The organism is Centipeda noxia ATCC 43541, from assembly GCF_000160555.1.
Taxonomy (GTDB): Bacteria; Bacillota; Negativicutes; order Selenomonadales; family Selenomonadaceae; genus Centipeda; species Centipeda noxia.
Map to the genome: position 1 here is coordinate 93,668 of NZ_GG749278.1, position 52,292 is coordinate 145,959.

Genomic DNA, 52,292 nt, shown 5'->3' on the forward strand with positions numbered 1-52,292 from the left:
GCGCGGGCGGCATCATTCCCGGCTGACCGTCGCGGTCATGTGCAGGACGTCCGTCGCGCTGCTCCTTACGGTCATGCTTGCGGTCGTGCTTGCCGTCGCGGTGTTTATCGCCGCGCTTTCCGTCTTTGTCATCGTGATCCTTCACCGTCAGGTAAATCGTGCGGAAGTTCAGCTCCGAGACAGACTTTCCGATCGCCTCTGCCGCAATCGTCTGCACATGCTCCTCATCGAGCAGAACCATGCCGCGCTGCGATGCCTGCACCGCAATCATCTCCGACTGCGCCTGTTTCTGAACGAGGGAGCGTGCCTCCGCCTGCCGGTGATGATAGTACGCGCCGCCTGCGCTGACGATACCGACGAGCACGGCGCATGCGACCGCCTTTTTGAGACGCGCGGGGGTGAATACCTTTGCTGCCTGATCTTTTACATTCTGCATTTCCATGATTTTCCTCCTCTGCCTTTCGGCACATCATTTATCATTCCTGATGATGCCATCATACGGGAAAATCTTAAACAAAATGTAAACACAAAAATAACTTTTTTGAAATTCTTCTCGATGCGCAGATTTTTGCGCGTATTTCGGTTATAATGGCAGAAGATTTTCTGCTGCTCAGAGGAAAGCGAGGTTCTGTCATGCGTCTGCGTGATCTGTCTCTAAAGACGAAACTGCTCGCAACAAACGCACTCATGATCGTCATCCCGATCGCAGTGCTCGTCGCCATCGGCGCGGTGCTGCTCGGCGGACTGCGCCATGCAGGCACACTGCAGCAACAGGCGCTCGCTCTCCTCTGGCCGGAGGAGGGCCGGACGCTCTCCGTACAGTTTGCACTGAGCTCGCTGCGCGCGGAAGCAGAGAAAAAGAAGTTCAAGCTGGACAATATTGAACGGGACATCCGCATCCTCGAAGATGCAGGCGTCCGCCTCCTCGCCGCACAGAAGGATGCCGTCTACCTGACGCAGGACAGCGACCCAGACGAGATTCGGCAGATTGTCGCGCACAAATGCGGCATCCGCGGCTCCGCTCTCACGTGGGACGCGGACGGCCTTTTCTTTCGCTATGAGGGCCTGCGCAGCGGCACGGTCATCATGGGTGCCGGCGCCGTTCCCATGATGCGCGGAGACGAGCCGCCGCCGCTTTCACGTGATGCGCGGGACTTCATCCTGAACAGCGCGCTCATCCTCCTCATCCTCATCACCTCGGCCGGCATCCTGCTCCTCGGACGCTATCTCGCCCGCCTCCTCTCCGCGCAGATCCTCACCCCGCTCGCAGAAATGCGCCGCGCAGCCGCAGCCATTCAGCGCGGCGATCTGGAGCATGCACTGCCGCCGATGGGCAATGACGAAGTGGGAGCGACCTGCCGTGCGTTCGATGAGATGCGCAGAGAACTCATGCGCGCACGTGTACGCGAGGAACAGGAAGAAGCGCAGCGCAGAGAGCTCTTCATCGGCATCCTCCACGACATTGCAACCCCGCTGACCGCGATCAAAGGCTATGCGAGCGGCATTCTCGACGGCATTGCGCGCACGCCGGAGAAACAGCGCACCTACGCGGAACGGATCAGCCAGTCTGCCGCAACCATGGAGCGTCTGACCACGCGTCTGCGCGAGTTCCTGCGCCGCGAAACGGGTCAGCTGCCGCTCACGTGGGAGACCGTCAGCGCACGCGCCCTCCTGACGGAGGCCGTTCGTGAACACGCGCCCGCCTTTGCCGAAGAGGGGCTGTACCTCTCCATGGAGGAATCTGGAGAGGATGCACCTATACGAATCGACCGCGGCGAGTTCGCCCGCGTCCTCAGGAATCTGTGGGAAAACAGCAGCAAGTATCGGCGCAGCACAGACGTACACGTGCATATGTCGCTCGCGGCGGAGGGAGAACAGATTGCCGTCCGCTGCGATGACGACGGCACCGGCGTCCGTAGAGAGGATCTGCCGAAGCTCTTTGACAGCTTCTACCGTACGGATGCGGCGCGTACAAACGTCGCAGCCGGCAGCGGTCTCGGGCTTGCCATCGTGCGCCGGATTATGACGGCATTCGGCGGCAGCGTGCGCGCAGAGGAGGCGCCGCAGGGCGGACTGCGCATCGTGCTCCTCCTGCCCATCGCTCAGAAACAGGGAGACATCGCATGAAAAAGATATTACTGGTCGAGGACGACAATGACATCGCACAGCTCGAGCGCGACTATCTCGAGGCAAGCGGCTTTGCCGTGGACATCTCGTCCGACGGGGACGAGGGGCAGCGCCGCGCGCTCACGGGTGAATACAGCCTCATCCTTCTGGATGTCATGCTGCCCGGCGCGGACGGCTTTGCCATCTGCCGCGCGGTGCGCAGGGAACTCGACATCCCCATCCTCATGGTCTCGGCGCGTCTCGAGGACGTGGACAAGATCCGCGCGCTTGGACTCGGTGCGGACGACTACATCGTCAAACCGTTCAGTCCGAGCGAACTCGCCGCGCGCGTCAAGGCGCACATCACACGCTACGAGCGTCTGAAAGGCGGCGAGCAGACAGCGCCCTCCGTTCTGCGCTTCGGCAGTCTCGAAATCCAGCCGCAGACGCACCGCGTCTTCGTTAACGGGCACGAGGTACGCCTCGCCGTGCGGGAGTTCGAGCTCCTACTCTTTCTCGCGGAGCATCCGCAGATCGTATTCAGCAAGGAGACGCTCTACGACCGCGTCTGGGATCTGGACGCCATGGGGAGCGTCTCCACCGTCTCCGTCCACATGAACCGCCTGCGCGAAAAGATCGAACCGGATCCGTCGAATCCTCGCTGGCTGCAGACGGTCTGGGGCGCAGGCTACCGCTTCAACAGCGAGGCATTGGAAGATGCGTGAATTTTTGCTTATGAAAATTTTGCCAAATCCCATTTTTCTGTTATAATAGGGAACGGTTTTCAGCAAATGATAAAGGGAGTGTATCTAACTCATGACAGCAACCGCATGGTCGATTCTGCCGCCGGTCATCACGATCGTTCTCGCGCTCTGGACGAAGGAAGTCTATATGTCGCTCATCATCGGCATCTTCTCGGGTGCGATGCTCTTCGCCGGCGGGAACTTCCTGCAGGCGACTCTGACGATGTTTCAAGTGATGGCGGACAAGGTCGGGAGCAACGTCAACATCCTCGTCTTTCTCGTCATCCTCGGCATTCTCGTTGCGGCGATCACGCGCTCAGGCGCGATGAATGCATACGGCAACTGGGCAACGCGAACGATCAAAGGAAAGCGGAGCGCATCGCTCGTCACCGTGCTCCTCGGCATTGTCATCTTCATCGACGACTACTTCAACTGCCTCACCGTCGGCACGGTCATGCGGCCGGTCACCGATAAATTCCAGATCGCACGGACGAAGCTCGCCTACATCATCGATGCGACGGCAGCGCCGATCTGCATCATTGCGCCGGTCTCCAGCTGGGCGGCGGCCGTCGGCTCATCGCTTCCGGAGGACGCGCCCATCGACGGCTTTATGCTGTTCCTGCAGACCATTCCCTTCAACCTCTACGCATGGCTGACCATTCTCTTCATGCTCTTCGTCATCTGGACCGGCCGCGACTTCGGCGCCATGCGCAGGAGCGTCGAGAAATCCAACGCACATTTTGAAATCCCCAAAGAATATCAGGATACGGCGGAGGCATCGGCGAGTGCGGCGAGCGAGGGACGCGGCAAGATGATCGACCTCGTCCTCCCCCTCCTCGTCCTGATTGCCGCCTGCGTCTACGGGATGCTCTACACCGGCGGGATTCATGAGGGCAGGAGTATTGCGGAGTCGTTTGCAAACTGCGACTCGTCAAAGTCGCTCGTGCTCGGCTCCTTCATCGCCTTCGTCTTTACGGGGCTGCTCTACCTCCCGCGCCGCGTCGTCTCGTTCAACGTCTTCTGCGACAGCTTCGGCTGGGGATTCAAGGCAATGACCCCTGCCATCTTCATTCTCTGCCTCGCGTGGACGCTCTCCGGGATCTGCAGCAAGGAATACCTCGACCTCGGCGGCTTTGTCGGTTCCGTTGTCGCAGCAAATGCGGGCGTCGTCATGTTCCTGCCGCCCCTATTCTTCCTCGTTGCAGCGGGGCTCGCCTTTGCCACCGGCACGAGCTGGGGCACGTTCGGCATTCTCATTCCGATTGCCATTGCCGTGCTCGGACAGACGGCGCCCGACATTCTCGTCGTCTCCGTCGCCGCGATTCTCTCAGGCGCTGTCTGCGGTGACCATGCCTCGCCGATCTCCGACACGACCATCCTCGCCTCGGCGGGCGCACAGTGCCACCATCTCGACCACGTGTCGACACAGCTGCCCTACGTTGCCGTCGTTGCCTCCTGCTCCCTCCTCGGCTACATCGCCGACGGGCTCACGGGCAACGGCTACATCGGCCTCGGCGTCGGCATTGCCGCCCTTGCGCTCTTCATGGCGGTGCTCTCGTCACGGGTAACATCGGCAGAAAAGTAGGCCGCATACAAAAGTTTATTTGCACTTGCATAAAAGCCCATCTCAGAAGCATTCCTGCTCTCATGAGATGGGCTTTATTTGTATTGTTCCGGTTTTATCCGCGCGTCTTGCCGCCCGCGACGTTGTAAGTAACACCGTGGATGTAGGAAGCGCGGTCGGAAGCGAGGTAGACGACGAGATCGGCAACCTCGGTGAGTCTGCCGCTGCGTCCGAGCGGCGTGGTCTTGGTGCTCGCATATCCTTTGCGCAGCTCATCAACGGTGATGCCGCGCGTATAGGCGAGTGCCTCTTCATAGGCAATCGTGCGCAGGCCGGTCGCCTCGAGGATGCCGGGTGCGACGCCGACAACGCGTACGCCGTATTTGCCGAACTCCTTCGCCCACGAACGTGTGAAGGAGTTGACGGCATTCTTGGTCGCTGCATAGATGCTCTGTCCCTCGGAGCCCTCGATGCCGCTCTCGGAACTCATGTTGATGAGCACGCCGTGTCCCTGCGCGACGAGCTCGCGTCCGACCTCCTGCGCGCAGAGATAGACGCCCTTGAGATTGACCGCCGTGACCTTGTCAAAGACGGCCTCATCGAGTTCATACTTCCCATGTGGATCCTTCGGATCGACGAGGAGACGCGGGATGTTGATGCCCGCATTGTTGACGAGGATATCGATCGCGCCGAACCGCTCCTTTGCCGCGGCGACCATCGCTTGGACACTTGCACGCTGCGTGACATCGGTGACAACATAGAGGCCCTCGCCGTTCTTTACCTCGAACGCGGGCGCCTGCGGATTCATATCGCAGACGACGACGTTCGCCCCCTGCTCCAGGAACTCCTCCGCGACGGCCTTTCCGATGCCCGACGCACCGCCCGTGACGATCGCTGTTTTTCCTTCGAGATTCAACCAACTCATATTGGATTCTCCTTTTTGCACTGCTGCATCATCTGCTGAACGAACGCGCTCAGTTCTCATAGAGGCCCGCGCTGGCGATCCATGCGATGATGACGGCAAGCGGGCCTGTCATAAAGCGCGAGTAGAGCACGGCAGGCACGCCGATCTCGACGGTCTTGGCATCTGCCTCGGCAAGTCCGAGCCCGACAGGGATAAAGTCGCAGGCGCACTGGACGTTAATCGCGAAGACGGCCGGAAGCGCGAGGTTCGGCGGGATGTGTCCGAGGCCGATCTCGACGCCGATGAGCACGCCAACCACCTGCGCGATGACCGCCCCGGGCCCAAGGAAGGGGGAAAGGAGCGGGAAGGAGCAGATGAGTGCGAGGATGATGAGCCCGATCGGGGATGAGGCAAGCGGCGAGACGAAATGCGCAACGAAATCGCCGAAACCGGAGCCGAGGATAACGCCGATGAGCATGGAGACGAACGCCATGAACGGCAGGATCGTCGTAATCAATGTATTGATGGACTCGCGCCCCGCCTGATAGAAGGTGGCGACGATGCCGCCCATCATCTGTCCGACCTTCGCCATGAGACTGCCGGACTGCTCCGTAATTTTCTTTGAGGTATCGTATTTCGGCTGTTCCTCTTCTGCGGAAGCTGTCGCAGGCCCAATGGCAGGAGCCTCTGTGCCGTCGCTGAATGCAATATTGTTTGCCTTGACTGCCGAGACATATATGTCCGGCTTGATATACTGCGCGAGCGGGCCGGAGGGACCCGTCGGTTTGATGTTCACAGTAAAAATCCGTTTCTGCGGGTAGATGCCGCAGCGCAGCGTGCCGCCGCAGTCGATGACCGCCGCGAGAATCTCATCCTCGGGAACGCTAGTCTTGAAGCCGTCCACGACTTCCGCACCGGTCATTTCGCCGAGACGCAGAGCGACCTCCGAGATCACGCCGCCCGTGATGTTGACGATCTTATTCCGCTTCTCATCCGGCGTGAGTGTGAGGGGGCCGCCGAATCCGCCTGAGCCTGCCGATACGACAACACTTTTATATTTACGCATCATCATTTCTCCTTTCCTCGTCTCTCAGTTTTTGAGCACAGCAGGCTCTTTGCTGAGCTTCACGCCTTGCTGGCGCTGAACGTACGCCGTCGTAAAATCGGTCAGCCAGCCGCGCAGGAAGTTGACGATGAGTCCGACGAGCAAGTAGCGCAGTGCGAGATCGGTATACGGCAGTCCGAGCGTCGTAATGCCGTTCGCAACACCGAGGAATACGAACATCTCGCCGGGGTTGACATGCGGGAACATGCCGTTCATCGTGTGGCATGCAGACGAGGCCGCCGCGTAGTAGGACGGCTTGTAGAACTCAGGCATAAATTTGCCGAGTGAGAGTGCCATCGGATTGCAGAGAAAAAACACGCCGATGAACGGCAGAATGACATAGCGGGAGAAGGGATTGCCCGCACATAGATGCGCGAACCTCTCCACGCGCTCGTTGCCGACGAAGAGCACAATTGCGTTCATCGCAACGAGCAGGCAGACAAGCGTCGGAATGATGCCCGTAACCCAGCCGACGAGCGTCTCGCCGCCCTTGTTGAACATGCCGATGAACCCCTCGGCAAAGAGAATAAGAGTGTCCATAGATGTGTCTCCTTTCCTGGTTATGCATGACTGGCAAGGGTCTCCCCCTGCTCTTGGTAGATGATATATTCCTCGCGCGCGCCAAGGATGGCGCGGCGTGTTTGACGGTCGTAGCCGGCAGTACTCTCCTCATCAAGATCGAGGAGATTGCTGCCGTTGAAATCATTGAAGGGACGAAATCCGGCAAATACGGTGACGCCCTTCATGATCTCCCCGCGCAGAATCCTGCACTCGCCGTCAATCACAAAGAGAACAATCGCCCCGGCGACAAAGCGCCCTTTCGCCTTTCCGATGGCGACACGTCCTTCCCGGCGCATGCCCTTTACATGCGCGGCGAAGCGATGGAACTGGAGGATGCTCAGCACGAGCTGCAGCACCCACATGAACACGGCAATGACAATCAGCCACAGCATGGTATCGCCCCTTTCGATCAGATCATTCATTCAACAGAATTTTTGCGGTCTCCTCATCCGTGATGAGGACATTGATATAGCAGCTGCGCAGCGCCCCGAGAATCGCGGGCATCTTCTCGCGGGATGCCGCCATGCCGATGCTGCAGCGGAGGCTGCGGAGGCGTTCAAGATCGACGGCAATTTTTGTTTCCCGGATAAATTGACTATAACGCGTACCGCAGTCGATTGCAAGAAAAAAAGCCGTGCGCTCAAAGAATCACAGCTTTTTTCTAAATCTCTTCTGCAGATCGTCACTTATGTGAAGCATTTATCTCATAGGTGACAATTATATTTATTTGTCCATCCTATGGAGCATCCAATCACGCAGCACAACTGCCTGATTGATCTTAGGATCCTTTGCCCCATAGAGCAGGGTGACATTCTCCCCTGCCGCAAGACGCGCGGCAACCGTCTTCATATGCGCGGGCGCGGCCGTTCCCGTCGAAAGCTCTGCGCGATATTTTTCGGCGAACTCCGCAAATTTCTCTGCCTTGTGTCCGAACCATGTGCGCAGCTCCGGCGACGGAGCGATATCTTTCCACCAATCTGCAAGCGCTGCACGCTCCTTCGAGATGCCGCGCGGCCAGAGCCGGTCGATAAGCACGCGGAAGCTGTCTTCTGCCTCCGGCGCCTCATAGATGCGCTTGATGCGAATCTCTGCCATTTTACATCGCCTCCTGTACCATATACTCCCGTACGGATCCGATCTCCCCGGACTGAAGCGCCGCGATCATCCGATTGATGAGCGGCGGCGGTGTCCAATCGAGCGGCAGAAAGCAATCGCTGCAGCGGTTGTACATCTCGTGCAGATCATTCTCCGCATGGCGCCGGAGAAGAGCATACTCCGCCTTGCGGTGCTCATACCGCCGCCCGGAGCGCAGATATCCAACCGCCGTAACCGTACCCCAGAGTACAAAGTAATACGTCCAAACAAAATGCGGCAAAAAAGGAGAAAGCGGGAGATAGACGAGCGCCGCGATGAGCCCGCCGCTGAGCAGCCAAAGTACAAAAGACGGGCGCTGCAGCCCGCGCTCCATATAGTCCAAATCCTGCACAACTTGATAGAGATTGCTGTGCTCGGTAAAATATTCCTTCATCCGATGCAGTCCATCCATTTGCGCCGCAAGGTCCTCCGGCACGTCCGCCGGCTCATTCAGCGCAACCTCTGCCGGCATTTCGCGCCTGCGCTGTGCCGCCGTATCCGCAATAAAGCTCCATGTATCAAGCTCGTCATCGATGAGTGCGCGCTCGCCGCAGTGCGGACAGATGCGCGTGAGCCCCTCGATCTTTGCTCCGCAATCCTTGCAAATCATCTTACTCCTCCTTACTGCCGAAATTTTATTGCATATCTTACCATAAATGATTCTTCTTGTCTAATGAAGCCGCCGGTATACATGCAAAAGGGACACGCGTATACGTTTGCATGTCCCTTGTTTCATCATTTTTATGCTCTGTTTCCATGATTTTGCTGCGGACGGATCGCCTCGTACTTCTTCACGAGTTCAGCAAATGAATCCGCATGCGCGGTCTGCCATGTTCTAAAATCCGCGGCCTCGTCTCTCGTCAAAAGTTCTGCAAGTTCGACAAAAAAATCGGGAATTGCCGCGGCGATGATATTGCCCATCGGCATGCCAAACCTCTCCGTGCCGAAATTCTCCGAACCGCCAAAGACGAGGATGAAGGACGGGGTCGGTACCTTGTCGATCAGCTTCGTTGCGCCGTGAAATCCGATCTCTCCGATCTGATGTGTACCGCACGACGAGAGGCATCCTGATATGTGAATCCGCGGAAGAAGCGCGGACGATACGCCGGCCTTGCGGGTACGCGCAACGATTTCATGAAGCAGTCCGTTGGAGTCCTGACTTCCGACCTGGCAGAGACTCGCTCCGACACAGGAAACCGATTCCTCAAAACTGTTCTTCGCGCTGTCCTCCGTCAAGTCTAAGACTGCGCGCGCTTCCTCCGCCGTCAGATTGATGAAGTAGATTCCTTCATCAGAGGTAAGCCGTCCCTCCGCCTCTTCCGCCCCGCCGAGATAGTCGAGTATGCGAAGCAGCACCTCGCGCTCCGGGTTCCCGCCGATCGGATGATATTTTACATAGTACAAACCGCGCTGCTTCTGCGCGCCGACACGGGGATGACGGAGCGTATCATCGGGTATGCCCTCCTTCGTACAGGCAGTGGTATAGGAAGCTGGATCAATATCGAGACCTCCCTCGCTCAGCACATCGCGGAGATATTCCGCAAACTTCTCCCGCAGTCCATCGGGGCTGCCGAACGCCGTCTGCAGATAGCGCGTACGCGCCTTCGCACGGTTGGTATAATTGCCGTGCTCCGCAAAAAGGCGTGCCATCGCCGTGATGTAGTACAGAATCTTCTCAGGCGCAACACCTTCAGCCACCTTGACGCCGAGTTTCGGATTCGGCCCGAGCCCTCCGGCTGCATAGACCTCAAACGTCCGATCCGGCATTGCCTTAAATCCAAGATCCTTAAAGGTAACATGCGACTCATTATGCGCATCGCTTGAAAATGCGACCTTGTATTTGCGCGGCAGTTTGATCCCCTTGATGAGCGATAAAATATATGCGGCCGCGGCCTCAATGTACGGTGTCGTATCCCATGTCTCGCCCGGATCGATCCCACGCAGCGGGTATCCCGCAATATTGCGCGGATGATCCCCTCCGGCGCCGCGATTATAGATGCTGTGCGCATGGCACGCAGCAAAAATATCTGCGATTGTCTCGCCTTGGAGGCGATGAAATTGTATCGCCTGCCCGGTCGTAAAGTGAATATGCCGGAGATCATAGCGCCGAATTGTCTCCGCCATAAAGATCAGCTGCGGATGCGTGATGCGGCCGGCAGGGAAGCGCCAGCGTGACATCCCGGTCTCCGCACCCTTCTCCGCGTAGCTTCCGAAAGGCCCCGACAGGCCTTTATAATCCTTTACCGAGATTTCCCCATCGAAAAACTTTCGCGCATTCTCCCGAAATACGGGCAAATCGCAAATCAGTTCCTCCTTTAAGGCCTCCGAAATGCCAACCATACTCAACTCTCCTTTTTCACAGACACCCTTATAAAAAGCCCCATTTTCGCTGATATTCCACAGAAATCTTAAAATCTTGATCAGCGAATCCCTTTTGCCGGAGTGCGCGTTTCACATCCTCCCCCTCTCCGTCATAGCGCAGTGCTGCCCATTCGTCTCCGGACTCTTGTATCTCATAGTCCGAATGCGCGAGAAACCCGCGCAGCGCTTCCTCCTTTGCCGTCCCGGCAGGATGCGCGCTCCGGACTTTGATGCGGATCAAAACCAACGACTTTCCCATTTCCTGCCCCTAGAGATCCAGCCAGAAATCGGCAAAGACATGATTCGACAGATAGTAGCCGATCGGCACATTGATCGCGACGCCGATCGCAAATGCGAGAAATGGCTTCCACCCGACTAACGCGAGCTCGCGGAACCGCGTCGTCAGCCCGATACTCAGAAAGGTCAGCACAAAGAACCATCCGCGGAACGATTTAAAAAGCACCAGGGCCTCTTTATTATACGCCCCTGCCACGGCGGGGTCCATACTCGTAATCGCAAAGGTTGTCAGAAGAGATGCGGCAAAGAATCCAATGATGAATTTTGGGAAACGATTCCATATCTCGCGCTTGTCCACGCGTTCACTCGAGTTCAGCGATGTTCTTTCCCACAGCGTAACGGACAGCACGGCGACAATAAATGCCCATATTCCGACGAACATATCGCGGCCGACTACCTTCATCAGCGTAAAGGAACGTACCGCTGCCTCGTCGCCGATCGCCTCTGCCGCCGCAAATCCTGCCGCATCGGCAAACTCCGACGTTCCGATCCACGCGCCCGCGATGCCGGCGGGCAGCTCCAATGCCTTTGCGGCAAACGGCAGGAAAAAGATCATGGCAACTGCCCAAACCACAACCAATGAGATCGCTATTGATACATGCTCCTGACGCGCGCGGCACGCGCCGCCGATCGCAATAGAACCGGATACGCCGCAGATGGAGCCGCCCGCTCCGAGGCATGCCGCAAAACGGCGATCCAGATGAAAGAGCCGTGTTGCCGCCAGATAAATCGAAACGAACGTAACAATCGAGACGATCAGCGCCTGCATGATCGCAGCCGGGCCTGCCTGCAGAATAATCGTAAACGGCAGGGTCGCGCCCATCAGCACAATCCCGGTTTTCACATAGTACTCCGTACGGACCGCCTCACCAAACCACGCCGGCACGCCGATAAAGTTCCCGATTGCAAGGCCGACGATCAGCGCCAAGAGCGGACTCTCCAGCTGCATAGCTTTCACGTAGGTATTCGCTCCGAGTACGGTGACCAAGAGCGCCAGTATATATAGGAAAATAAACCCTTTCAGAAATTTTTGCAGCAAAAAGCCGAGCGTTGCCGCTCCTATGGTCAGAATGACCGCTAGAAATGTAAAAATGCTCAATGCGGGCAGTGCGATTTTCGTGAGCACAGGTCCGAGGTCAGCCGCACTCGACCAGCCGGAAACCTTCATGTTGAAAAGGTGAAGCACGTTTGCTGCGTCCGCCAAAAATAATATTGTCGCGGCAGCAACGATCCCCAATCCGATCAGGATCGCCCAACTGTCTTCTTTCTTATGCCAAAAATATGTTTTTTGCATACAAATTCTTCCTTCCGTTTGTCATGCTTTATATCTTGAGCCTTGCCTGTTTCAGCGTATCTCACACTGCACGAGGCCGCGCCGCAAGGACGCTCCATACAGTAACGCATGACCAACGAAGACATATATCTCCTCTCCTTTCTCTGTTCCTAAAACACACTTAACATATAAAACATATTTTACATATTTGTTAGCAAAGATACTACTTGTTATTTTATTTCTTGTCAAGTATGCATCCGATAATTTTATTCTTCACGGCATCAAAAAACGCAGCAGGATATGCTGCTGCGTTTTTGAATTGAATAGGGATATATGATTTTCTGCAAGTCTTTAGGGAATCTGTTTTCTCCGCTTCGAACGATATCCCAGCCAGAGTACGAGCAGCCACGCCGGCAGGATCGGTACAGCGAGCTGCATTCCCGGGATCTGCGCCATCATGACGACGACGCCGACGAGGAAGACGAGGCAGAGATAGTTGATCCACGGGTAGAAGGGGGCACGGAATTTGATCGTTTTCCCCTCGCGCTCCATTTTTTTACGGAACTTCAGGTGCGTCACGACGATGGTCGTCCAGCTGATAACGGCCGCACAGGTCGCAATCGAGATCAGATAGAGGAAGGCATCGCCGGGGAAGAAGTAGTTCAGGAAGACGACGATCAGCGTAATGCCCGAGGAGATCAGAATCCCGAGCACAGGCACGCCGCGCCGCGAGAGACTTTTGAGCACCGGCGGCGCATCGCCGCGCTGCGAAAGTCCGTAGAGCATGCGGCTGTTGCTGTAAATCGCAGAGTTGTAGACCGAAATCGCAGCCGTGAGCACGACGAAGTTCAGAATATGTGCAGCGGCGGGGATACCGACGTTGCGGAAGATCTGGACGAAGGGACTCGCCTCCATGCCGACCTCATTCCACGGCCAGAGCGCCATCAGCACAGCCATTGTGCCGACGTAGAAAATAAGAATACGCCAAATGACCTGATTGATTGCTTTGGGAATTGTACGATCCGGATCCTCCGCCTCGCCTGCTGTGATGCCGATGAGTTCGATGCCGCCGAAGGAGAACATGACGACGGCGGTCCCGAGGAAGAATCCCCACCATCCGTTCGGCAGGAATCCTCCGTGTTCCCAGAGATTGCTGACATTCTCGGGGAACGGGGCACCTGTAACGAGCAGCCAGCCGCCGAGGCCGATCATGAGCACGATTGCTGTGATCTTGACGAGAGCCATCCAAAACTCCATCTCACCGTACGCACGCACATTCGTGAGGTTGAGCGCCGTGATGATGGCAAGGCAGATGAGCGCAGAGATCCACTGCGGGAGATCGGGCAGCCAGAAGTTCATATAGATGCCGACCGCCGCAAGCTCTGCCATGGAGACGATGATGTAGTTGAACCAGTAGTTCCAGCCGGATAAAAAGCCTGGAAAATCGCCCCAGTATTTGCCCGCATAGTGGCTGAACGAGCCGGAGACCGGCTCATCGACGGCCATCTCGCCGAGCATGCGCATGATAAAGAAGATCATAACGCCGCCGAGGAGATAGGCGAGCATGACCGCGGGACCTGCGAGCGCAATGGTGGATGCGGAACCGTAAAAGAGCCCGGTCCCGATCGCTCCGCCGAGCGCGATCATCTGGAGATGTCTGTTCTTGAGCCCGCGCCGAAGCGCGAGCGATGGTTCCTTTTCCTGCATAAAAACTCCTGTCCTCTATCCACGCTGACGCGCCTTAAGCGCCTGCTCCACCTCACGCTTTGCATCCTTTGCACGAAGTGTCTGCCGCTTGTCATAGTTGTGCTTTCCGCTCGCAAGCGCAAGCTCGATCTTCGCCCTGCCGCGCTTGAAGTAGACCTTCAGCGGGACGAGTGTCATGCCCTTCTCGCGCGTCTTGCCGAACAGCTTCAGAATCTCCGCCTTGTGCATGAGGAGACGGCGCACGCGGAGCGGATCGTGGTTGAACTGATTCCCCTGCTCATAGGGGCTGACGTGCATATGATCGAGGAAGAGCTCTCCGTTCTTGATATAGGCGTAGCTGTCGCGCAGATTCGCGCGTCCGGCGCGCAGGGATTTGACCTCTGTCCCGACGAGTTCCAGCCCGGCCTCATAGGTCTCATGGATGAAGTAATCGTGCCGCGCCTTGCGATTCTCGCAGGCAATCTTAACGCTCTCGTTTCTCTTTCCCATAGCGATTCCTCAGTCTGCGCGTCCCGTGCCGCCCTCCGTCTTTCGGTTCATGCGGCGTGCAGGACGCGGTGCGCGGTGCGGCTTTTCCGCGACCTCCGCCCCCGTCTTCTGCTCGTGATACCCCGGCGGATCGGGCCAGACGGCGCTGTTGAGTCCGGTCACTTTGACGCGATGATAGTCGCGCATGCCGCGCTCATCGGCAAAGCGTTCCGAGCCCTTTTTCCCGCGCGCACGCTCATGCGCGGACTGCGGTGTCCGCTCCGGACGAGTACCGCGCTGGACTGCATCTGCCTTCGGCACTGCCGCACGCGGCTTTGCCGGTACACTCGCTGCTGCCGTACGTGCCGCACGTTCTTCTCGCTGCACATGTTTGCCGCCCGTTCCGTGAGCGCCGCGCGTTTTTTTGCGGCGCTCTGCACGGCTTGCCTGCGTGTCAGCAATGATGGGCTCGTGCTTTCGGTCCCCTTTCTTTTTGCGCGGGCGGCGCTTTTCAGAAGATGCGTCAGGTTTTTCCTGCGGCGCTTTGGGCTTTGCCGAAGCTTTCACCGTATCCGGATCATAGACGCCGTTGTCTTTCAGAACAAAGTCCAGCGTACGCGCCTGCACATCAGCGCGCGTGATAATGATGGTCACCGCATCACCGAGGCGGTAACGCGCGCCCGTACGCTCACCGACCATCGCGTACTGCTCTTCGACATAGCTGTAATAGTCGTTCACCATCGTCGAGACATGGACGAGCCCCTCGACGCCGTTCTCCAGCTCAACGAAGATGCCGAACGCGGTCACGCCGCTGATGACGCCCTCAAAGGTCTCCCCGACAAACTGCGCCATGTACTCAATCTTCTTCATATCCGTCGTCTCGCGCTCCGCCTCGACGGCAATGCGCTCGCGTGCGGAGGAGTGCTCCGCTGCCTCGCTGAGGACGGTACGCAGACGCTCACGCTTCTCCGCCGGGATATGTCCTGTAGCAAAGGTCTCGCGCAGGAGGCGGTGCACGAGGAGGTCGGGATAGCGCCGAATCGGCGAGGTAAAATGCGTATAGTAGCGCGCGGCGAGGCCGAAATGCCCGAGACTCGCCGTCGCGTAGCGTGCCTGCTGCATGGAACGCAGTGCCACTGCGCCGATGATGCGCTCCTCAGGCGCTCCTTTTACACGATCAAGCACCTGCTGGATATCACGCGAGCGCACTTTGCCGTCCTCATCGACGTTCAGACGCAGCCCAAGTGCCGCGAGCAGGCTCTGAAACCGCTCAATCTTCTCGGAAACGGGCGCCTCATGCACGCGGTAGACGAACGGTTCCTCCTTCAGCTCCATATGGCGCGCAACTGTCTCATTCGCAGCGAGCATGCACTCCTCGATGATTGACTCGCCGATCGAACCCGTGCGCCGCTCAAGCGCAATGGGATGCCCCGCGGCGTCGAGCTTCACCTTGATCTCAGGCAGCTCAAAGTCAATGGAACCGCGGCGATGGCGCTTCCCGCGCAGGACCTCACGCAAACGGCGCAGCGTCTCAAGCATAGGGCGGATATCCTCATTGTCCGAGACAAACGGCTCCTCCCCCGCAAGCACCTTGTTCACGAGCGTATAGGTGAGGCGGCGCGCGACGTGAATCACGCACGGCACGATCTCATAGCTCTTTACCTCACCGTCTGCGCCGATCTGCATCTCGCACGCCATCGAGAGACGGTCCACGCCCTCGTTCAGGCTGCAGATTCCGTTCGACAGTTCCTTCGGCAGCATCGGGATCACCCGATCGACGAGATAGACACTCGTCCCGCGGCGCGCTGCCTCCACGTCAAGAGGCTCGCCCGCACGGACATAGTGGCTGACATCCGCAATGTAAACGCCGAGGAAGAATTCGCCGTCTCTCTCATATGCATAGATGCCGTCATCGATATCCTTCGTGTCCTCTCCGTCGATCGTAACGATCGGAAAGTCGCGTCGATCACGCCGTCCTGCGTACTCCTCCGGCAGGGGATTCTCCGGGCACTGTGCCGCCGCCGCTGCTACATCGGGCGGAAAGTTCTCATCGAGATCGTAAGCGCGCATGACGGCAAGCACATCAACTCCGGGGTCACCCGTCTTGCCGAGCACCTCAATGACACGCCCCTCCGCGCTCCGGCGCGCCTCCGGCCACTTTGTAATCTCGACGACCACCTTGCTGCCCGTCTTGGCTCCGCCAAAATCCTTTTTCAGCACGAAAATATCACGCCCGATCTTCGTGCTGTCAGGAGTCACGAAGCCGAACGCCTTGCTGCGCTCAAATGTCCCGACGATATGCGTATTCGCACGCACGAGAATACGGATGATCTCGCCCTCACGGGCGCGCCCCGGTGACTCCGAGGGTGTGACGCGCGCTACGACGCGGTCTCCGTGCATCGCGGTCGCGAGCGCTGCGCCTGGAACGAATACATCCGTCTCCTCCTCGTTCTCACGCGCGTCCGGGATGATGAAGCCGAACCCCTTCGGCGACATAGAGAGCCGCCCCACAACGAGATTCATGCGGCTCGGCAAGCCGTAGAGTCCGCTGCGGTTCCGAATGATGACGCCCTCTTCCTCCAGCGCATCGAGCGCAGACGAAAGAAGCGGCTCCTCCTCGTCGGAGAGCCCGAGCCCCTTGAGCACTTCTGCCGCCGGCAGCGGGCGATAGGCGTCCTCCCGCATAAAGGCGTGAATTCTCTCTTTCACGATATCCAATTGTTCCTGTTCCATAATTTCCTCTTTTTCCCGTTCCTATTGACTTTTTATCGCGCCGCATCCTCTGAAAGAAACGCCGCCGTACGTTCAAATACGCGCTCCCGGATCCCTGTGTCGAGCGGCAGCAAATGCCCCGCATCCGGGAGAATGATCTTCTCGCGCCTGGAGCTTGCGACATTCTCATAGAGATAGGCTGCGCTCTTCGGATCCGCCGTATGATCGCGCGCCCCGTGCATGATCAGAATGGGCGCGTCCACCCGTGCGATCTCCCTGCACAGGACCTCAATGACATCCATTACCTCGTGGATGGAGACAAGCGGCATGCGCCGGTAGGTATTGTTCGCGCCATTCGGCACATCAGACAGCTTGCGGCGCGCCTTCGGCACGTAGCGATCAACGCACGCCTCACGCGTCGGCAAATGCTCGAGCCCCTGCTCCGGCGCGATCATGATGGGAGCGCAGAGGCTAACGACATGAGCAACTTCCATCTCAACTGAGAGCAGCATCGCAAAAACGGCCCCCATCGAATGGCCGACGACAGAGATGCGGTCGCATGCGCCGCTGAGAATCGCATAGCCGTCGCGCACGGAGTCCATCCAGTCCTCATGCTCCATGCGGCTCAGGTCCTCAACCGTGGTCCCGTGCCCCGCGAGACGTATTGCAAGTACGGTAAAGCCGCGCGCATTCAGATACTCGCCGAGCAGGCGCAGCTCTGCCGGGAGGCCTGTAAATCCATGAATGAGAAGTACGCCGTGCCTCCCTCCCGGAAGCAAAAACGGCTCTGCCCCCTGCAAGTACACAGCATCCCCCCCTTTCCGAGGGGAAACTCAGACGAATCCCCTACCCTAAAAAATCCCTGCCCCGCACAGGCGGCAACAGGGATCGTCCCTATTTTGATCAGCTCGACATCCGCGCAATCACAATCGTAATCACGCCGAACAGAATCGCAAACACAACAGTGACGCGCGCGAGCAGCGCATCCATCCCGCGTGCCTTTCCCGAGAACACCGTATCTCCGCCGCCGTCAAGACCTCCCATGCCGGCAGACTTCGCCTCCTGCCCGAGCACGGACGCGATTAGAATGATTGCAACGACTGCATCAAGTACCATTAAGAGCGTGAGCAAGAAAACGTCCCTTCCTTCACTAATATTTGTATTTTGTTATCATAGCACAGACGACGCCGCAGTGGCAAGCGAAATGTATCAAGCGCAGGCGTTTTCCGGAAAGGTTCCGCCGTATCAATGCGGTCAGCAATACATCGACCCATGAAAAATGCTGCCGATAAGCATACGTTTATCGACAGCATTCACAGGGCGTATTAATTGCGGATATTGACCATCTCTTTCCCAGTCAGATATCGCTTCAAATCTTCCAGCCCGATCTCCACAGAGGTCATCATCGTGTCGCAGGAGGTTCCTGCAAGATGGCTCGTCAGCGTAATATTGGAGAGCTTCAAGTACGGATGGTCGGCAGCCAACGGTTCTTCGTCATACACATCGACAGCTGCGCCGCCGATTGCATGATCCTGCAGCGCTTCCGTCAGAGCGTGCGTGTCGACCAATCCGGCGCGCGCCGTGTTGATGAGATATGCCGTCGGCTTCATCTTGGACAGTTCTTCCCTGCCGATGAAATGCTCCGTTTTTTCCGAGAGGCGCAGATGAAGCGTCACAATATCCGACTGATGCAGCAGTTCATCCAACGACACAAACGCGACATTGTGATCGTCGAACTGCGTCGGATCAGCATACGGGTCATAGACCAGCACCCTGCACTCAAATCCCTGCAGACGCATCCGCACACGCTGTCCGATATATCCGAATCCGATGATCCCAACCGTCATTTTGCGCATATCGTGAATATAGCTCTGGTTATCGTATTTCTTGCACCATTTTCCTTCCATGAGCAGATGATGACTGCGTGCAATATTTTTGTTTTCCGCGATCATCATGCCGACGGTAAAATCGGCGACCGCATTTGCACTCCGCCACGGCGCGTTGATGAGCTTTACCCCTCTCTCCGTTAAGAGAGGCACATCGGCATTCTCATATCCGCCGCGCAGAACGGCAGCCACCTTGAGATTCTTTGCCTTTTCGATAATCTCCTTATTGATGGATGCGACATGTACGACGAGAATATCCTTATCCGCACAGTTTTCCAACAGTGCCTTGCATGTGGGAGCGGCATCAATCCCCTGATGCTCGATCAGCGTCATGCGGTCGGTAATTGGCCCCATCGCGTACATATCCTTATCTTCGACAATTGTGATCTCCGCGCCGAGCGGCTCCAACACGCGCAGTTCTTCCATCATCTCCACTGTAATTCCGCCGTCTGCAACGCAAAGAATTTTTGTTTTATCCATAATCAGCACCCTCAATTTCCGTCAGGTTTCCTGCCTGCATTACAACAGGGCTCCCCCGCCAACAGTGCTCAAGCCTTTCCTGCCGAACCGACCAGGTCAATCTTTTGACGCACGACCTCCTGCAGTGCAGCAAGCGGCTTTTGATAGAGCTGATGTGGCCAAATCGCCAAATGCTCGGCAGTCTGCAGTTCTTCCTTGAGCGTGCCGTTGAATGCGGTCAGCATCTCGGAAAAAATATTCAGCTTGCATATGCCGTTTGCGACAGACTTCCTGATCAGCTCATCCGGCGTACCCGATCCTCCGTGCATCACCATCGGCACGGTCGATATCGCGTTTAGTTCCTGCAGCCGTTCAAAATGAATCTTCGGCTTATGCACGTAGAGCCCGTGTGCCGTTCCCACAGCGACGGCGATGCAGTCCACCTGCGTGCGCTCGATGAAATCCGCCAGCTCGCTCGGCTGCGTCAGATAATCGTCGGGATTGTCGAACGTATCCTTTTTTTCAGCGCCGATCTCGCTGCTCCCGACAATACCATCTCCCACGTGCCCGAGTTCGGCCTCCACAGTCACGTCAAAGCGATGCGCATATGCAACCACTTCGCTCGTCTTGCGGATATTTTCCTCCAGAGGGAGCACAGAACCGTCAAACATCACCGAAGAAAAGCCTCCGTCAATACACTGTCGAATGAACGGAATATCCACTGCATGATCGAGATGGACCGCAACGGGCACGGATGCATTTTCTGCAATTTTCCGCAGATAGCCGAGCCAGTGGGAAAGTCGATCGCCCGCGAGATCGACGGTCAGGCCCATCAAAATGACCGGCGACTTCTTTTCTTCGGCCGCCTCGGTAACAGCCATTGCCATATCGAGGTTGCTCACATCAAACGCACCGACAGCATATTTTCCCGTTCGCGCGTCGGTCAGCATTTTCTTCATGTTTACCAAAGGCATATATATCCCTCCTCCTGCAGCGCTTCAGTCGGCCGCTTTCCAGTCCCACATTGTCTGCGTGCTCGTCATAATGCCATCAAATCCGCGCTGATAAAGCCTCTGCGCAAATTCGATCCGATTGATGAATCCGCTCGCAAAAATTTTGCCGGGGAATCCCCTTCGAAACTCGTCAATGAAATCATATGCACAAATTGCCGGTCTGAGCTCTATGGCGTCCGGCTTCGTCACTTCGATAGAGCGGAAAGCCATTTCCAAAGAAAGAGAATCCAGAAGCGCAATCTTCCAAATGGTCTTCAACCCGACCGCTTTTGCTCTGCTGATCTGATACGCATTTGCGCCGATGACAGCATCCACCTTGTAGGCTTTCTTCAGCATCTCAAAGGCGATCGTATCCGTTCCGAGACCGCCAATGAGCTCATGATTGACAAAGACTTCTTTGCGGTGTTTATGACAAAGCGTTGTCAGTTCCGCGAGATTCCCTATATGAGATACCGTACTCAGCAGGATCTCCCTTCGCTCCGACTTCAGTGCCTTGTCCAAATTTCGTATATCCCGTACGGAGGGGATCAGCATGAACTCCCTAGCCATCCTGATTCCCGCTCCAATACTGCAGCAAATGTCGGTTCAGCCGATGCCATTCGGCATATCTCTTTTGAAAGAATGCAGCCTTTTCCGGATTCGGAACAACCGGAGGCTTCAGCTTGACCGAACGTACGAATGCCTCTTCATAACTCTTGTATACACCCGCGCCGATGCCGGCAACAATAGCGACGCCATGCGCGCCTGTTTCATCACACTCGACAATTTCCACAGGAAGACGCATCGTATCGGCAAAGATCTGTGTCCACACAGGGCTCTTTGCCATTCCTCCTGTCAAACGGATAAGGGAGGCAGGCAGTCCGGCATTGATGAGGAAATCAATGTGAAATTTGTGAATGAAGGCGATCCCTTCGACGACCGCATAGCACAGTTCACCATATGACGTATGCATATTGATATTGCTGAATCCCGCACGCGCATTTACATGGATACTGGGCGATGCTACAAACGGCTGAAAATACGGCGTATCCATATCGGGCTCCGCCTGTCGTATCCATTCGTTCAACACATCGTAATAGTCACGCTGCTCATAGACGGCAGTCAGCCGAGCCTTATCCCCAAGTACGTGATGAAACCATTCGTAGTTCGTCGCAGATGCCCCCGTATACGAACAGTTGAGGTATTCATTCTTGTGAATATAGGGCATATTGCTCGATGCATTCGGTATGACGCGGTCCGAATGCGTTTCGTTGATGCACCACGAACCGGCAATGGATGTAATCACCCCGTCTCCCGTCGCTCCTGCCCCGACAAGGCTCGCCAGAATATCCATCATGCCTGCGGCGATCGGGGTCCCCTCGCAGAGACCGGTCAGCTCCGCCGCCTCCTTCGTCACAGTGCCGACAATCTGCTCTGGACTTGAATACAGCGTCGGCAGCTTGTCGAACATCTCCGGAATACCGTAGAGATTCATGAGCTCTTCCGAATACTCCATCGTGTCCATATCGACCATGAATGAGCCGCCGATGATGTTGAGATCTGTGGCAAACTTGCCGGATAAACGATACATCAGATAATCCTTGAACATCAATACGCTGCCGATCCGGTCATAAACAGCGCGCTCATGCTCTTTGTACCAGCGCAGAATCGGTCCTGGCTCCCCTGCAAACAGAGTCCCATGGACCATGCGGTTAATCTTCTCATAGGTTCCCTCTTGCTGGTACAACGCGATGATATCGTTGGCGCGGTAATCCTGCGAGAAACACCCGGGCGCGATCGACCAGCCATTCTCATCGAGAAATACAATGCCGTTGCCAAAAGAAGTAATTCCTATGCCGGCGATATCCTCTGCCGCGACACCGGCCTTCTCAATCGCCTGCTTAATGCATTGCGATACGATGCGCCAGAGCTCGTCGACGTCGAATTCCTCAAATCCTCTGCCGCGCGGCGCAAGATGCATGCGCTCAGAGCTTTTCGTCGACGCCGAGGCGACGACCTTTCCCGTCTCATCAAAAATGACCACCTTGCTGGATGTGCTTCCCGCATCGATTCCGATCAAATATTTTGCCATAACAATCCCTCCTTTCGGTTCTTTAACGCATCAGCATGCCGCCCGTAGCGTCCAGCGTGATCCCCGTCAGATAGTCCGCCTTATTCGAACACAGGAACAGAATGCTGTACGCGACTTCCTCCGGCTCTGCGACTCTGCCGAGCGGGATTCGCTTGCAATAATATTCTCTGCGCGTTTTCAGCACCTCGTGAATCATGGGGGTATCCATAATTCCGGGCGCGACCGCGTTGACATTGATGCCATGGGGCGCAAGCTCGCGCGCAAGCGACACTGTAAAGGACACCAATCCGCCCTTGGAAGCCGCATAGTGCGCATGTCCCGTGGTCGAGCCGGCAAACGCCGCCTGCGACACAACGTTCACGATCTTCCCCGGTTTCTTCTGATCCACCAAATACCGGGCAAAATCACGACACAACACAAACGGGCTGACCAGATTGACCTCTATGGTATGCCGGAAGGCCTCCTCCTCCATATCGAGGACATAGGCCTGCGGCCAGATGCCTGCCGCGTTGACAAGCATATCAAGCCTACCGAAGGCTGCGAGCGCTTCACGCACAACATTACTGCGTCCGCTGCCGCTCAAATCGCATGCGATTCCTGCTGCTTGTACTCCATATCTTTCCCGGAGCTGCGCCGCAAGTGCGGCACAGTCATCCTCATGCCGGCTGACGGCAATGACATTCGTGCCCTCCTGTGCAAAGAGCTCACATGTCGCCCTCCCGAGCCCTTTCGTGCCTCCAATAACGAGCGCATTTTTCCCTTGTAATCCGAACTCCATCACCCACCTCACTTCTGCCGCACGATGCAAGGCGACGTCAGGTCTCCGGAGAGCGCGCCCTCCATCTCCCGCGCGAGCAATACGGGCGAATGCAGGAAAGCATCTACGGTGCCTCCTGCCAAATGCGGCGTAATGGTGACGTTGTCAAGACCGACCAGGGGATCGTCCCCTTTGAGCGGCTCATGTTCAAAGACATCCAGTGCCGCTCCCTGAATCCGCTTTTCCTTCAGCGCCGCATAGAGCGCCGTTTCGTCGACGAGTCCGGCGCGCGCGGTATTGATGAAATACGCCGTCGGCTTCATCAAAGAGAACGCGCGCGCGTTCATCATCCCCTTCGTTTCGTCGGTAAGCCGTCCATGTATCGTCACAAAATCCGCGTGCACAAGCAATTCATCCAGAGAAACGCGCGCAACATAATCCGGCAATGCATCCGCATAGGGGTCGTAGCCGAGCAGCTGCACATCGAAGCCATGCAGTCTCTTTGCAACCTTTCGGCCGATCTGCCCCATGCCGATGATGCCGACCGTCTTATCCTCCAGATCGGGTACCGTCGCAGCATTCGCATAGTCGCGGACCCAGCGACCCTCCTTCAGGTTCGCATGTGCACGCGCGATGTTGCGGCACTCGCTCAGGATCATTCCGACGGTGAAGTCGGCGACGGCGGTCGCATTGCGTCCAGGGGTATGGTAAACAGTGATGCCTTTCTGCGCCGCATATGGCACATTCACATTTTCGTACCCGCCGCGCAGTACGCCGATGAAGCGGAGCTTCGTGCAGGCATCAAGAACTTTTTTCGTGATCGGGCAGAACTGCGTAATGAGAATCTCCGCATCGCGCAGCTTGTCAATGAGGGCATCCGGCACGTCATAGACCTCGCTGCCCTGTGTCTCCACCTGCAGATTGATCCCCTGCAGTTCCTCATAGTCCCTCAGCGGCCAGTCAACCACCTCGATCTGCACGCCCTTTTCCCGATAGCCGGAAAACCCGGCCTCAATGTACGGCGCCGGTATCAAGAGGTCGCCGATTCCAACGAGCTTCATAGACGCAGCATCTCCTTTATTTTCCGATCAACTCGCCCAGCTTGACGAGTGCCCATCCTACGGGCGTATTGTAAGACGATACCAGATTGCCCAGCTCCGTCGAAGTCACGTTGCTCGGCAGCCTCACATTCGCCCGATCTGCCGCTGTTCCGTAAATACCCGAGAGACTGCTGCCCGCATAGAGCGCAATCGTCACGATAAAGAGCCCTGTGATAAAGATGCGGAACATGTTGCGCTTGCAGAACGGTGCCACCATGGAGATAACGAACACGATCGATGCAAGATCAACAAACGGCAGCATGCGGTTCCCCGGCAGAATGATCGAGATGAAAAGCGCAGCGGGAATGAGCAGCAGCCCCGTTGCGATAATGCACGGCTCACCGATCAAAAGCGCTGTATCCATTCCGATGTTGAATTCCCGCCCCGGGAAAATTTTCTTCAGCACCGTCTCTGCCTGATCGCGGACAATCATAACACCCTCGACGGTAATCTCTACCATTTTCGGCAGGAGAATCATAACGGCGGCCACTTGAACTGCGAGGAAAGCGCATTGTCCGACGCCCCAGCCCGCAAGGACACCCATACCTGCCCCGAGAACCGTAGCGAGTGTGATCGGTTTTCCAAGGACGCCAAGCTTTTGAATGACGCCCTCCGGACTCAGATTAATCTTGTTGAGTCCCGGTATCCGTTCAATGACGGCATTGACCAAAATACCGATGGGAACGTAGACGCCGCATGTAGCATGAACAAAGGCTACTCCTTTGATATTGTACATTTTTTGAATCGCCGGAGCAGTTTTATCCGCAATGATAAAGGCGATCAGATAGAGCGTAAGCGATGCTGCCGTCCCGAGAGCCAGGCTGTCTGTCTCATAGTAGACCATGGAGCCCGGCAGGAGAATCAGCCAATAATTGAAAATATCAATGTTTAATATCTGGGTTTTCTTGAGTGCCAGGAGCACCATGTTTAAAATGATGGCTCCCGGCACGACCATCGGGATCAAGGGCGAAGACCATCCGATCGCAGCACTCGTCGCCCACCCCGCATCAATGACGGTCAGGCTCGCACCGAACCGTTCGACCATATCCTCTGAGGCAGGTCCAAGACTGTTCAAAAGCATGGATACGATCAGGTTAATACCGGTAAAGCCAACGCCGACCAACATTCCCGCTTCGAAGGCTCTGCCGACAGACAGTCGGAAACAGATCCCCAAGATAAAGAAGATCACAGGCATCATGACAGTCGGCCCCAACGCCAAAATTTCATTCAAAAAGTCCATGATTCTCACCTCGCTGTCAGAATTTCTTACCCGATTTTCCAGGTCCTACTGGTAAATCTCCTTCGCAGCCATCATTCCGGCCAAGGTGTACACCGCCGCCGTTTCTTCTTCACCGGAGGCTTCAACTGTGACCTCAGTACCGCATGTGATGCCGAGCCCCATGATTTGCAATACATCCGTCGCCTTTGCCGTCTTGCCGTTCGCATGAAGCCGGACATCTGCCTGAAACTTCGACGCTCTCTCGGCAATCAATACAGCGGGGCGGGCATGGAGGCCGGAGGTATTTGCCATGGTGATGGTCACTTTCATCTTTTTCACTCCTTTCGTATCGGAGTCCGCAGCCCTACGGTCTTCCGACAAATAAAAAACGGTATTAAGAGATAGGCGGCGTACACCTCTTCCCATAATACCGAATTCATCTACATACTTCAGCAGTCAAACTATTTTGTTGTCAAAAAACACTCCTTTTCCCTAATTGCTGTAATTTTATCACATCTCGAAAGAGTGCGCAAGAAGAATTTTTAACATATGATATAAAAGAAACATATCATGATAAACATTTCTTTCATCTCTGTTCTGCACGCTCCGTCATCGCCGCTGCGAGCGCGGCCCCGAGTCCGGAGCCGCCGACGGCGAGGATGGTGTCGACCTTCGGCGCATCAGCGCCGAGGAGTTCAAAGAAGGCCCGTGTCAGATTCTCTTTGACAAGCGGCATCTTCTCATACACGGCTCCGTCAACGGCGATATGCTGACGGCGGATCTCGCCGCTGCCGGCGATTTGCCACAGGGTACCGACAAAGGTTGCTGCGATGAGCCGCACAGACCGTGCGACAATAGAGCGCGCAAGACCGCGCACGCGCACGGCATCCTCCGCGGAGAGCATCTCGCCCGTCACGGTCTCGACGATCGTCGCTGCTGCCTGCGCTTTTTCTCCCGTATCCTCAAGCATGCGGCTCAGATCAATACTTGTAAAGTCATATGCTCTGCCCGCTTTGCCCATGAGCTCCGCAAGCGCCATGCCGAAGAGTGCCCCCATATAGCGTCCGGCAACCATCTTCTCAAGCCGCTGCTCTCCTTTTTTCTCGGACACTTCATCGAGCGCGGCATCAAAACGGTTCGGGAGGAGTTTTCGAAAGCCGCCCGACTCCATATTGATGATCATCGGCGGCTGCGCCATGCCGACATACGGCTCGAGATAACAGGTATTGTGCCCCGTCGCGTAGATAGCGCCGATCTTCGTATCCCCGTGAACGTAGGCAGCAGAGAGGAGAACGGCAACTGTGTCATTGATGACGGCGTTCGGCGTGACATTCGTCAGCCCCTGCCGCACGAGCGCTGCGCGCAGCAGCTCGTTTACAATCTCCCCCTCGACGCCGCGCGCCGCAAACTCCTTCGTCCATATGATGAGCCGCGCGTCGTTGATATTCGTCTGACTGGAGGGGAAGGAAAATGTATGCCCGAGGAGATATGGGGTCACATGATCGGCAGAAACGGCCTCATTGACGAGACCGGCAAGGAAGTCAAACATCTCCTCGCCCGTCGCCTGAGCGCCGATGAAATCATAGACACCGTCGACCTTCAGCGGCTTTGCCACGTGGGAAAGGACTTCATATCTGCCGTTTCCCTCGAGGCGGTAGAGGAGGACGCGCACGTTTGTCCCGCCGAAGTCGAGCGCGAGGTAGTCGCCGCGCTCCTCGCCTGTCGGCAGGCCGAGATAGGACGGGAGCATGCGCAGAGAGGAGTCGGGCGAGCCCGCGAGCCCGAGCCGCATATCCTGGCGAAAATCTGCCGCAGCCTCGCGCAGATGCTCCGTATCCACCGCAAAGGCGGCAAGTATCTCATCGTAGAGCGCCTGGTCGAATGCCATATCTACTCCTCCTCGGTTGCCTCCGTCTGTTCCTCTTCCTCCGACACCGTATGCGGCAAATGTACGAGTACGCGCGTAATGCGTATGCCGTCGACTTCCTCAACGTAGAACAGTGTCCCTGCATGCGCCGTCATATGTCCCACGCGCGGTGCCTCGCCGAGCTGATCGTACAGCCAGCCGCCGATGCTGTCCACATCCTCGTCCTCAATGCGCACGCCGATCAGGTCATCGACCTCCTCGAGCAGGAGCTTCGCATCGATGGAGCAGATATCGCCTGCGCGCCACTCCACGCTCTCGCGTTCCTCATCGAACTCATCGCGAATATCGCCGACAATCTGCTCGATGATGTCCTCGATCGTCACCATCCCCGCCGTGCCGCCGTACTCATCGACAACAATCGCGAGCTGTGACCCCTGCTCCTGCATCGTGCGCAGAAGCACGCTCCCGTCCATGCTCTCGGGCACGACGAGCGCTTTGCGGATATAGCGGCGCAGGTTCAGGTGCTCCCCGCGCACCAGAGGCGACAGCAGGTCCTTTACATGGATAAATCCGATGATGTGGTCCTTGTCCTGATAGCAGACGGGATAGCGCGTCTGCTGCTCCTCGAGAATCGTCTTGATGCGCTCCGCCGGCGTATCGTCGAGGTAGAGGCAGATCATATCCGTACGCGGCACCATGATCTCACGTGCATTGAGTTCCGTGAAGGAAAATACGTTGTCGACGAAATCTGCTTCCGTACTGTTGATGAGTCCCTGGCGATAGCTCTCCTTCATCAGGAGGCGGATCTCCTCCTCCGTATGCGCATCCTCGTTCTCGCCCGTCACCCCATAGCCGAGACTGCGGCTGATGCGGTTCGCCACCGTGTTCAAGATCCAGACAAAGGGCCGCATAACACGGCTGAAAAGCACCATGGGAAACGCGATCGCGAGCATGATACGCTCCACGTTCGCAATTGCCATGGATTTCGGTGTGAGCTCGCCGAGCACAATGTGAAGCGAGGTGATGATCGTAAAGGCAATCGCAAGCGCAGCGGTATGACCAACTTCATCGGGCAGCCCCACGCTCTGGGTAACCGGCAGAATGAGCACAGCGATCGCCGGTTCGCCCACCCAGCCGAGCCCGAGAGAGGCGAGTGTAATGCCGAGCTGCGTCACCGAGAGCGACGAATCAAGATGCTCTGTGAGCTGCTTGGCGTATTTCGCGCGGCTGCTCCCCTCCGCGATGAGCGTCTCCAGGCGCGAGGTGCGCATCTTCACGCAGCAGAACTCGGCCGCGACGAAGAATCCGTTCATAAAGATCAGAAAAATGACGAGCAATAAGTCCAGCAATGTGGGCAATATGTCCACGAGGTATGTCCTCCTTCGAGAAACGAAAGGAGCTGCAGCACTGCTGCGTCACAGCTCTCTGTGTATGGGTTCTGCCGCCGCGCTCAGCCGCGCGGCAGACGGTGCAGATCCATCTCCATGCGTACGGCAAGCGCCTTGAGCTTGTCGATTTCCTTTTCATCCGTGAGTGAGATGACTGCTCCCGCCTTTCCCGCGCGCGCCGTTCTGCCCGCGCGGTGACGATAGGTGCGCACGTCCTCGGGCAGATCGAGCTGAACAACGTAGTCCACATCCTCGATGTCGAGTCCGCGCGCCGCAAGATCGGTTGCGATGAGGAGTTCGGCGCGGCCCGCACGGATGGCATCAAGAGCCGCGCGCCGCTGATCGCGCCGCTCCTGCCCGAGCAAGGCGACTGCTTTGATCCCCTCATAGCGCAGTTTATCAACGGCATGCGCCGCATCGAAGCCGCGCCCGACAAAGACAAGTCCCCGCCGGATCGGCAGACGGCGTGTCAATTTTTGCACTGCTCTTATTTTATCACGAAACGATACAATATGATAGTAGTTTTCATACGTGTTCTGCTGCGCTTCCGCACGGATATGGCGCGGCGCAAAGAGCCCCTGCGCCGCACGTACCGCCGCCGCTCCCGCTGTCGCAGAGAGAAGGAGCGCCTGGCGCTCCGGCGGCAGAAGGCGAATCACGCCGCGCACATCGTCAGCATGCTGTTTGGAAAGCAAGCGATCAAACTCATCGAGGACAAGCAGCTTCACACTCATGAGCTTCAGTTTGTCGAGCCGATGAAGCTCCAACATACGCGCAGCTGAGCCGACGATAACCGCGGGTTTCTTTTTGAGCGCCTCGATCTGCCGTTTGATATTGGCTCCGCCGATGAGCGCCTGCACGCGGATGGGGAGCTCAGCCGCCTGTGCTGTCTCGCGTGCGACATCCGCAATCTGCATGGCGAGCTCATGCGTCGGTACGAGGATCAGCGCCTGTATCGAGCGCAGTGAGGGATCAATGCGCGTGAGAAGCGGCAGAAGGTAGGCGAGCGTCTTGCCCGTCCCCGTCGGCGCCTCGCCGATCAGATTCTCTCCCGCATACGCAGCGGGAATCAGAGCCGTCTGTATCTCCGTCGGCACAGTGATGCCGCGTTTTGCGAGAGCCACCGCAAGAACCTCCGGAACACCGAGCGATGCAAATGTCGTCATATCATTCTCCTGCGCAATCATTTGAAAAAGAGCGCATCCATCTCCGCCTGTTCATCCGCGGTCGGCGTATAGCTGCGCCCCGCAGACATGACGCCTGCGGAGGAGGAACCGTGCACTCCCGATCCTGCACGCGGGATGTTCCGTCCTGCAAAGTCCGGCTTGCCGTTTGCATCGTTCGCCGTCATGCGGCACTGGGGGAACGCGGAGCATCCCCAGAAATCACCGTGTTTTCCCTTTCGTTTCAGCATGACACCGCGTCCGCAGGCGGGGCAGGGAATGCCTGCGCCGCCGCCAATCTTTGCTGTACGCGCAGCATTGCAGAGATCGCGCGCAAAGGCCTCCTGCCCCGCAAGGAATTCTTCGGGCGTCCCCACGCCCTCCGCCATGGCATGCAGACGATCTTCCCAGATCGCCGTGGCATCGGGGTATGTCATCGTATCAGGGAGAGCGTCAATGAGGAGGTATGCCTCCGCCGTCGGCGTCAGGATCTTCTTCTTGCCTGCGGCGCGGAGAAATTTCCGACGGATCAGATCCTCGATGATGCTCGCGCGCGTCGCCTCCGTACCGATGCCGGAGACATCGCGCAGCATCTTTTTCGCTGCCTCATCCTTCACGTATTTGTGGATCTCCTTCATCCCCTGCAGGAGGGTGGCGGGGGTAAAGCGCGCAGGCGGCTTCGTCTGCCTCGTGCCCATCTCCGCAGATATATAGTCCGTATGGTCGCCCTTCTTCATCGGCGGCAGGACAGCGCTCTCCTCGTCCTCCTTCTCCGCATCTTCCGATTCCGATTTCCCCGTGCGGTACATCGCGCGCCAGCCCGCCGCGCGCTCTGTACGGCCGCTCGCGCTGAATGTTTCGCCGTGATAGGTGAGCTCGACCTTCGTCTGATCATAGACATAGTTCGGACGGAACTGCGCGATGTAGGCGCGCGCAATCAACCCGTAGATATTCCGCTCCGTCTTGTTGAGCCGCATGGGGTTTACGGGCACGGTCGTCGGGATGATCGCATGGTGCGCCGAGATCTTCTCGTCGTTCCACGCACGCGATTTCTGCGCCGCATCCGCTTCCTGCGCCCATACCGCAAGTTCCGAACCTTCGAGCGCGGCGAGATTGCCAAGGATTTTTGCCGCATCCTTATGCTGGCTCACGGGCAGATACTCCGCATCGGAGCGCGGATAGGTCGTCAGCTTCTCCTCATACAGCTTCTGCGCCGTATCGAGAACCTGCTGCGGCTCATAGCCGTACCGCTTGCCCGCAAGCACCTGCAGCGCCGACAGAGAAAACGGGAGCGGAGGCGGCTCCTCCTTTTTCTTGCGTTCATAGCGTGTGATCTTCCCGTCTTGGGGGTCATGTCCAAAGGCGTCCATTGCAGCACGCGCTGCCGCCTCGTCCGTTAAACGCCCCTCCGGATCGAGCGGCGTGCGCTCCTCCGACGGCTTCCACCGCGCGCGGAACGATTCGCCGCTCCCCTCATGCCGAAACACCGCATCGACGAGATAGTAGGTCGCGGGTTTGAAATTCTCGATCTCGCGCTCGCGGCGCACGACAAGCGCAAGCGTCGGCGTTTTGACCCGCCCAATCGGCAGCACCAGCCGCGCATGACCTGCCCGGCGCGCAGCGAGCGTGTAGGCACGCGAGAGGTTCATCCCGATCAGCCAGTCCGCGCGTGCCCGCGCGAGCGCTGAGAGCTTCAGCGGGAGGAAGTCACGGTTGTCCCGCAGGTCACTGAGCGCATCGTGAATGCTCTTATCGTCGAGCGCGTTGATGAGGATGCGGCGCACGGGCTTCTCATTGCCGAGATAGTCGAGCACCTCATCCACAAGCAGCTGCCCCTCACGGTCCGGGTCTCCGCCGTGTACAATCTCATCCGCACGCGCAATCAGTGCCTTCACCACGCCGAACTGCTGGGCAGCACTCTCATTGACAACGAGACGCCACTCGCCGGGCAGGATCGGCAGATCCTCCGCACGCCAGCGCTTTAGGTTCGGATCATATTCCTCGGGCTCCGCCTGGCGCAGGACATGACCGAACAGCCACGTTACCACGCCGCCGCCCGTCTCAATCCACCCCGTGCCCTTTCGATGCGGTGCAGGCAGGCACCCGGCGAGCGCGCGTCCGACGCTCGGCTTCTCCGCAATGTAGAGCCTCATGCAAACACCTTGCACAGTGCCCAAACGAGCAGGATCAGCCACAGGATCATCACAACGGATGCTGCCGCGAGCAGCCGCGTTCCGTATCGCGCAACGCGCCGCTCCCCCTCTGCGCGGGCCTGCGCAGGCAGCATGCGCACGAGCAGTGATGTCGCTGCCGGCAGAATGACCATATCATCCACTGCACCAAGTATGGGAATCGTATCGGGCACAATATCGATGGGACTCACGAGATAGAGCAGCGTCAGCGGGAATAAAATCTTCACCGCGCGCGGCGTATCCCGCCGCAGCATCGCAAACAGGAGCAGCGCAATATCGTGCCGCAGCGCACGCAGGAGCACCAAAAATCGCAGCATAACACCCTCCGATCATTTCACATAATTACTCTCAGTATATCATTCTGCCCGCACTCTTTCAAATGCAAATGAAAAAGGACAGATGCACAGCGGCGTCTGTCCTTGGCTTAGCTGTCAGCAAATTCTATTTGAGCGTGACGAGCGGCTTGCCCGTCATCTCCTTCGGGATGGGGAGTCCGGCGAGCGTAAGAAGCGTCGGTGCGATATCGCAGAGCGCGCCGGTGTGCACCTCCTTCACGCGGTCGGAGACCACGATGAACGGCACAGGGTTCGTCGTGTGCTTCGTGAACGGCTGGTTCGTCTCGTAGTCCCACATCTTGTCCGCGTTGCCGTGATCCGCCGTGATGCAGACCTCGCCGCCGACCGCACGGACGGCGGCGACAAAGCGGCCGACGCAGGCATCAACCGTCTCAACAGCCTTTACGACGGCAGGTACAACCCCCGTATGTCCGACCATGTCGCAGTTCGCATAGTTGAGGATGATAAAGTCATACTTGCGTGATTTGATCGCCTCGACCACTTTATCCGTGACCTCGATCGCGCTCATCTCGGGCTGGAGATCGTAGGTCGCGACCTTCGGGGAGTGGACGAGGATGCGGTCCTCGCCCTTGTACGGTTCCTCAACACCGCCGTTGAAGAAGAAGGTAACGTGTGCATATTTCTCCGTCTCGGCAATGCGCAGCTGCGTGTACCCGAGATCCTGTACATACTGACCAAAGGTATTGTCGATCTCCTCGGGCGGGAATGCCACGAGCGCGTTCATCCCCGCCTCGTACTGCGAGAATGTGGCAAACGGGATCTTCAGTGACTCATCGCGCGGGAATCCGTCGAATTTTTCATCGACAAATGCGTGCGTGAGCTGACGCGCACGGTCGGGGCGGAAATTGTAGAAGATCGCGCCGTCGCCGTTCTTCATGCCGGGATATCCCGCGACAACAAACGGCACGACGAACTCGTCCGTCACACCCTCGGGCTTCTCGCTCGTATCGGCATAGGAGGCGAGCAGACCGGCCACCGCCGTCTTTGCCGTGGTCTTTGCCTTCGCGTGTGCAATCGCCTCATAGGCGAGCTGTTCACGTTCCCAGCGATGATCGCGGTCCATCGCGTAGTAGCGTCCGCTGACCGTTGCAATCCGTCCGACGCCGATCTCGGCCGCCTTCCTCTCAACTGTCTCGAGATACTCCTGCGCGCTCTTGGGCGGCACATCGCGGCCGTCGAGGAACGCATGGATCCAAACCTCGGTCAGCCCCTCGCGCTTTGCGAGTTCGAGCACGCCGAAGAGATGATCGTCGTGGCTGTGGACGCCGCCCGGAGAGACGAGCCCCATGACGTGCAGCGCTCCGCCGCGCGCCTTCACCCCGCGCACAATCGTAAGCAGTGCCTCGTTCTTGAAAAAGTCGCCGTTCCTGATATCGCGTGTGATGCGTGTCAGCTGCTGGTAGACGACGCGGCCCGCACCGATATTGGTGTGTCCGACCTCGGAGTTTCCCATCTGCCCGTCCGGCAGGCCGACATACTCGCCGGATGCATTGATCTCATTGTGCTTGTATTTTTTCAGCAGGCCGTCGATCACCGGCGTCTTTGCCATTGCGATCGCGTTGTACTTGAGATCGTTCGGGTCGCCGTCGCCGAAGCCGTCCATGATGATGAGCGCCACAGGGGCGTTTTTAAGTTTTGCCATAATATTTAATTCCTTCCAAGAGTTTTCCCCTCATACCCAGATGGCGCTTCATTTCCGCCAAGCGAAAAATCTGCGCCACCGAAAGTGTCTCTATGGATCTGTAACGAAAATCAGAAGTTGACGATCGCCGCGAAATCCTTCGCCTTGAGTGCTGCACCGCCGACAAGCGCGCCGTCAACATTCGGCTTCTCCATAAGCCCCGCAATCGTCTCCGGCTTTACACTGCCGCCGTACTGGATGCGGATGCCCTCGGCGGCTGCTGTGCCGTACTTCGCCGCGATGGTCCCGCGGATCTGGGCGCAGACCTCCTCGGCCTGTTCGAACGTCGCCGTCTTGCCCGTGCCGATCGCCCAGATCGGCTCATAGGCAATGACGAGCTTCGCCACGTCCGCTGCCGCAAAGCCCGCGAGTGCCGCCTCGATCTGATACGCAACGTATGCAAGGTACGTGTCTGCCTCACGGATCTCCAGCGACTCGCCGCAGCAGATGATCGGCGTGATGCCTGCCGTATATGCCGCATGGGCGCGCCTGTTCACGCCCTCATTCGTCTCGCCGAAGTAGTCGCGGCGTTCACTGTGGCCGAGCACACAGTAGGAGACGCCGAGTTCGGTCAGCATCTCCGTCGAGATCTCACCCGTGTAGGCGCCGCTCTTCTCCCAGTGAACGTTCTGTGCACCGACCGCAATATTCGTTCCGCGAACCGCCTCGGTGACTCCCGCAAGCGCTGTCGCCGTCGGACAGACCACAACGGTCGCCTTTGCGTTTTGAACAAGCGGAGCGAGTTCCTTCACGAGAGCGACCCCCGCTGCGATCGTATTGTTCATTTTCCAGTTGCCTGCGATAATCGGTGTTCTTGCCATATGCTGTTCTCCTCTATGATCGTTCGTTTTACGCGTCCGCCAATGCCGCGATGCCCGGCAGTACTTTGCCCTCGAGGAGTTCCAACGTCGCGCCGCCGCCCGTTGAGATGTGCGAGATCCGGTCAGAGAGCCCTGTCTTCTTGAGTGCTGCGATGGAGTCGCCGCCGCCGACAATGGAGACTGCGCCGCGCTTCGTTGCCTCTGCAACGGCATGTGCCACAGCCTCCGTGCCCTTGGCAAAGGCATCGAACTCGAACACACCCATGGGGCCGTTCCAGATGACGGTCTTTGCGCCCTGCAGCGCCTTAACATACTCCTCCGATGTCTTTGCGCCGCTGTCGAGTGCCTGCCAGCCGTCGGGGATCTTATCCACGTCGACCGTCTTCGTGTTGGCATCCGCCGCAAACTTATCCGCAATGACGACATCGACAGGCAGGACAACCTTCACGCCCTTCTTCTCCGCCTTCTCAAGCAGTTCCTTTGCGAGGCCGATCTTGTCGCGCTCGCAGAGAGAATCGCCGATCGGATATCCCTTTGATGCGTCAAAGGTATGCGCCATGCCGCCGCCGATGATGATCGTATTCACCTTGTCGATCATGTTCTCGATGACGCCGATCTTGTCCGAGACCTTTGCGCCGCCGATGATGGCGACGAAGGGGCGCTGCGGTGCCTCGAGGGTCTTGCCGATGTAGTTGATCTCCTTCTCCATGAGGAAGCCGGCCACCGTCTCGAGATATGAGGTGATGCCAACGTTCGACGCATGTGCGCGGTGCGCCACGCCGAAAGCATCATCGACGGCAATATCTGCGAGCGCAGCCAGCTGCTTTGCAAATACCGGATCGTTCTTCTTTTCTTCCTTGTGATAGCGCAGATTCTCAAGGAGCAGAACCTCGCCCGGCTTCAGCGCCGCAGCGGCCTTCTCCGCCTCCGGTCCAACGCAGTCCGGAGCCCACTTGACCTCGTGTCCGAGGAGTTCCGAGAGACGAGCCATAATTGGCTTCGTCGAGAACTTTGGCTCGCGCGCCTCCGTCGGACGGCCGACATGACAGGCGAGAATGACCGCTGCGCCGCCGTCCAGCAGGTGGCAAATCGTCGGGATAGTCGCGCGGATACGCGTGTCGTTTATGATGTTCTGATGCTCATCCATCGGCACGTTGAAATCTGCGCGGACGAATACCTTTTTCCCCTTGACGTCAATATCACGAATTGTCTTTTTGTGCATATGTGCCCCTCCATAGAAGAAGTGCTGATAAAATGAAATGCGTCAAGATGACGGCGCTGCATCTACCAGTGCTTCCTAAAAAACGAGGTCCGGCCCAAACATCGGCCGGACCTCGAAAGATCGTATGCTGAGGAAATGCGGAGACCATCCGAATTTCCCTATATAACATTTTTACTTGTCAGCCGAGCTCCGCAAAGTACTTGATCGTGCGAACCATCTGGCTCGTGTAGCTGTTCTCGTTGTCGTACCAGGAGACAACCTGAACGAGCGTGTTGCCGTCGCCCGTGTCGCTGACCATCGTCTGCGTCGCATCGAAAACCGAACCGTAGGTCGTGCCGATGATGTCGCTGGAGACGATCTCGTCCGTGTTGTACGCAAACGACTCCGTTGCTTCCTTCTTCATCTGTGCATTGACCTGGTCAACCGTCACCTTGCCTGCAACCACTGCATAGAGGAGCGTCGTGGAGCCCGTCGGGGTCGGCACGCGCTGCGCCGAGCCGATCAGCTTGCCGTTGAGCTCGGGAATAACGAGGCCGATCGCCTTTGCTGCGCCCGTCGAGTTCGGGACGATGTTGACCGCTGCGGCACGGCTGCGGCGGAGATCGCCCTTGCGCTGCGGACCGTCGAGGACCATCTGATCACCCGTGTAGGCGTGGATCGTCGACATGATGCCGCTCTTGATCGGAGCGAGATCATTGAGCGCCTTCGCCATCGGTGCAAGGCAGTTCGTCGTGCAGGAAGCCGCCGAAATAACCTTGTCATCCTTCGTCAGACTCTTGTGGTTGACATTAAAGACGATCGTCGGGAGATCATTGCCCGCGGGAGCGGAGATAACAACCTTCTTCGCGCCGGCCTTGAGGTGTGCAGAAGCCTTGTCCTTTGCCGTGTAGAACCCCGTGCACTCGAGCACGACATCAACATCGTGCTTGCCCCAGGGAATCTGTGCGGCATCCGCCTGTGCATAGATATTGATCTTCTTGCCGTTGACTGTGATGGAGTCGTCACCTGCCGTGACCGAATCCGCATACTTATAACGCCCCTGCGTGGAGTCATACTTCAGGAGATGAGCGAGCATCTTCGGGCTCGTCAGATCATTGATCGCGACGACTTCATAGCCGGGAGCATCAAACATCTGACGGAACGCGAGACGACCGATACGGCCAAAACCATTGATAGCAACTTTTACTGCCATTGAAATACCTCCTGTTGAGTACTTAATGTACGCGCTGCGCGTCTTCCCGCTGCGCCCTTTATAACAATTTATATTATAAACCATTCCCAATAAAAGTCAAACTTTTTATCTCGCATGTGCCCCCAATTCGGTCGGTTTTATACATATGGAAAAGTACTTGCCAAATCCTGTGAACGTTCGCTAAAATAAGACATACAAACACGAGGAGGATCATTATGCTCGAGCAGATCAAAGAAGACGTGCGACGCTATGCTCTGCAGGCAGACCGCGAGGGTCTGTGCCGGCATCGCTCCGGGAATTTCAGCATCCGCGACGCCGAGAGCGGGCTCATCTGCATCACGCCGACAGGCATGGACCGCACGGAGATGACCGCCGACGACATTGTCGTCATTGATATGGACGGACACACCATCGAATCGCTGAACGAGCGGAAACCGACCAGCGAGCTGATGATGCACACCGCGATCTATCGAAGCCGCAGCGATGTCCGCGCCGTCGCGCACACGCACTCGCGTGCGGCGACCGCATTCGCCGTCATGAACAAGCCGATCCCTGCCATCGTCTACGAACTCTCCATCCTCGGCTGCAGAGAGGGCTATGTCCCCGTCGCACCCTACGGCCGCCCCGGAACAAAGGCAGCAGCCGAGAACGTCCTCGCTCCGCTCGCCATCGCCGATGTCGCCCTCATGCAGGCGCACGGCGTCGTTGCCGTCGCGGAGAACCTCAAAGAGGCGCTGCTCAAGGCAAGCTACCTCGAGGAACTCGCCGACATCTACTGCCGCTGTCTCACCGTCCTCGGGCGTGAGCCGGATACCATTCCGGCGGATGAACTCGCGAAATGGAAGTATCCGACGGTATAGCCCTTTAGCCTCCCCCGTCAAGACGGGGGAGCGGTCAACGACAACCAATCGCACTTCGCTGTCGCTCGTCTTCTTGGGTCGTTTTCGCATACGACCTGTTTCCCAATCAGCTGCGCCCTTCGAGCTTGCTTCTTGGACAGGTCAGCAGGGCGACCGCTTGCGGTGGTGGGAGCACATCTATTATACGAAAAGAGGACTTTTATGACTACCAACATCCTCGATATGGAAACCCTCGCCCTCGATGAAGAAGAGCACGCCCTCGTCATCATCGACCAGACGAAGCTGCCGAACAAAGCCGAATACCTCCGCCTCAAAACACAGGGCGAGATCTGGACGGCAATCCGCGAGCTCCAGGTGCGCGGTGCGCCTGCCATCGGTGACGCTGCCGCCATCGGTATTTACCTCGCCGCGCTCGAAATCGACACCGACGACTACGGCGAATTCGCGCGCCAGTTTCACAAAGCCGCCGACTACCTCAACTCCTCCCGCCCCACCGCCGTCAACCTCTCATGGGCACTGAACCGCATGGAAAAAATCGTTCAGGAAGCAAAGGGCAAGTCCGTCCCCGAAATCCGCACTCTCCTGCGTGATGAAGCCCTGCGCATCAAACAGGAAGACATCGACATCTGCAAAAAAATAGGCGAGCATGCGCTCACCCTCGTAAAGCCCGGCATGGGACTCCTCACCCACTGCAACGCCGGCCAGCTTGCCACCGCCAAATACGGCACTGCAACCGCCGTCATGTACCTCGGCCACCAAAAAGGCTACAACTTCAAAATCTTCGCCGATGAAACGCGCCCTCTCCTGCAGGGCGCACGCCTCACCGCATACGAACTCAGTGCTGCCGGCATGGACGTTACACTCATCTGCGACAACATGGCAGCCACCGTCATGAAGAACGGCTGGATCAACGCCGTCTTCGTCGGCTGTGACCGCGTTGCCGCAAGCGGCGACGTCGCGAATAAAATCGGCACCTCCGGCGTCGCCATCCTCGCCAAACACTACGGCATCCCCTTCTACGTCTGCGCTCCCACCTCCACCATCGACATGAACACCCCCACCGGTGCGGATATCCGCATCGAACAGCGCCCGCCCGAGGAAGTCACCGACATGTGGTACAAGGAACGCATGGCTCCACGAGGCATAAAAGTCTATAATCCCGCATTCGATGTCACGGATCATGAGCTGATCACGGCGATTATTACGGAGAACGGGATATGGCAGGTCGCAAAAAAGCTGAAATAGTTTTACTTCTTATTGGCACAACTCTCTTATCATAGACCAGGCTTTCTCCTCTTTTCTTTTTCTTTGCCATTCCCAACGATAATAGATAATAATATTCGACAGTAAGTTTCCAGCAGCAGAAAAGGCACCTGCCAAACAAGCCAGTAGAACTATATCCAATGCACTAAGATCTACGTGCAGGAAGAAGAAGTTATCCAGCATCCAAACAGAAAAGATGAAGACACTTGTCACCCCCCATTCTCTTAGGGGGCCTCTCTTCTTAATGGACGTAGGAATCATACGATCTCTGTATTTTTGTCCATATACCTTAAAATTATATCGAAACTGATCTCTTTGACTCCGTGTCAGCATCGGATTGGCCATATAGGTGCAAAATACTCTCACCAACGCTTCCCCAATACTCTCTATTCTAGAAGAATGAATTTTCCATTTCAGCGCAAGCATCTCTTTGAACCGACTCAACTCCGATACCGTTGGATTTTGTCCGCATACAATATAGTTCGTAAGAATATCCGCATACTCGCTGTTTGCTTGATCTATATGGGACGCTCGGTCTTTCATCCAAACAAAGAATCTCGTGAGGACAACTGTGGCCGCAGCACCACCATAAACAGAATTGCTCTGCATTACCTGTGAGATACTTTCACCTACATCTGAAATATTCATCTCTCCCGCCTTTTTTACACGTTATACCACTGAATCGCTTCCTTGATCCCCTTTCGAAATCATACTCCGGCGCATAGCCAAGATTCTTGGAGATCTTCGAGATGTCCGCCCCGCTGTGGCGAATATCGCCCTTACGCTCTGGACCAAACACGGGCTTCAGATCTTTTCCGAGCAGATCACTGATCACTGCATACATCTCATTGAGACTAGAGCTCTTTCCAGAGGCGACATTATACGCCTCTCCCGCAACCTCATGCGGAGCAGCGCATGCGAGGAGGTTCGCCTGTACAACATCCTCCACATAGACGAAGTCACGCGACTGCTCCCCATCCCCATTGATCGTTGGCGGTTCGTCACGGAGTAGGCATTCGATGAACTTCGGAATTACTGCTGCATAAGCACCGTTCGGGTCTTGACGCCGGCCGTACACATTGAAATAGCGCATCCCATAACAGTCGAGGCCATAGTACATCGTATATTGATGCGCATACTCCTCTGCAGCAAACTTTGTCACCGCATAGGTCGAGAGACGCTTCCCGATGATCTCCTCACGCTTCAGCATTGTCTCATCGTCACCATAAACCGCAGCACTCGACGCATAGGTAAATTTCTTCACGCCGTTTTTCGCGGCCGCCTCCATCATGTTCACCGTCCCCATGATGTTGGTTATCGTATACTCGAGCGGTTTTTCGATACTCTCCGGTACACTCACGTCTGCGGCGTGATGCAGGACATAGTCAACGTCCCTGCATACCCGATCACAAGTCCTAAAATCTCTGATATCGCCCTCAACAAACTCAAACTTCGGGTTGTCCCGAAATCCCTCGATATTCTTCACATACCCCGAGGACAGATTATCCAACACGCGAACGCGATGTCCCATAGACAAAATCGCCTCGCACAGATTCGAGCCTATAAATCCTGCACCGCCTGTGACAAGGAACAAACTGTTCTCCGGAAATACAAGCGTACGATAGTTCATCGCAGCCTCCTATAATCAACGATAAAAACAAGGCTTATAATACATTCACTTCTTACCATAGTATAGTTAATAAGAGTATTTGTTTTTCTACATCGGATTTGCATTATGTTTACCTTTTGCTAAACATTTAAGCTCCCATGTAAATATCATAGGACTAGGTCGATGATATGCACTTCCTGTTACCTTATTCCAAAACAGTTTATTTCCGACATATGCCTTCAGTAATAAATATTTGATCCACTTCTTCCATCCAGCTGACGGGCTTAACCCATCGGGATCAAGGAACTCAATATCTGTAAAACCGGCCTCACGGAGTACATAAAGCAAACTTCCTGCTGTAAAAAGCGTATAATGTGTGAAATCCTCATATGCCCAATAACAATCTGTATTGGACTGCGCATTTGGTACCATGATGCACAAAGCACCATCTGTGGCAAGAATCTCCTCACGAATCTTTCGTAATATCGGAACAACACACTCTTTAGGTAAATGTTCGAGAACATGACTCATAAGCACATAATCATAGCGGTCTCCGCTATAATTCATAATATCACAATGTTCAACAGACAGCCCCTGTGTTAAGCAATATTCTACTGCTGTTTGCGATACATCAATACCATGGATATCCGTATACCCCTCATTCAATAAAGCATACATATTTTGACCAAAGCCGCAACCAATATCAAGAATCGACTTTCCTTTTTGAAACACAGTTCTAAGGTAACATGGAAGCTTGGCATCTATATATAGAGAGGGGTCCACTCCTCTACTCGAAAAATACGACTTATATTTATCCTCTATATTCATCTCGTCACCTCTTTTTTTATATTAACGCAATCTCACAAAAGTAGTAATACCTGTCTTTTCACATCCTCAACACTGATTTCCCGAATACAGTGAGCATCCTCCCTGTTACATCCGTGCTCACACCCTGGCAAGGCTTTGGGGCGGACAATCTGCATAGGACTTTTCCATGGTCCAAATCTTTTAGGAGAATTTGCATGATCTTCATCCGCGCCAATTGGATGGCAAGAAATCACTACGCCCGTTTTTTTCAATGCCGCAGCAATATGCATGAGTCCCGTATCCCCGCCTAAATATATATCACAAGCATCTATAATGGCAGCCGTTTCCCGTAACGTGGTCTGGTTGACCAGATTGGCAACAAAAGGGCATACTTCTTCTATTTTACGAGCGTTAGTAACAGCTCGTTCTCCAGCACCAACAATGACCCAAGCTATATTGAAGGGGGTTAATTCTTTTACCAGTTCTATAAATTTTTCAGCAGGCCACTCACGTTTTGGGCTACCCGATGATATTGAAAGGACAATTTTAACTTCTACATCTCCTAAAGAGGATAACATGCCACGGCATTTATTCCGATCTGCATCATCAAACCATACTTCAAGAGAATCATCTGCAATATACCCATCTATATATCGCAATACATTCAAGTTGCGTTCCACTTCATGGAAAACAGCAGCCGTTTTAGAAAATAAAAGTCTCGTGTAAAATCCATCATAGCCCTTGTCAGAGATCATTTTATGGGGTAATACACATTCACTGTAACCAACACGCTTCTTAGCTCCAGAAAGGAACGCCAACATACCTGCTCCATATCCTGCATCAGCATCAAATCGTGGAACAAGCGCCAACTCATAGTCTTCTTTTTTTAAATAACGATACGAAAATACCCCCCCTCTCCATAAGTTGACATAAAAAGAGAAACGACCTCCTATGCGTGAAAAACACAGTACTTTATTCACGTACGGACATAGCTCTACCAGATTATATACGATTGGATTTACAACAAGTGTAATATGTGCTGATGGATAATTCTGTCGCAGCTCACGCAGAAAAGGAGACATCATAACCATATCCCCAATCTCATCCAAACGGATAACGAGAATAGATGAGAAGCAACCTTGTGGCCATTTCAAATCTTGCTCACACCAAATATTCTTTCTAGTTCTTACTTGCAGTGCCTTGACAATACAATATTGGCAGAAGTAATTCACCTGACGTAAAACTTGTTTGAGCCAACGCACGCTAATAACCTCTTTGAAAATATAAGATAAACACTCTTATTTCTGTCAAAAATCAATTGAAACATCCACTAGGGACAATCCTTCCAAGAGCTTTTCTTCATCTTCGATACTAAGAAGCATTAATTTCCCTTGCGGATCTCTTGCTTGACGATATTTTGCGCGTACATAACACTCCTCGACGGTTTTCTCATACACAACGTCATTTAACAACTCTCTCCGAATGAAAAAAAGATTGCTTCCTATCTCATTTCCGTATACAAGCGCATAGCCCTTTTGCTGTCCCAACAATGTTAATGCACGGATGCTTGCGCCAAAGTATAGGTTTGAACTATGCGCCTCCGTACGATAAAAGTTAGGATCATATGGAATGGTTACTGCACGCTCAGAGCCAAAACGACTATTATACCCACAAATCACAATATCAGCCTGTACGCAGCTTATTGCTTTCCACACCCAATAGTCATTTCCATCAATGTCAATCGATAGAATCCCTACTTCGCCGTCAAAACCATTATCCCGAATGAGTGTATTGATATTTTCTGCAGTAATGAAGGCAGGAACAGGCTTTAGATCATGCATCCAGCAAATATTATCTTGCTTGACATAATCCATGTTCTCTTGACTTCCGTCCATGATAAGGCCGGACCAATTATCATGCATAAGCAAAAATCTCGTCTTCAACTCAGTATAGTTTTGTACACCAAATTCAATAAATCGTTTGCTTTGTATGGGAATATTATGAATCAGCCATTGAATGACGCCATCTTCCCCACTCTGAGAAAACACCTTGAACTCTCGCACAGAAGCGCCTGGGCCGACCTTTAAGGTTTCCATTTCACCGATGGAGTACCGCAGTTGTTCAACATCTTGAGACATTTGATGAATTTGATTTAGTTTTTGTTTTATTTTCCAAAACATAATATCCTCTCTATGTTATAGCTTTCTCACAATACTTGCAAACGCAAGTTTAATATTCCTAACAATTGATCTTGGATTTTCCACCACAATATTTTGTCTGCGCATCAGATATTTGTCAACGACTACATCTTCCACTTCTGGAAGTTGTAGTCGTTTGGTCAGGTCAGTAATTGATGTTACAAATTGACGTGAGGGGGCTGTCGAGTTCGTTCCCGACCCATCTCTTCCTATATCAGAAGAAAGCGACCTGATTGGCGTAACCGTTACTCCTCTGGATATTACTTGAAGAATAGTCCAGTATAATGCCCATGTATTTATCTTCTCTGGATGATTAATAACGGCATTCAGATATTCTAAATTGTCTTTGCCGGCCAATTCACCTAACTGATATTTTTTTTCTTCATCATTCCAAAAAGCCTCAGCAAATTCACGATCTCGGCGATATAGTTTCCACCGATCACGCCACGTTCCAAAAGCTTGGCTTGACAACCGATATGTAAAATAAACATCATATTTATAATTCTGCATGTATGATTTATCAGCTACGACAGCGTCACTAGCGCCGGCAGCACAAAGCGACATAACATGTGGGGTATTCTCATATTTTTCAAAGCAAGCAGAAGCATATTTATGATAATCTTTCCCCAATAAAATATCATCTTCTAATGCGATAACAGCTTTATGTCTTCCTAAAACATACGTAATCCCCTGTGTAATAGAGGTTGCCAAGCCCTTATTTGTCTCAGATATATGCAGTTCAACGTGCGCTTCATCCAGATTCTGTAACGGACGGACGACTTCTTGTACTTTCTTCCAATTTTCTTCATCCTTCCGGTCACGCAAACCATCTTGAAAAATGTATATATTACAAAATTGATTCTCAATGATGCTTTGAACCACTTGTTGAGTGTGTTCCGGTCTTTTATACACAAAAAAAGCCAAGCCTATATCATACATTGCCAGCACCTCACAGAGTTTTTATACGTTCATTGCCGAGCATCAAGAAAAAATATTTTATTTCGTATCTTAGCCACAATGTTGTAGTCTTGTTCCAACAGGAATCTTACGGCAGGGTCCTTATCCAGGGCCTTTATATTATATCCATTTTCCTTGGACATAAGCGATTCTATCGTAATGAAATAGGGACGGTATTTTTCCCAGTCATTAGACTGTAAAACTTCTAGCTCATATGTCTCAACGTCAATCGCAAGAAAGTCTATTCCGCCAACAGGAACCCCATAACGCTGGAAAATCTCCCTCAAAGGCATTGTCTTAATCATATAATGATCGAGAAGTTTTGAATACTTTTGTTCCACTACATAATCTGCACGCTGTTTATTCGTTGTATTAAAGGCCGGTTCAGCAAAATGAAAATACTCCAACTCGCCAATGTCAGATGATACCCCTATATTTAAGTTGATATCCCCTTTACGATAAAGATTAAACCTAGCTATACTGTCCTTACGTGGCTCAATATTGATTCCACGCCATCCCGCCAAATATAATGCATATGTATTCGAAAATCTAAACGGATCCAGTGCGCCAACATCTACATAAAAGCCCCCCTCTTGTGCGCGATGTTGATTGCAGTAAAACTTCGCCATAAGATCCTCAAGGTTTGTAGCATATGATTGCTCAGAAATATATAGCGCACCTCCTATTTTAGGAAATATCCGTTGCACATGATCATATAATTTTGGGCTTCTGGATATAAGACTCAAAATGAAACGGATACATTTTCCTGCTATCTTTTTCATATCGTACACCCCGTAATGATAGAATACCTAAATTTCAACAAGCAAGCGTGCTGCTCAAAGATGATATACCTTTTCGGAATGAAGTACATTCCTGCAATCTAAAATAATTTTATCTCCAAGGTTCCCCTCTGCCATTTTTATTTCTTCATGAGCAACCATAACCACAATAAAATCTACATCCGAAATAAATTGTTTAAAATCATGATATTGGTTATCCGTGATGTCGTCTAAAACATAAGGATCATATACCTTGACACCAAACGCCATATGTTTTTGCATCTTGTCTAAAAGCTGAAGTGATGGACTTTCTCTGGTATCTGCAATATTTTCCTTGTAGGTAAGACCATATATACCGACACGCTCTAGATTATGTATATGGTTCTCCCGCATTACAAAAGCCATCCGTTCCATAACAAAATCAGGCATAGACTCATTGACGGTTCTGGCTGCAAGAATCAACTTTGCCAACTGAGGATAATCCCCAACCAAGAACCACGGATCGACGGCAATACAATGTCCTCCTACTCCCGGTCCGGGGGATAGGATAGATACACGCGGATGCATATTAGCGATTCGAATCACTTCATGAACATCAATACCGGCAACATGGCAAATTTTGCTAAGTTCATTTGCAAAAGCTATATTCACATCACGGTATGTGTTCTCAACAACTTTTGTCATCTCGGCAGTTTTAATATCTGTAAGGATAATTTCCCCCTCACAAAAGAGATTATATTTACTTTTTATCAACTCACCAATACGGGGATCATCTGCACCAATAGTCCTTGCATTATTTCGAAGTTCGCAAATCATACTCCCTGGAATAATTCGCTCTGGGGCATGGACAAGATGAACTTTCTTTCCTTTTTCGATTCTATTTACAATAGGGCGAATATAAACCTCTATGGTTCCTGGAGAGATCGTTGATTCTATAACAATGATCGCATCATCGGGACAAATCTGTACAATCTCTTCAACAGCAGTAATTACGAAATTAGGATTGATTTTTTTCGAATTTTTATTGTATGGCGTGGGTACGGCAATAATATAAATATCTGACTCTACCAGTATTGACGAAAACTTAATATTTGAAAGCGCTTTTTTATACAGTTCCTTCATTCCTTGTTCGTCTATATTTAAATTTCCCTGCTGCAACTCATAAATGACCTGTTCATTTTTATCAAAGCCAACTACATTCTCTCCACTTGCAGCAAACATCAAAGCTGTAGGCAAGCCAATATATCCCAATCCAACCACGCTAATCATACGTTCAATCAACCCCTTGCTATATGATACAAGTCTGCAAGTGAGTATACTTGCACATCTTTTTGAATAACGAAATCCATTAATTCGGTTAAAAAATCTGTAATGCCACGCATCGTTTTATTACAAACACGGTCTACTGTCTCCGCAGAGAAGGAGTTCCATGCATCTCTGCTCACAGTATCCTTTATATCACGCATGTACTGAAAGTAAGGCGTATTGACAATCAAATGCATCGGGTGAACATTAATCACCTTGATTCCCGGCTGCTCAAAAAAAGATTTTGCCTGCGAAAATTTAAGGTCAAGTTTATGATATAAATAGGCACCATCTTCAAAAAAAACGGGAAAGGATATCATTCCGGATCGATGAACGAAAGGCGACACTACATCAAGCAGTGTACATAAATTGGATTCATAGCGAATCCCTCTTTGATAGAGTTCTGTGTATATATCATTATCGGCATACCAGCGATGTGCACGAAACACCTCAGCCTGTGGAAAGCATTCCATGCAGTAGTCAATGATTTCACTTTTATCTCCACCCTGGCTGCTCGGTTGAATGAAGTTTGGATGTATTCCATATGTTATCTGTTCTTCTTGTATAAGTTTTCTAATATAAGGGCTCATATGGGTAAAGAAAAGTGTAAGAGGTATATTCCGCTCTTGGAAAAACTTTACTGCAGTCTCAATCACAAAATCTGAAGCCCAATCAACATCCATAGTAATTGAAAAAGCATCCAAATCCTTGAACTCCATCTTAAGTCTTTGAATTTCATGCACTTCCATCAAATAATCATCCTCTCTCCCGCATTTTCACATCACACTGCATGTGCATCCGCCACAATCTTATCCACAGCAGCAGCTGTTCCTTCTGGAGTTAATGGATAGCCGTATCGATTAATTACCTCATCTAAATCATCATATTCCGGCATCCAACCTTTGTCAATTTTATCAAGAGCTGTTTGACAATCTACAAACGATCGTATCGATATAACATCTCTGCAATACCGCATCCATGTATTGTCAGCCCCAAACAGCAAGATTGGTTTCCCCGTTTCTGTTGCCTCTATTGCAACAGTTCCATTAAAAGTAGCTATCGCCATAGCCTCTTTGTTAATCTCACTTGATGATACCATCGGATCAACTAAAACTGTGCCTCTCATGGAGGCTATTTTATCATAATAACTCTTGTTTTTATATTTATTAGCAGTAATCATACAATAGTCCATCGATAAATCTATTGTATTTAGCTGAAATTGATGCGGGTGTTCTTTAACATAAAGCGTCCATCCATAAGGAAGAGCTTCTGACAGCATTTTTATTGCTATCAGTTGACTTTTTAACGTACACCTTACTTGAGTTGTTGCTTCTGGTTCAAACTGTAAATAGTAGATCACATATTTCTTTTGAGGATCAAACGGCTTAGCAATATTCTTCAGATATGCTTCTGTTCTCTTATACTTTATATACGAAAATATCTTCCCAAAAGTTGTATGCTCAGATCCGTCTATACCAAATAGTTTATGAGTCATCCTCCTGTTAAAAATATCCATAACAAGCTGCAGAAGAAGAAGCCCGCCAATCTTATATAACGCCTTATTGGCCAAATTCTTGAGAGGATTCCTATTTGCTAAAAGAGCACCAAATTCGAGCGGATAAAACATACTCCTGCGCGCTTGAAGATGCATTCCAAGCTCCAGCTTCATATACTCCCGTTGACTAGGAAGAAAGACACATCCTGTAGAAAAATAATTATTTTCCATTTGATAGCAGGGAATATTATTTTTTTTTGCAAAAAAAATAGGTATGCTGTCATGTACCGTTCCATGTGTCAACCCACGTATAATCATATAGTCAATTTTATTGTGGCTAAAAAAATCATTCCAAAAAGCAATGGATGTGTAGTATTTGTATTTTATCAGTGCATAATCGTCTACAAAGCGCCCCGTACCATCTTCAAAGTCGGTTTCAATTTCTTTGCATATATCTATAAGTTCATGATCTAATCCATGAACCGTCTCTAAATTGAATAAATCCCCTTCACAATACACATAAATCTTATCTATGCGGTTTGCATATCTTTCAGCAATTTCTTTTTCTTCAATTGTCCCAGCAACTTCTAATACCACATGGACATCATCATGTTCCATAAGAGCCTCGATAATATGATCAGACCCTTCATTCCTAGTCATAAGCAGTACATGTTTCATGGTATCCCCCCATAAGAGTTTTGTTAAGGCCAGTATACCACAGCCTTATAAAACATTCGAGCACGATATCCCATAAGAAAAAGGTTTCCGTCATTTTATCGAAAGTCAAAAAAAGACGTATGCGATTCCCAATCAATTGGCCGTGCATAGCTGCTTGGATTTGCAATAATCAGCACTATATCTGGTCGGTATTCATCAGCAAATCTCAATAAACTCCCGGTAAACATTCTCGTGTCAATAACACATAGATTTTCAACCCCCAAAGAAAGAAACGGTACAATAACATTAGCAAATGAATCTTTGATGATCAGAATACGTTTCCCATCAATAACTTGATTATTATGAAACCTGATCACCGGATTATCTGAGTAGTTGTACCCTTCATACAATGTCTTTTCATAATAGTCAATAGAGGAAAACTGATAAGGATCATAGGTGATCTCAAATGTACCCGTATCATTAATACCTAGTGAAGGGATTTCATAATGTATCTCATGAGGGAACCTGGGCAACATATAAGAGCAATCTTCCGGCTCAACTCTGGAAAGAGTCAGCTTTTTCCCTAGGGAGCCAAGAAACCATCGTTGAAAAACTTTAATTTCATACTGCTCCTCATGAAACAAATTCAAGTCGATATGAAATCCGTATTTAGAATTCAGTGTGTGTGCTATAACAGAAGCGGCCCATAGCCCAGTCTCCGGTTTCCAATGATGATCTGTACGAAAAAAAAGTTCATGATATTGATGGACACCAAAATCCGATCTTGCTTCGTCTCGTAAATCTATATATCGAATGCCATTCTTACTTAGTCCGGCGATTAAATCATCTGCGTTTGCATTGCTGAAATCAAATTTATTGTTTATATCAGAATCACCATATTTACATACTTTAAAAGGAGCCTGCACGAACAAAAGCTCGCCCCCCATTTCCTTAGTATGTTTATCTAAAAAAGACACCGAATCAATATATTCTTTCATGTTGTTATTCCGCTTCAAAGCAGACGTCAGGTATCCGTCCGGCAAAAATGCGATCTCCCACTCCGGGTTTATAATATTCCATCCGATTAATTCCTCATAACGTCGTCCTTGTTCCACTGCAGCAACATAAAGAGGTAACCGCTCATTTATCTGCTTAATCAACTTATTTTCTTTTTCATAAACCTTTGTCTTTACTTTATTGATAGTCGTCAATAAGGTTCTCACCAATACATAATCGTCATCTTTCTCCATGTTAGAAAAGGGATAACGGTCTTTCCAATCAATTCCAAGATTATTCTCACGTCTTGATGTTTCTCGCTCCGAAGAGCGCAATCCTTTATTATCAAAAAAAATAACATGAAGGATCGGGTGATCTATATGGAACTTTTTGACCAGTACATCATAAGAAAGCGTGCGTACAAATATCATTATCATAACAAAAACAAGCACGCCAAGGCAAAAGATCATGGTATAGATCTTTGGAGTCTTATGCACTCTCTATACTCCCTTAAAAATTAAAATAAATAAACGGATTATACGATGAACTCACTACAATAAGTAATGATAAGAGAAAAAGGCCTAATGCAAAAAGAGACTCAAAAACACTCCATCCTCTACTCTCAAATCGCTTTCCAAGCCAAGGAAAGACCGGCATGGACAACAAAACACCTAAAAGGAGAATACTTCTCCCCGCATAAACCATTTCAAGAAAGACATCGTCAATGATAGAATTACAACCAAAGCCGAACATCATACCAACAAAAGATATCCCATCTGCAATACTGTCAGATCGAAATATCACCCAACCGATAACAACTATAAAAAGGGTATAAATGTGTGAGAATCCCCCTAGGAAGTTTTGGGGGTTCAGCTTTTTTTCTAAAAGCAGAATAATAAAATAATAGAGTCCCCAGCAAAGGAATGTCCAATTTGCACCATGCCAGAGTCCCGTCAATGCCCATACAATAAACAAATTAAAAACCCAACGTCTGACAGGAACACGATTCCCACCTAAAGGAATATAAACATAATCTCTAAACCAAGAGCTAAGAGACATATGCCAACGCCGCCAAAATTCGGTTACACTATTGGAGATATACGGATAATTAAAATTCTCTGGAAAACAAAAACCAAACATTCTTCCAAGGCCAATCGCCATATCCGAATACCCGGAAAAATCAAAATATATTTGAAGCGTATAGGCTATCGCTCCCAGCCATGCAGTCCCCACAGACAGAGGCACTCCTGCATCAAAGATATTATCGGCAATTTGCGCAATATAATTCGCGATCAAAACTTTCTTTGCAAGCCCGTATATAAATCGAATCATTCCTTCAGAAAAACCATATAGATGTTCTTTCCGGTGCTGGATTTGATTTTCTATGACATCATATCGTACGATAGGGCCAGCAATTAACTGGGGAAAAAACGAAATATATAATCCGAGATTTAAAACGTTCCTCTGTGCGTGAGATTTTCTATAGTAAACATCAAATAGATACGACAGTAATTGAAATGTGAAAAAAGAAATACCTATCGGTAACGGAATTTGAAACCATGAAAGATCTTGGTACAGAAATATCCCGGCTTCGCATACTATGAATCCTAGGTATTTAAAGATGAATAGGAGCCCGACATGAAATACCACACCATAAGTCAAATACTTTTTTCGTGACGCAGCTTCAAAGGAATTTTCTATTTTTATTCCAATAAACCAACCAACGCATATTTCTACTAACATCAAGAGAACAAAGAAAGGTTCTCCCCATGCATAAAAAAAGATGCTCGCAAGTAAAAGAAATATATTGCGAAATCTACGTCCTTGTATAAAAGGATTATAATATATTATTACCGTTAACGGCAGAAATAAAAAGAGAAATATCGTTGATGAGAAAACCAAATATAAACACCGCAGCTTTCTTAGTTATCATCAAGTTATATTGAATACATCAATGTCATCATATTTCCCCAATAGGAAGGGGCCTTAAAATCTATCCCCCCATCTCATCCCCCCATATCAAAGGCTGTTTCAGGGACTTCTG

Annotated in this window: 48 protein-coding genes and 2 pseudogenes; 5 read left to right on the plus strand and 45 right to left on the minus strand. The window is 53.0% G+C overall.

What is annotated here, in order from left to right; translation table 11 throughout:
• A pseudogene (locus HMPREF7545_RS10205) lies at nucleotides 1-442 on the minus strand (PepSY domain-containing protein); the annotation flags it as partial.
• Between the two features lie 191 nt (nucleotides 443-633).
• Here HMPREF7545_RS10205 and HMPREF7545_RS00505 point away from each other — a divergent pair.
• From HMPREF7545_RS00505 to HMPREF7545_RS00515, 3 genes are all read left to right on the plus strand, one after another.
• On the plus strand, nucleotides 634-2,127 hold the full coding sequence (locus HMPREF7545_RS00505) for a sensor histidine kinase (protein WP_155812193.1): 1,494 nt from the start codon (nucleotides 634-636) through the stop codon (nucleotides 2,125-2,127).
• Nucleotides 2,124-2,831 carry a response regulator transcription factor gene (locus HMPREF7545_RS00510; RefSeq protein ID WP_006693697.1) on the plus strand — a complete coding sequence of 236 codons (708 nt, stop codon included), beginning with the start codon at nucleotides 2,124-2,126 and terminating at the stop codon, nucleotides 2,829-2,831. The genes HMPREF7545_RS00505 and HMPREF7545_RS00510 overlap by 4 nt, the downstream gene beginning before the upstream one ends.
• A 91-nt stretch (nucleotides 2,832-2,922) precedes the next feature.
• Entirely contained in the window at nucleotides 2,923-4,434 is a 1,512-nt protein-coding gene (locus tag HMPREF7545_RS00515) for a Na+/H+ antiporter NhaC family protein (protein ID WP_006693698.1), read from the plus strand.
• A 94-nt stretch (nucleotides 4,435-4,528) separates the two neighbouring features.
• Here the strand turns inward: HMPREF7545_RS00515 and HMPREF7545_RS00520 are convergent, their stop codons facing one another.
• The 32 genes from HMPREF7545_RS00520 to gap all read right to left on the minus strand — a co-directional run bounded on the left by HMPREF7545_RS00520 (nucleotide 4,529) and on the right by gap (nucleotide 37,322).
• Entirely contained in the window at nucleotides 4,529-5,338 is an 810-nt protein-coding gene (locus HMPREF7545_RS00520; protein ID WP_006693699.1) for an SDR family oxidoreductase, read from the minus strand.
• Nucleotides 5,339-5,387: 49 nt separating this feature from the next.
• Nucleotides 5,388-6,383: a PTS glucitol/sorbitol transporter subunit IIB gene (gene srlE, locus HMPREF7545_RS00525; RefSeq protein ID WP_040571102.1), complete on the minus strand. Its 996-nt coding sequence runs from the start codon at nucleotides 6,381-6,383 to the stop codon at nucleotides 5,388-5,390.
• Between the two features lie 24 nt (nucleotides 6,384-6,407).
• Nucleotides 6,408-6,962 carry a PTS glucitol/sorbitol transporter subunit IIC gene (srlA, locus tag HMPREF7545_RS00530; RefSeq protein ID WP_006693701.1) on the minus strand — a complete coding sequence of 185 codons (555 nt, stop codon included), beginning with the start codon at nucleotides 6,960-6,962 and terminating at the stop codon, nucleotides 6,408-6,410.
• Nucleotides 6,963-6,982: 20 nt separating this feature from the next.
• Nucleotides 6,983-7,375 carry a transcriptional regulator GutM gene (locus HMPREF7545_RS00535; RefSeq protein WP_006693702.1) on the minus strand — a complete coding sequence of 131 codons (393 nt, stop codon included), beginning with the start codon at nucleotides 7,373-7,375 and terminating at the stop codon, nucleotides 6,983-6,985.
• 22 nt (nucleotides 7,376-7,397) lie between these two features.
• Complete coding sequence (locus HMPREF7545_RS09990) at nucleotides 7,398-7,601, minus strand: sugar-binding domain-containing protein (protein WP_345908457.1); 204 nt, start codon at nucleotides 7,599-7,601, stop codon at nucleotides 7,398-7,400.
• A gap of 105 nt (nucleotides 7,602-7,706) precedes the next feature.
• On the minus strand, nucleotides 7,707-8,078 hold the full coding sequence (locus HMPREF7545_RS00540; RefSeq protein WP_006693704.1) for a DUF488 domain-containing protein: 372 nt from the start codon (nucleotides 8,076-8,078) through the stop codon (nucleotides 7,707-7,709).
• A 1-nt stretch (nucleotide 8,079) separates the two neighbouring features.
• A complete protein-coding gene (locus HMPREF7545_RS00545) occupies nucleotides 8,080-8,727 on the minus strand; it encodes a hypothetical protein (protein ID WP_006693705.1) in 648 nt (215 codons plus the stop codon).
• Between the two features lie 131 nt (nucleotides 8,728-8,858).
• Nucleotides 8,859-10,457 carry a nitrite/sulfite reductase gene (locus HMPREF7545_RS00550; RefSeq protein ID WP_006693706.1) on the minus strand — a complete coding sequence of 533 codons (1,599 nt, stop codon included), beginning with the start codon at nucleotides 10,455-10,457 and terminating at the stop codon, nucleotides 8,859-8,861.
• Between the two features lie 28 nt (nucleotides 10,458-10,485).
• Entirely contained in the window at nucleotides 10,486-10,737 is a 252-nt protein-coding gene (locus HMPREF7545_RS00555; RefSeq protein WP_006693707.1) for a hypothetical protein, read from the minus strand.
• 9 nt (nucleotides 10,738-10,746) lie between these two features.
• The gene (locus HMPREF7545_RS00560; protein WP_006693708.1) at nucleotides 10,747-12,069 is read right to left on the minus strand and encodes a YeiH family protein; all 1,323 of its coding nucleotides are present in this window, start codon (nucleotides 12,067-12,069) and stop codon (nucleotides 10,747-10,749) included.
• A 330-nt stretch (nucleotides 12,070-12,399) separates the two neighbouring features.
• Nucleotides 12,400-13,755 (minus strand): amino acid permease, encoded by a 1,356-nt coding sequence (locus tag HMPREF7545_RS00565; protein ID WP_006693709.1) that lies wholly within the window; start codon nucleotides 13,753-13,755, stop codon nucleotides 12,400-12,402.
• Nucleotides 13,756-13,770: 15 nt separating this feature from the next.
• Nucleotides 13,771-14,244, minus strand: a complete 474-nt coding sequence (gene smpB / locus HMPREF7545_RS00570; RefSeq protein WP_006693710.1) for an SsrA-binding protein SmpB — start codon at nucleotides 14,242-14,244, stop codon at nucleotides 13,771-13,773.
• Between the two features lie 9 nt (nucleotides 14,245-14,253).
• Nucleotides 14,254-16,956 carry a ribonuclease R gene (gene rnr / locus HMPREF7545_RS00575; RefSeq protein ID WP_006693711.1) on the minus strand — a complete coding sequence of 901 codons (2,703 nt, stop codon included), beginning with the start codon at nucleotides 16,954-16,956 and terminating at the stop codon, nucleotides 14,254-14,256.
• 32 nt (nucleotides 16,957-16,988) lie between these two features.
• Nucleotides 16,989-17,741: an alpha/beta hydrolase gene (locus HMPREF7545_RS00580; protein ID WP_006693712.1), complete on the minus strand. Its 753-nt coding sequence runs from the start codon at nucleotides 17,739-17,741 to the stop codon at nucleotides 16,989-16,991.
• A gap of 97 nt (nucleotides 17,742-17,838) precedes the next feature.
• Nucleotides 17,839-18,051: a preprotein translocase subunit SecG gene (gene secG, locus HMPREF7545_RS00585; protein WP_006693713.1), complete on the minus strand. Its 213-nt coding sequence runs from the start codon at nucleotides 18,049-18,051 to the stop codon at nucleotides 17,839-17,841.
• A gap of 209 nt (nucleotides 18,052-18,260) precedes the next feature.
• Nucleotides 18,261-19,301 (minus strand): 2-hydroxyacid dehydrogenase, encoded by a 1,041-nt coding sequence (locus HMPREF7545_RS00590; RefSeq protein WP_006693714.1) that lies wholly within the window; start codon nucleotides 19,299-19,301, stop codon nucleotides 18,261-18,263.
• Between the two features lie 68 nt (nucleotides 19,302-19,369).
• Nucleotides 19,370-20,254, minus strand: a complete 885-nt coding sequence (locus tag HMPREF7545_RS00595) for a class II fructose-bisphosphate aldolase (protein ID WP_006693715.1) — start codon at nucleotides 20,252-20,254, stop codon at nucleotides 19,370-19,372.
• Between the two features lie 24 nt (nucleotides 20,255-20,278).
• A complete protein-coding gene (locus HMPREF7545_RS00600) occupies nucleotides 20,279-20,842 on the minus strand; it encodes a glycerol-3-phosphate responsive antiterminator (RefSeq protein WP_006693716.1) in 564 nt (187 codons plus the stop codon).
• Nucleotides 20,835-22,364 carry an FGGY-family carbohydrate kinase gene (locus tag HMPREF7545_RS00605; protein ID WP_006693717.1) on the minus strand — a complete coding sequence of 510 codons (1,530 nt, stop codon included), beginning with the start codon at nucleotides 22,362-22,364 and terminating at the stop codon, nucleotides 20,835-20,837. The genes HMPREF7545_RS00600 and HMPREF7545_RS00605 overlap by 8 nt, the downstream gene beginning before the upstream one ends.
• Before the next feature lie 22 nt (nucleotides 22,365-22,386).
• Nucleotides 22,387-23,142, minus strand: a complete 756-nt coding sequence (locus HMPREF7545_RS00610) for an SDR family NAD(P)-dependent oxidoreductase (RefSeq protein ID WP_006693718.1) — start codon at nucleotides 23,140-23,142, stop codon at nucleotides 22,387-22,389.
• Nucleotides 23,143-23,150: 8 nt separating this feature from the next.
• Nucleotides 23,151-24,182, minus strand: coding sequence for a 2-hydroxyacid dehydrogenase (locus tag HMPREF7545_RS00615; protein ID WP_006693719.1), 1,032 nt, complete (start codon nucleotides 24,180-24,182; stop codon nucleotides 23,151-23,153).
• 16 nt (nucleotides 24,183-24,198) lie between these two features.
• Nucleotides 24,199-25,461, minus strand: a complete 1,263-nt coding sequence (locus HMPREF7545_RS00620; protein ID WP_006693720.1) for a PTS galactitol transporter subunit IIC — start codon at nucleotides 25,459-25,461, stop codon at nucleotides 24,199-24,201.
• 45 nt (nucleotides 25,462-25,506) lie between these two features.
• The gene (locus HMPREF7545_RS00625; RefSeq protein WP_040571064.1) at nucleotides 25,507-25,770 is read right to left on the minus strand and encodes an HPr family phosphocarrier protein; all 264 of its coding nucleotides are present in this window, start codon (nucleotides 25,768-25,770) and stop codon (nucleotides 25,507-25,509) included.
• Nucleotides 25,771-26,026: 256 nt separating this feature from the next.
• Nucleotides 26,027-27,328 (minus strand): hexokinase family protein, encoded by a 1,302-nt coding sequence (locus HMPREF7545_RS00630; protein WP_006693722.1) that lies wholly within the window; start codon nucleotides 27,326-27,328, stop codon nucleotides 26,027-26,029.
• Between the two features lie 2 nt (nucleotides 27,329-27,330).
• Nucleotides 27,331-28,674 (minus strand): hemolysin family protein, encoded by a 1,344-nt coding sequence (locus HMPREF7545_RS00635; RefSeq protein ID WP_006693723.1) that lies wholly within the window; start codon nucleotides 28,672-28,674, stop codon nucleotides 27,331-27,333.
• An 83-nt stretch (nucleotides 28,675-28,757) separates the two neighbouring features.
• Nucleotides 28,758-29,861: a DEAD/DEAH box helicase gene (locus HMPREF7545_RS00640; protein ID WP_040571103.1), complete on the minus strand. Its 1,104-nt coding sequence runs from the start codon at nucleotides 29,859-29,861 to the stop codon at nucleotides 28,758-28,760.
• A 17-nt stretch (nucleotides 29,862-29,878) separates the two neighbouring features.
• A complete protein-coding gene (locus HMPREF7545_RS00645; RefSeq protein WP_006693725.1) occupies nucleotides 29,879-32,011 on the minus strand; it encodes a DNA topoisomerase III in 2,133 nt (710 codons plus the stop codon).
• Nucleotides 32,008-32,367 carry a YkvA family protein gene (locus tag HMPREF7545_RS00650; protein ID WP_006693726.1) on the minus strand — a complete coding sequence of 120 codons (360 nt, stop codon included), beginning with the start codon at nucleotides 32,365-32,367 and terminating at the stop codon, nucleotides 32,008-32,010. The genes HMPREF7545_RS00645 and HMPREF7545_RS00650 overlap by 4 nt, the downstream gene beginning before the upstream one ends.
• A gap of 124 nt (nucleotides 32,368-32,491) precedes the next feature.
• The gene (gpmI, locus tag HMPREF7545_RS00655) at nucleotides 32,492-34,048 is read right to left on the minus strand and encodes a 2,3-bisphosphoglycerate-independent phosphoglycerate mutase (protein ID WP_006693727.1); all 1,557 of its coding nucleotides are present in this window, start codon (nucleotides 34,046-34,048) and stop codon (nucleotides 32,492-32,494) included.
• Nucleotides 34,049-34,158: 110 nt separating this feature from the next.
• Nucleotides 34,159-34,908, minus strand: coding sequence for a triose-phosphate isomerase (gene tpiA / locus HMPREF7545_RS00660; protein ID WP_006693728.1), 750 nt, complete (start codon nucleotides 34,906-34,908; stop codon nucleotides 34,159-34,161).
• Between the two features lie 28 nt (nucleotides 34,909-34,936).
• Entirely contained in the window at nucleotides 34,937-36,130 is a 1,194-nt protein-coding gene (locus HMPREF7545_RS00665) for a phosphoglycerate kinase (RefSeq protein WP_006693729.1), read from the minus strand.
• Nucleotides 36,131-36,308: 178 nt separating this feature from the next.
• A complete protein-coding gene (gene gap, locus HMPREF7545_RS00670) occupies nucleotides 36,309-37,322 on the minus strand; it encodes a type I glyceraldehyde-3-phosphate dehydrogenase (RefSeq protein WP_006693730.1) in 1,014 nt (337 codons plus the stop codon).
• 215 nt (nucleotides 37,323-37,537) lie between these two features.
• Between gap and HMPREF7545_RS00675 the strand changes: the two genes are divergently transcribed.
• Nucleotides 37,538-38,182: a class II aldolase/adducin family protein gene (locus HMPREF7545_RS00675; RefSeq protein ID WP_006693731.1), complete on the plus strand. Its 645-nt coding sequence runs from the start codon at nucleotides 37,538-37,540 to the stop codon at nucleotides 38,180-38,182.
• A gap of 201 nt (nucleotides 38,183-38,383) precedes the next feature.
• Nucleotides 38,384-39,427, plus strand: coding sequence for an S-methyl-5-thioribose-1-phosphate isomerase (gene mtnA / locus HMPREF7545_RS00680; RefSeq protein WP_006693732.1), 1,044 nt, complete (start codon nucleotides 38,384-38,386; stop codon nucleotides 39,425-39,427).
• A 9-nt stretch (nucleotides 39,428-39,436) separates the two neighbouring features.
• Here mtnA and HMPREF7545_RS00685 read toward each other — a convergent pair whose 3' ends face one another.
• The 12 genes and pseudogenes from HMPREF7545_RS00685 to HMPREF7545_RS00740 all read right to left on the minus strand — a co-directional run bounded on the left by HMPREF7545_RS00685 (nucleotide 39,437) and on the right by HMPREF7545_RS00740 (nucleotide 51,991).
• Entirely contained in the window at nucleotides 39,437-40,093 is a 657-nt protein-coding gene (locus tag HMPREF7545_RS00685) for a hypothetical protein (RefSeq protein WP_040571065.1), read from the minus strand.
• A 14-nt stretch (nucleotides 40,094-40,107) separates the two neighbouring features.
• A pseudogene (locus HMPREF7545_RS00690) lies at nucleotides 40,108-41,075 on the minus strand (SDR family oxidoreductase).
• An 87-nt stretch (nucleotides 41,076-41,162) separates the two neighbouring features.
• Nucleotides 41,163-41,882: a class I SAM-dependent methyltransferase gene (locus HMPREF7545_RS00695; RefSeq protein WP_071585629.1), complete on the minus strand. Its 720-nt coding sequence runs from the start codon at nucleotides 41,880-41,882 to the stop codon at nucleotides 41,163-41,165.
• A gap of 32 nt (nucleotides 41,883-41,914) precedes the next feature.
• Nucleotides 41,915-43,123, minus strand: a complete 1,209-nt coding sequence (locus HMPREF7545_RS10095; protein WP_081443561.1) for a glycosyltransferase family 9 protein — start codon at nucleotides 43,121-43,123, stop codon at nucleotides 41,915-41,917.
• Nucleotides 43,124-43,168: 45 nt separating this feature from the next.
• Nucleotides 43,169-44,041 carry a hypothetical protein gene (locus tag HMPREF7545_RS00705; RefSeq protein WP_006693737.1) on the minus strand — a complete coding sequence of 291 codons (873 nt, stop codon included), beginning with the start codon at nucleotides 44,039-44,041 and terminating at the stop codon, nucleotides 43,169-43,171.
• Nucleotides 44,042-44,056: 15 nt separating this feature from the next.
• Nucleotides 44,057-44,998, minus strand: a complete 942-nt coding sequence (locus HMPREF7545_RS00710; RefSeq protein WP_006693738.1) for a hypothetical protein — start codon at nucleotides 44,996-44,998, stop codon at nucleotides 44,057-44,059.
• Nucleotides 44,999-45,027: 29 nt separating this feature from the next.
• A complete protein-coding gene (locus HMPREF7545_RS00715) occupies nucleotides 45,028-45,798 on the minus strand; it encodes an FkbM family methyltransferase (protein WP_006693739.1) in 771 nt (256 codons plus the stop codon).
• A 54-nt stretch (nucleotides 45,799-45,852) separates the two neighbouring features.
• Nucleotides 45,853-47,064, minus strand: a complete 1,212-nt coding sequence (locus tag HMPREF7545_RS00720; protein ID WP_006693740.1) for a nucleotide sugar dehydrogenase — start codon at nucleotides 47,062-47,064, stop codon at nucleotides 45,853-45,855.
• Nucleotides 47,065-47,072: 8 nt separating this feature from the next.
• Nucleotides 47,073-47,849, minus strand: a complete 777-nt coding sequence (locus HMPREF7545_RS00725) for a polysaccharide deacetylase WbmS family protein (RefSeq protein ID WP_006693741.1) — start codon at nucleotides 47,847-47,849, stop codon at nucleotides 47,073-47,075.
• Between the two features lie 32 nt (nucleotides 47,850-47,881).
• Nucleotides 47,882-49,273, minus strand: a complete 1,392-nt coding sequence (locus HMPREF7545_RS00730) for a hypothetical protein (protein ID WP_006693742.1) — start codon at nucleotides 49,271-49,273, stop codon at nucleotides 47,882-47,884.
• A gap of 95 nt (nucleotides 49,274-49,368) precedes the next feature.
• Complete coding sequence (locus HMPREF7545_RS00735; RefSeq protein WP_040571066.1) at nucleotides 49,369-50,745, minus strand: DHHW family protein; 1,377 nt, start codon at nucleotides 50,743-50,745, stop codon at nucleotides 49,369-49,371.
• Between the two features lie 13 nt (nucleotides 50,746-50,758).
• On the minus strand, nucleotides 50,759-51,991 hold the full coding sequence (locus HMPREF7545_RS00740; protein WP_006693744.1) for an MBOAT family O-acyltransferase: 1,233 nt from the start codon (nucleotides 51,989-51,991) through the stop codon (nucleotides 50,759-50,761).
• Nucleotides 51,992-52,292 lie beyond the last annotated feature (301 nt).

Excerpts from the sequence above, each read along its gene's own strand:
- HMPREF7545_RS00505 (WP_155812193.1), top strand. The coding sequence starts at position 634 with ATGCGTCTGCGTGATCTGTCTCTAAAGACGAAACTGCTCGCAACAAAC.
- HMPREF7545_RS00510 (WP_006693697.1), top strand. The coding sequence starts at position 2,124 with ATGAAAAAGATATTACTGGTCGAGGACGACAATGACATCGCACAGCTC.
- HMPREF7545_RS00515 (WP_006693698.1), top strand. The coding sequence starts at position 2,923 with ATGACAGCAACCGCATGGTCGATTCTGCCGCCGGTCATCACGATCGTT.
- HMPREF7545_RS00520 (WP_006693699.1), bottom strand. The coding sequence starts at position 5,338 with ATGAGTTGGTTGAATCTCGAAGGAAAAACAGCGATCGTCACGGGCGGT.
- srlE (WP_040571102.1), bottom strand. The coding sequence starts at position 6,383 with ATGCGTAAATATAAAAGTGTTGTCGTATCGGCAGGCTCAGGCGGATTC.
- srlA (WP_006693701.1), bottom strand. The coding sequence starts at position 6,962 with ATGGACACTCTTATTCTCTTTGCCGAGGGGTTCATCGGCATGTTCAAC.
- HMPREF7545_RS00535 (WP_006693702.1), bottom strand. The coding sequence starts at position 7,375 with ATGCTGTGGCTGATTGTCATTGCCGTGTTCATGTGGGTGCTGCAGCTC.
- HMPREF7545_RS00540 (WP_006693704.1), bottom strand. The coding sequence starts at position 8,078 with ATGGCAGAGATTCGCATCAAGCGCATCTATGAGGCGCCGGAGGCAGAA.
- HMPREF7545_RS00545 (WP_006693705.1), bottom strand. The coding sequence starts at position 8,727 with ATGATTTGCAAGGATTGCGGAGCAAAGATCGAGGGGCTCACGCGCATC.
- HMPREF7545_RS00550 (WP_006693706.1), bottom strand. The coding sequence starts at position 10,457 with ATGGTTGGCATTTCGGAGGCCTTAAAGGAGGAACTGATTTGCGATTTG.
- HMPREF7545_RS00555 (WP_006693707.1), bottom strand. The coding sequence starts at position 10,737 with ATGGGAAAGTCGTTGGTTTTGATCCGCATCAAAGTCCGGAGCGCGCAT.
- HMPREF7545_RS00560 (WP_006693708.1), bottom strand. The coding sequence starts at position 12,069 with ATGCAAAAAACATATTTTTGGCATAAGAAAGAAGACAGTTGGGCGATC.
- HMPREF7545_RS00565 (WP_006693709.1), bottom strand. The coding sequence starts at position 13,755 with ATGCAGGAAAAGGAACCATCGCTCGCGCTTCGGCGCGGGCTCAAGAAC.
- smpB (WP_006693710.1), bottom strand. The coding sequence starts at position 14,244 with ATGGGAAAGAGAAACGAGAGCGTTAAGATTGCCTGCGAGAATCGCAAG.
- rnr (WP_006693711.1), bottom strand. The coding sequence starts at position 16,956 with ATGGAACAGGAACAATTGGATATCGTGAAAGAGAGAATTCACGCCTTT.
- secG (WP_006693713.1), bottom strand. The coding sequence starts at position 18,051 with ATGGTACTTGATGCAGTCGTTGCAATCATTCTAATCGCGTCCGTGCTC.
- HMPREF7545_RS00590 (WP_006693714.1), bottom strand. The coding sequence starts at position 19,301 with ATGGATAAAACAAAAATTCTTTGCGTTGCAGACGGCGGAATTACAGTG.
- HMPREF7545_RS00595 (WP_006693715.1), bottom strand. The coding sequence starts at position 20,254 with ATGCCTTTGGTAAACATGAAGAAAATGCTGACCGACGCGCGAACGGGA.
- HMPREF7545_RS00600 (WP_006693716.1), bottom strand. The coding sequence starts at position 20,842 with ATGGCTAGGGAGTTCATGCTGATCCCCTCCGTACGGGATATACGAAAT.
- HMPREF7545_RS00605 (WP_006693717.1), bottom strand. The coding sequence starts at position 22,364 with ATGGCAAAATATTTGATCGGAATCGATGCGGGAAGCACATCCAGCAAG.
- HMPREF7545_RS00610 (WP_006693718.1), bottom strand. The coding sequence starts at position 23,142 with ATGGAGTTCGGATTACAAGGGAAAAATGCGCTCGTTATTGGAGGCACG.
- HMPREF7545_RS00615 (WP_006693719.1), bottom strand. The coding sequence starts at position 24,182 with ATGAAGCTCGTTGGAATCGGCGACCTCTTGATACCGGCGCCGTACATT.
- HMPREF7545_RS00620 (WP_006693720.1), bottom strand. The coding sequence starts at position 25,461 with ATGGACTTTTTGAATGAAATTTTGGCGTTGGGGCCGACTGTCATGATG.
- HMPREF7545_RS00625 (WP_040571064.1), bottom strand. The coding sequence starts at position 25,770 with ATGAAAGTGACCATCACCATGGCAAATACCTCCGGCCTCCATGCCCGC.
- HMPREF7545_RS00630 (WP_006693722.1), bottom strand. The coding sequence starts at position 27,328 with ATGGCATTCGACCAGGCGCTCTACGATGAGATACTTGCCGCCTTTGCG.
- HMPREF7545_RS00640 (WP_040571103.1), bottom strand. The coding sequence starts at position 29,861 with ATGACGACATTTGCATCGCTCGGTGTTCCGGAGGTTCTTGCGGTGGCT.
- HMPREF7545_RS00645 (WP_006693725.1), bottom strand. The coding sequence starts at position 32,011 with ATGAGGCTCTACATTGCGGAGAAGCCGAGCGTCGGACGCGCGCTCGCC.
- HMPREF7545_RS00650 (WP_006693726.1), bottom strand. The coding sequence starts at position 32,367 with ATGCTGCGATTTTTGGTGCTCCTGCGTGCGCTGCGGCACGATATTGCG.
- gpmI (WP_006693727.1), bottom strand. The coding sequence starts at position 34,048 with ATGGCAAAACTTAAAAACGCCCCTGTGGCGCTCATCATCATGGACGGC.
- tpiA (WP_006693728.1), bottom strand. The coding sequence starts at position 34,908 with ATGGCAAGAACACCGATTATCGCAGGCAACTGGAAAATGAACAATACG.
- HMPREF7545_RS00665 (WP_006693729.1), bottom strand. The coding sequence starts at position 36,130 with ATGCACAAAAAGACAATTCGTGATATTGACGTCAAGGGGAAAAAGGTA.
- gap (WP_006693730.1), bottom strand. The coding sequence starts at position 37,322 with ATGGCAGTAAAAGTTGCTATCAATGGTTTTGGCCGTATCGGTCGTCTC.
- HMPREF7545_RS00675 (WP_006693731.1), top strand. The coding sequence starts at position 37,538 with ATGCTCGAGCAGATCAAAGAAGACGTGCGACGCTATGCTCTGCAGGCA.
- mtnA (WP_006693732.1), top strand. The coding sequence starts at position 38,384 with ATGACTACCAACATCCTCGATATGGAAACCCTCGCCCTCGATGAAGAA.
- HMPREF7545_RS00685 (WP_040571065.1), bottom strand. The coding sequence starts at position 40,093 with ATGAATATTTCAGATGTAGGTGAAAGTATCTCACAGGTAATGCAGAGC.
- HMPREF7545_RS00695 (WP_071585629.1), bottom strand. The coding sequence starts at position 41,882 with ATGAATATAGAGGATAAATATAAGTCGTATTTTTCGAGTAGAGGAGTG.
- HMPREF7545_RS00705 (WP_006693737.1), bottom strand. The coding sequence starts at position 44,041 with ATGTTTTGGAAAATAAAACAAAAACTAAATCAAATTCATCAAATGTCT.
- HMPREF7545_RS00710 (WP_006693738.1), bottom strand. The coding sequence starts at position 44,998 with ATGTATGATATAGGCTTGGCTTTTTTTGTGTATAAAAGACCGGAACAC.
- HMPREF7545_RS00715 (WP_006693739.1), bottom strand. The coding sequence starts at position 45,798 with ATGAAAAAGATAGCAGGAAAATGTATCCGTTTCATTTTGAGTCTTATA.
- HMPREF7545_RS00720 (WP_006693740.1), bottom strand. The coding sequence starts at position 47,064 with ATGATTAGCGTGGTTGGATTGGGATATATTGGCTTGCCTACAGCTTTG.
- HMPREF7545_RS00725 (WP_006693741.1), bottom strand. The coding sequence starts at position 47,849 with ATGGAAGTGCATGAAATTCAAAGACTTAAGATGGAGTTCAAGGATTTG.
- HMPREF7545_RS00730 (WP_006693742.1), bottom strand. The coding sequence starts at position 49,273 with ATGAAACATGTACTGCTTATGACTAGGAATGAAGGGTCTGATCATATT.
- HMPREF7545_RS00740 (WP_006693744.1), bottom strand. The coding sequence starts at position 51,991 with ATGTTAGTAGAAATATGCGTTGGTTGGTTTATTGGAATAAAAATAGAA.